Genomic DNA, 45,705 nt, shown 5'->3' with positions numbered 1-45,705 from the left:
CTCAAATCATTGGAAATTCGCACTTCAAGATTGAATCCACCGCGTACAAACAGAGATTCGCATAATATATGTTATGGGACAAAATAGAGATCAGATGGATATGCTCATAGAGCAAACCTTCGCACTATTTCGCGCTAAACAGCTTCTCGCACCGGCCTAACCCACCCAAAACATGTTGCTTGGCATTTCTTTGTCCTCGCTGTAACAGCCGCATATTGACCTGTGTCATGGGTACTCTGGACATTCCTTGACACGTTATGGAATGGCGGAAAACGCAACTCTGGCATTCCAACGCCCAGCCTGAGATTTCGGACAGGATTTTGTGGGGAGATTCACAGCTTTGAAACACCCATTCGGTTAGAAGCAAGGGCCTGTCGTCCAACCTTGTACGTTAGATCAGGTGATTGAAGAACAGGACTGATTATGACGACCCATCCCCTTCCCGCCCTTGAGATCAAATCGTTAACGAAACGATTTGGCACCAAGACCGCTGTATCAGACTTTAATCTGACACTGGCACCGGGCTCTTTCTATGGGCTTTTGGGCGCAAACGGGGCGGGTAAGACCACAACCATGCGAATGATTGCAGGCCTGCTTCAGGCCGATGAAGGCAGTATTTCGGTGTTTGGCCGCAATGTATCAACTGATCCGCGGGGGGTAAAATCCATCACCGCTTGGCTACCTGATGAGCCTTTGCTCTATGATAAGCTGACACCCATGGAATATCTCGAGTTCATCGCAGGTCTGTGGTCGGTTGAAGCCAATGTGGCGGAAAAACGCGCCGAAGAATTATTGCGTTGGATGGATTTGTGGGACGAGCGCGATAAGCGCTGTGAGACATTCTCACGCGGCATGAAGCAAAAGACTGCACTTGCGGGCGCCTTGTTACATGATCCGAAGCTTTTGCTTCTCGACGAACCATTTTCGGGTCTTGATGCGGCTGTCGCGCGCCAAGTCAAAGAGCTCTTGGTGGAGAAGACCAAAGAAGGTGCGACAATTGTTTTGACAACGCACGTCATGGAGATTGCCGAGCGCTTGGCAGAGCGGGTTGGTATCTTTCATCGCGGCCGGTTGTTGGCAGATGGGTCGATGGCCGATTTGCGCGCCCAAACAGGCCGTCCGGAGGCGAGTTTAGAAGACGTGTTCATTCAGCTGGTTGATGAAGCATCCGTAGGAAATCTGGCATGATGCTCGACCGCTTATTTGTGCCGGGCAGCATCCTATGGCTGGCGCGCCATCAAATCCGGTTGTCTTGGCGATTGGGTCGGCTTGGCAAGAAAATGCCGAGTTGGTTGAAGCCCGTTTTCACCCTCGCATTTGTAGCCTTTTTGAGCTTCGGTTTAGGCTTTGGTGTTGCTCAGACTTTTGAGGCTGCCGCCGGGGATTATGAACAAATCTCGTCGTTGGCTGGGGCCATTATCCTAACGTTGATGATTTCGGGCCTGTCCATGAATTTGATGGGCTCGTTCATGACGATTACCGAGAAGGGGGATTTAGACCTCCTCCTCTCCTCCCCTATTCCGCCCCATCGCTTCGTCGCTGCCCGCCTGATCTCGTCGGCTTGGCGGGGTTTTTGTATTTATGCGGGCTTTGCCACCGTGTTCTTCGGGGCCAGCATTGTGATGATCTCACCTATGTTTGCGTCCATTTATGTGGTTGTGGCGGGCTTTGCTATCCTTGATGCCGCACTGACCTATCTGATCGCCCGGCAGGCCCTCTTGTGGTTTGGCCTGCGCAATGGACGCCGGGCAACGATCACCTTGGGCGCGATTGGCGTGATGATCGGTCTATTTGGGTATCAAATGGTTTCCAGCACCGGCAGCCTTGGTCGATTGGCAGCCGATACAGAGCATCCAAACCTCGCGTTGGTGCTACTACACGATTGGGTTGTGGCGCTAACCTCGCATTTTGGTTGGCTGGGCGGGACGATTTTGGGTGACTGGTTTGGGGCCTTACTGATTCTGGTTATCAGCGGGATCGTTGCGGCTTTGGTGCTGAATTTTGCCGGCAAGCGCTATGGCCAAGACGTGGCCTTCCTCAATGGTCAAAACGATTATAGCCCCCATAAAGTGCGCAAAGCACATGCCCAGCAATTCCGCAGACCCGCCCTTTGGATGGTGTTCCACAAAGAATGGTTGAGCCTGACGCGCGACCCGCTCTTTGTCAGCCAGTTGATTGTGCCCCTTTTCACCATGGTCCCCTTCATGGGGTTTGTCTGGAATGCGATCAGTCATCCAGAAGATCAAAGCGATATGACTCCATTTATGGGGGCGATGTTTGCAGCCATTACTGTGTTTAACGTCACCATGCTGACCTCAAGCCTCGCCTGGCTTACAGCTTCGGTTGAAGAAGCCCGCGATCTCTTGCAGGCAAGTCCGTTTGACCCGAAGATCATCCTGCAAGGCAAAATCTTGGCCGCCAGCGGCCCGGCCCTTATTCAGCTGGTCGCTATCGCTGCCCTTGTGGCAGCCGCGTGGCCGATGTCGTCCTTGGTTATTCTGGCTTTTGGGGTTGCGACATGCGCGGGCGCCTGCGTTATTGAGTTTTCAAGGCCACGGCCGACCAAAAGGCCGAAAATGACCCAAAGACCCGATCGGTCGATGGTTACAGTGTTGTTTGGATTAGGTCTTGGCATTCTTTGGGCTTGTGCGGCGGGGCTTGCTGCCGCTAAACTCCTGTGGTGGTTATTGCCCGCGGCTCTGGCAATCACCATCTCTTACATGGCTTGGGCAACCCGTCCTCGCGACTTGAGCAGCATACCGGTGTCGCAGCCCTTAGTTGCCGTTACGGTTGGCAGTCCCGGTGGCCCTTGGCAAAGACTGGATCAGACGTAACCTCTATGGCAGAAAAACCGCCTGTGACGACCATTCTGCAAGAAGACCCCGCCATTGCCTATCGACGCATGAAGCGCGTCGCGACTGGGCTGTTTCTGGCAATGACGCTGTTATTTGTCACAACCAAATATTTTGAAGCCTCAAGCCCAGTTCTTCCTTTTGTGCGCGCTTTTGCCGAAGCCGCAATGGTGGGCGCTTTAGCCGACTGGTTTGCGGTAACCGCACTCTTCCGCAGGCCCTTAGGTTTGCCCATTCCCCATACGGCAATTGTACCCAGATCAAAGGACCGCATTGGAGCTGGGCTGGGCCGATTTATCTCGCGCAATTTCCTGCAACCCGAACAGGTTCAACGCCGTTTGAAGGATATGGACCTTGCCGGCAATACGGCTGCGTGGCTGACCGAAGGCGAGCGCGCGCGCCGCGTTGCCCAAGGTATTGCCGGGGCCGTGCCGCGTATCTTGGGCTTGCTCAATGAAGGTAAGATCGCTACGTGGCTGCAGTCCACGCTGACCGAGCGGCTGCGCAATGCCGATATCGCCCAACTTTTGGCCGAGGGCCTCGACATTTTGATCAAGGGTGGCCGGCATAAGGCCATTGTTGACCTCATCATCTTTCATGCCGACCTCGCGATCCATTCAGAGGAAAACATGTTCCGCTCGCGCGTGTCCGACAAAATGGATTGGCTGCCCAAGCTTTTTGCCGTTGATGCCGCCGCCTCTGACGCCTTGCTAACCGCGATCAAGGACACTCTGAAAGACGCGGCAAAAGACCCTAATCACTCCATCCGAACCCGCATCGATGAAGCGCTTGCGCATCTGGCGCGCGACCTGCGCCATGACCCGAATTTGCGCGATCAACTTCAGCGCTGGGTGCGCGAGGTCTCCGATCATCAAGTCGTGCGCACTTATGTAACCAACGTTTGGAATGACCTCAAAAAGAGCCTGCGTGAGCAATCACCCGAAGAAACCGAACGCCTCAGCAATGCCATCGCGGCAGGTTTGGAAGATTTAGCTCGCGCCATTGAACGCGATGACGAGCTGCGCGAAAGCCTCAACCAGCGCTTGAAGTCATGGGCTGTTGAACTCGCCGATGCCCAAGGCGCGGGCGTGGGCACCATGGTTGCTGAAACCATCCAAGGCTGGGACGCCCGCACTGTTGTCGACCAAATTGAAGCCGCCGTTGGCCGGGACCTACAATATATTCGCATCAGCGGCACCTTGATCGGTGGTCTTGCGGGCCTTGCCATTCACACGCTGTCGATTTGGGTTTTCCCGGCAAAGTAAGGTGATGGCTTTGTCGAGCTCGGCGATCGATCAAGGCCGTTAGGCCACAGCCCAGAACCAGCAATTCCAGCAGGTGATCATCTGCGGGACAGTGCCAAGATAAGATCAGGCTGAAGCGCTTGATCGGCGTGGTATTGGGCACGTGCTTCTTGCGCCATCTTACTCCGGTCCAGGTTACGGCCGATCGCTTTGGCGGCAAGGATCGTTACGGCCCCCGCCAAAAACATTGCCCCCAAAACAGGGAAGGCGTTCCAGCCCGTTGCAAAAAGTGGGCTGCCGATAATGGCTTGAATCCCCTTGATTGAGACAGCGACACCTATCGCAAGGCCAGAAATGCTAGCGGCAATCCAACCAAGGATTTGGAGTGCAGGTGGCAAAATCATGGCGACTTGTCCGGCTCTTAACGGAAGTGCCGGTCTGTTCTCAGCATCGCACGCAGCAAGTGTCAGGCGATAGTCGCCTGGCGGGACAGCAATATTGCCGCCCATCGAGCCAAAACGGCTGAGACCTCCTTTCGGTGTGCCTGAATTGCCTGCGAGTGGATCGCGAGCCAAATACTCCGCGCCGCAACACCAAAGTGTGCCGCTGGCGATTTGGAGCTTGCCTTGGTGGAGGATGGAAGCCGAGGATGGCAAATCGTGGGCTTCATCAACAAGAATGTGCACGACGTATGTCCCATTTCCGCCAGTCCCGCCAAACCAAAGACATTCTTCGGCTTGAAGTTGCTCCATCACCTTTATTGGGTTCTTCATAAGAAGGAGGTCGACATTCACAGGCAGAAGAGAATCGTCAAACGCGCAAATCGTGGCGGTATCTGTGCCTACGAAAACAACCTGCTTCATGTGCGAAACCTATCCAAATGTGCCGTCCCAGTCGAAAGCTGACATACGACAAAGTCAAGCTAGACTCGCGGTAACCTCTAAAGATAGGCAGACTAAGACCGCCTCCTAAATCGCCTCCTAAATCGCCACCTCAATCACCATCCCATCCACCGCAGGCACGATGTGTTCTGGCAGGGTGGCTGCTAAAGTCGCGTAATCAAGGTCGATATGCATATTGGTCAGGATCGCTTGCCTAGGCAGGATTTCAGCGATCCATTCAAGGCTTAGCTCTAAATGGGCGTGGCTAGGATGAGGGAGGTGGCGTAAGGCATCGACGATGAAGAGGTCGACGCCCTTACAGGCATCTAAGCTTTCCCGCGGCAAGATCTTACAATCATTGCAATAAGCGACCGGGCCAAAGCGAAAGCCTAAACTGTCAATGTCGCCATGGTTTTGTGCAAGGATTTGAACGTCCAGTGAACCACCTGGCCCAAGGATGGTGAGGGTTTCCCCCGGTAGAGGCATATCTTGCGGATCGAGCAAGGCCGGGTAATGGCTACCGGGCGGGGTTGCGAAAATATAGCCAAAGCGGCGGACCAGATTTTCCCGCGTGACCCCATCCATATAGGTCGGAATGCGTTTGCGCTGATGATAAACAATGGCGCGCAGATCATCGATGCCATGGCTTTGGTCGGCATGGTCGTGGGTATAGAGCAGTGCATCGACATGGCTTACCTTGGCGGCGAGGAGTTGTGTCCGCAAGTCTGGCGAGGTGTCGATCAAAATTACGGTCGAAGTCTCATGGCTATAGGTACCCTGATAGGCCTCCACCAATAAGCTGCACCGCGTGCGATAATTGCGCGGATCGGTGGGATCACATGCCCCCCACTCCCCGCCCACCCTTGGCACACCCCCTGATGAGCCACAGCCAAGGATCGTGACGCGCAGATGGGTTGCCGTCGCATGTGTCATAGGGTCGCCTTACCAAACAAAGCGAAGAAATTGCGGTCGGCGAGGTCAGCAAATTCTTGTGCTTCCAGCCCATAGAAATCGGCCAAATACTGGCTGACATGGGGCAAAAAAGCTGGCTCATTCCGCCTGCCCCGCATCGGAATGGGCGCGAGATAGGGGCAATCTGTTTCAATTAGCACACGATCTAAGGGCACTTGGCGGGCGGCCTCGCGCACATCGGTCGCATTTTTGAACGTGGCAATGCCGGAGAAAGAGACATAGGCTCCAAGGTTTAATCCCCGGCGTAACAGGTCTAGGCCGCTGGTGTAACAATGCAGCAAGATTTTAAATGTGCCCTTGGCCATTTCTTCTTCCAACAGCATGGCGGTCAGGTCATCGGCTTGGCGTGTATGGACGATCAGGGGCAGACCCGTCTGGCGCGCGGCTGCAATATGTGCGCGAAATACGGCAATTTGATTGGCCTCGGAACTATAACCATAATGAAAATCTAGGCCGGTTTCGCCGATGCCTATAGCTTTGGGGTTTGTGCTGGCTGCCACAAGCTGGGCAACCGTCAAATCCTGATAATCGTCGGCATAATGGGGATGCACGCCCACGCTGTGCCAGACATTGGCACGCGGGGCGGAAATGGCTTCAATCGCAGGCAGAGAGGCCATGGTGTCGCAAATCGTCAACATGGCATGCANGATGGCATGCACGCCCGCTTGTGCGGCGCGCTCTAAGACAGCGTCGAAATCATCGACAAAGGATTCATGGTGCAAATTGACGTGGCTATCGATCATGGCGCTTCTTTAATGGATCGGTGCTAGGTCTGCACGAATGGCACGCAGCGCCTCTAGGGTCGCCAGACTACGGTCAAGATTAAGGGCTTCAACCTTGGTTCGCACCTCACGCACATGGCTCCAGGCTTTTGCTGCCCCATCCGTACCAGCGCCTGCCGCAAGCCGTGCTAGCAAGATGCTTTCACCCGGCTCAATTTCCGATATCTCAAGACCAGGTCCCGCACGGCCAGCCCGCGCTAGCCAATCTTCCATCATATCAAACACAGCATGAAAGCGGTCTGCATCGCTGCAGGCCTCAGCAAGGGCGAGCGCTTCATCCAAGGGCGCGCGCGGCAGACCCGACAAATACCGAGACAAAGAGCCATAAAGCTTGGCCGCATTGAGAGCCGCCAACGCGCGCGCACGGCCGGGCCTACCTGCCCCTAAGGCCCGAGTCGTCACATCTACATCCGGCAGAGCCTTGGCCATGGCATCCTCAGACAAGCATGCAAGGTCCAGCCTCCGGCAACGCGACCTCAAAGTTGGCAACAGCCTCCCGGGCGCATGGGCCAATAGAATCAACGTCCCCCCCGGGGGTGGTTCTTCCAAGGTCTTCAAAAGGGCATTGGCGGCATTCGAACTCATATCATCAGCACAATCCACAATGCCGACCCGTACACCCCCTGCCCCATCCGACGTCATGGTGAAAAAGTGGGTGAGATCGCGAATAGCTGCAACGGTCACATCGCGCTTGATCTCGCCCTTTTCAGGGTCCAGCCGCGTGGCCGTGCGTAGATCGGCGTGGGCACCTTGTGCGATCTTTCGGCTAATCGGATCGTCCGGCAGGCTGGCCAGAGGGCTTGTTGAAGCCGGGCTTGCCCCCAAAAGCCTGCGCGCAAAGCGATAGGCCAAGGTGGCTTTGCCCACACCCTTCGGCCCCGTAATCAGCCAAGCATGATGGGAACGCCCACCTGACAGGCTATCGGCCAGTTCTGCCTCTGCCGTTTCATGGCCAAACAGCTCAAACACCGCACGGGGGTGCGGTGACCCGGGCTCTTGATCTGGGGTGGCGGCATCCTCACTCATGACAGGTTCAAGCGTGACCCCAACAGGCCCCACGCCGCCTCAGCCAGTGCATCGGGCGTTACAGAAGCATCGAGCACGCCACACCGGTGCTGGAAGGTCTCAGCAATTTCCAAATAGGCTGCCCGCAAAGCAGTATGAAAAGCAAAGGCCTTGCCTTCAAATCGGTCTTCCGTGCCGCGACGGGCAGCCGCGCGCTGAAGGCCTATGGCAGGATCAATATCGAGGATAAGGGTAAGATCAGGCTGGGTGTGCCCCACAATCAAGGCGTCGAGCGCCTCAACAGCTGCACGCCCTGCCCCACCCGCTTGGCCTTGATACGCGCGGGTGGAATCGGAAAACCGGTCGCACAGCACAATCGCGCCGCGCTTCAGCGCCGGACGGATCAAACGCTCTAAATGATCTTCCCGCGCCGCAAAGAAGAGACACAGTTCCGATAAAGCCGTCCACCGATCCGCAGACCCCGTAACCAATAGCGCCCGAATGGCTTCCGCCCCGGGCGTGCCGCCCGGTTCACGGGTCAGCACAACTTCATGGCCTGAGGCTTCCAAACGCCCCTTCAGACTCGCTAGCAAGGTGGTTTTGCCGGCCCCCTCGCCGCCCTCCAAAGTGATGAAATGGCCGGTTTTCATGCTTCAAGACCCGTCTGCTATCGCGACGGACAGAAGTGACCCGCCCGCCTGCTCTAGGCAAGGGCCTTGATGCAGTCTGGTTGCGTTCTTGTCTAGCGTGACGCCATCACATGGGCACCGCTGACGCCCTGACCCGATACAGTCTCTGCCAAAGCAGAGGCCTCAGCTTGGCTTTGAACCGGTCCTATCAGGATGCGATACAAGCTTGCGCCAGTGGCGGTCTCGGTTTCCACAATCTTGGCAGGCCCCACATCGGAAACTTGTGCCAAGGCGCGCTCGGCATTCGCCCGACGCGAGAAGGCGCCTGCCTGCACATAAAGGCCTGACGCCACTTCATCACTGGTGACGCGGGTAGGCCTAGGCGCGGGCTTTTGCTCTGCCATGCGTGTGGGCGCGGGGTGAACCGGGGCTGGGGTGGGTCTTGTCCACTTCTTCTCTTCGCCCGGCGGCGTTAATGTGGCGGCCGTCACGACAGGCTCTGGATCAGCTGGGCCGACATAACGTACGCGGACCTGGGTTGAACCTTGCTCGCGAAAACCCAAAAGCTCTGCACCACGTGCTGAAAGATCAATCAGGCGATCTGCCACAAATGGCCCGCGATCATTGACCCGCACCACCATGGAACGGCCATTGGTCAGATTGGTCACTTCTACCAAGCTTGGGATTGGCAAAGTGGGGTGGGCAGCGCTCACCACATTCATGTCAAACAGTTCGCCATTGGCAGTTGGCTTGCCGTGAAAATCGCGACCATACCAAGAGGCGGTGCCAATCTCGTTATAATCGGGCTCATGGGTTGGAATATACCAGATACCATTGACCTGATAAGGCGCACCAATCTTTTGGAAGGCTTGCACATCAGCCGGCCGCACGGCGGGGGCGGCCTCAGGCTCTGAGGCGCGGATGGAAATTGGGTTTGGCCGTAAAGCACGCTCTGCGGGGGCCGCCTCACGTGGGGCGCGCGTCGTGGCGGCTGGCAGGGAAGCCATCTGAACTCGCTCAATCGGGGCACCCTGTGTGGTAGGGGCGGCGCTAGATTTTGCCGCGGCGGGCACAATCCTTGGAGAGGTCGTCTCTGCTTTCCGCACGGGCTTACTTGCGGGCTTGCTCGTGGAAGTTGCCTCAGGAGAGGCTGCCTCGCTATTGATGACAGGCGCCAAAGGGCGGGCATTCGGGGCCGCGGTTACAGGCTGAGCTGCAAATCCGACTGCCAAAAAAAGCGCCCCGGTCCGCAAAGGACCTATGACAATTAGATCAATAATTTTGTTGTTAAAACAATGCGTAACTACTCGTTTATTCAGTGCCGAATCCCGGACCATTTTGTGTCCCACCATATTGGTCTGCAGTAGTTTCTGCAAACATTCTTATCGCGCCGGTTGATCCGACTGCGGGTTGCACTCTACAAGAGAGGTTTGAAATCAACGCTTGGAAATTAGATCGAATTTTATCGATCTTGCATTTTCTTTCAGGCGTTGCCTCAAAGCGCGGACAGGTGGCCGAGTGGTTTAAGGCAGCGGTCTTGAAAACCGCCGTAGGTGGAAGCCTACCGTGGGTTCGAATCCCACCCTGTCCGCCAGTGTCCCTTTGTTCGAGCCGATTCTATTCACGCCTCGACATACCAGACATGCTAGCTTTGGTGGGTAGCTGCCCCCCTTGACCCCCTCCCCACAACACCGGATACAATCGGGCACCAAAAGCGGGCATTCAAAAGGCTCGGTTAAAGATAATTCAGGGGGGTGAGATGCACTATAAGGAACTCAAACAGGCCTGGGCCGAACTGACCTCTTCTGGCCAACCCTTCGAGATTGAAGAGATTGAGGTTCGCGGCAGTGTGATCCGAAGCTATAAGCACGCCCCGCCGAATATCCGCGCCGTTTGGCTCTCTACCATCGCCTTTAGTGACCGGGAATATCTCATCTATCAGGACGAGCGGATCACCTATGGCCAAGCCCATGAGCGGGTGAACGCGATTGCGGCTTGGTTGTGGGCTCACGGCGTGCGGCGCGGTGATCGTGTGGCTGTTGCCATGCGCAATTATCCCGAATGGATGCTGCTCTATTGGGCGTGTGTTTCGATTGGCGTGGCTTGCGTCGGCATGAATGCTTGGTGGGTCACCGATGAGCTGGAATATGGCTTGAAGGATTCTGCACCCAAGGTGTTGTTCTGCGATTCAGAGCGTCTCGCCCGCGTGATGGAACGCCCGCACATGGCGGAAGGTATGGCTCTGGTAGGGGTCCGCTGTGCCACACTGCCTCATGGGGTAATCGCTTATGAAGCGGTTCTGGCTGGTGGCGGGGCTATGCCAGATGTGGCAATTGATCCCGATGATGATGCCTGCATCTTTTATACGTCGGGCACCACGGGCTTTCCCAAGGGCGCGCAACTAACCCATCGTGGATGCGTTGCCAATCTGATGAATATGAGTTTTTCGGGCCAAGTCCAAGGCCTTGCTACCCTGCGCGCCAATGGCATAGACCCTGCCAGCGTACCGCCACCAAACCCGCCTGTGGGCCTTATCACCACACCCCTTTTCCACGTCACGGCCAACAATTGTGCGGCTTATGTTGCCACGGCCAGCGGCGGGAAAATGGTGCTGATGTATAAATGGGATGCCGGCGAAGCGCTGCGGCTGATTGAAACCGAAAAGGTCACGGCCATGAGTGGTGTGCCCACCATGGCGCGCGAGGTTATCACCCACCCTGATTTTGCTAAGACCGATACGTCCAGCTTGTTGACCTTGGGCGGCGGCGGTGCGCAGGTGCAGCCTGATCTTGTTGCCAAGATTGACGCCTCTGTCCCGACCGCCAGACCCAATACAGGTTATGGTATGACCGAGACATGCGGGATCATCACAGCGGTCAGCGCTGACTTCTTTGTCGACAAACCCGCTAGTTGTGGCCCTGCCATGCCGACTTTTGAGGCCCGCTGTGTCGACGATCACGGCAATTTCCTGCCCGTTGGAGAGATGGGTGAGCTGTGGGTCAAAGGAGCCCCAGTCATCAAAGGCTATCTCAACCGCCCCGACGCCACTAAGGAAAGCATCACTGACGGCTGGCTGCACACGGGTGATGTGGCGCGCATCGATGAAGATGGCTTTATCTTCCTCGTCGATCGCAAGAAGGACATGGTTTTGCGCGGCGGCGAAAACGTCTATTGCGTCGAAGTGGAAGCCGTGGCCTATCGCCATGCGGCCGTGGCCGAATGCTGTGTGTTTGGTGTGCCCGATGAGCGCTTGGGCGAAGAGGTGGGGGCGGCGATTCTGGTGCGTCCCGACATGACTTTATCGGCACAAGAATTCCGCGACCATTGTTTAGGCCTGATGGCCAAACACAAAGTGCCGCGCTATGTTTGGTTCCTCACGGAAGCCATCCCGCGCAATGCCTCGGGCAAATTCCTTAAGCGCGCGCTGAAGGAAAGCTTGAAGGTAGAAGAGGCGCATTAGGGGTGCGGTCAATCGTGTCCTCGCGCCCTGCCCGACCTAGGTTGGGCTTATGATTTCCTTTGGCACGCTCAGCATCAGCCTCTTGCTCTTGGCGGGCCAAAGTGTGGTCTTGGCGGGGTTTTTGTGGGTCGCACCACATAATCGAGCAGCTAATCGCTTCTTGGGTCTACTCATCGTCGCGATTGCTCTGATGGTTACGCCCTATATTATTGGGTTTGCAGGCTTTTATGACACCTATCCCTGGCTAAGCTTTGCGCCATTTTCAACAAGCCTCTCGTTTGGCCCGCTGTTGTATCTGCATGCTTATGGGCTGATCTATGGTCGCACGCCAGACAAATGGGGCCTGCATCTGGTGCCCTATGGCATTCAGTTTTCAAGCCAAGCTTTGGTGTTTCCCCTGCCATTAGCGATGAAAGATGCTTGGGATAGATTTGCCCATGCCCCGCTTGTCGACCCAATTTTGACGATTGCGAGCCTTGTCTCCATTTGCCTCTATGGCGTGGCCATTTGGCGGCTCTATCGCGCCTATCGGCACCGACTTGCCCAGACCCGTGCCGATGATGCCCAATTTGATCCCACGTGGATACGCAATGCCTTGCTTGGTGTCGTAGGCTTGGCTCTTGTTTGGTTCGGCTTCTTCACAGCGGATCAAGTCGACCCGAGCCGCAATTATTTTGATGATTATTGGATGTATCTGGGCGTGGCGACTTTAGGCGTTTATCTGGGGATTGCCGGTTGGCGGAACGCAGGCGTACCCTATCCCATTCTGGATGCGGCATCAGAGCCTGCGGTCGATGAAACCATGAGCCCTTCTGCCAGCCCGGAGCGGGATTGGCAGGCAATGGGGCGCCAATTTGCCGAAGTGGTGGAGGCAGAAGGCTTCTGGCGCGACCCGGATTTGACCTTGACCTCGCTTGCCCGCAAGCTTGGCACCAATAAGACCTATGTGTCGCGGGCCTTGAATGAGGGGTTGGGCAAAAATTTCAGCGCCTTTATCAATGCGCAGCGCGTCACCGCCGCTCAAGCCTTGATGATCGAAAAAGTACAACAGGCCGATCTCATGGCCATTGCCTTTGAAGCGGGCTTTAATTCCAAGGCCAGTTTCAATCGTGCATTTTCCGAATTTGCCGGCATGAGTCCATCGGCTTGGCGGCGCAGCCAAAGTCTCAAATCATAGATTCCATCAGGGGATTTAGCTTTTGAGGCGCGCAAGCGGGGCTGGTTCGGCACACAGAACGCCTCATCCACCTTACCTCCCCCAATCTAGGAATTTGCTCATGCGCGCGCTCACCCCCATCGCTTTTCTCAGCTTTCTCGCCCTCTCACCCTTTAACGTCATGGCCGACACGGGGGCTTTAAAGCCCGGCCCTGAAACATCCGTTGCGCCAAAAGCTGTCTGGCCTGTCCGAACTCTAAGCGCCACCGAGGCGCAAGCCGATGTGGCACTGATGCGCCGGTCGCTGGAGGCCATCCATCCTGGCCTTTATCGACGGACCAGCAAAGCGCAGATGGATCGCGCTTTTGCGGCCCTAGACCAACGTGTGAAGCACCCCATAGAAACGACAGAGCTGTATCGGCTGATCTCCTTGGTTCTAGTAGATATAAGATGCAATCACACCAAGGCCGAACAACCCGCCGACTTAGAAGCATGGCGAAACGCTAACCCAAGCCATCTGCCGTTTCGATTTCAAATCGTGGCAGGCAAGATGATCGTGGTTGGAACCGATCCGGCCCAACAGGGTCTATCGGTCGGGGCAGAGGTCACCCATATCAATGGCCGCAAGGTTTCTGAGCTGATAGCGACCCTTGGCGCTTATGTGCCCATAGATGGGCAAACGAGTTGGAGCCGGGCAACCGGCCTTGCCGATGACTCTGACCTCATGGGCTCTGACTTTGATCACTTCTACCCCTATGTCTTTGGTTTGCCGCACCAATTTGTTCTTCGCTTTAAATCCGATGGGCACGCGAGAGCCCAAACCACCGTTCAAAGGCCGCTCTCATTCAAAGCGTGGCGAAGCCTCACGTGGCCGGGGCCTGCTTTCAGGGCCAATTTCAGTGAAACGACCACGTGGCGCATGCTGGACGCCGATACGGCTGTTCTGAAGGTCGCAACCTTTGTGAACTATCGCAAGCCTGTTAATGCGTCGGCCTTTTACGATCAGATTTTTGCCAAAATTAAAGAAAGTGGGGCCAAGCATCTGATTATCGACCTGCGGGAAAATGGCGGCGGGTCCAGTCATGTGACTTACGGGCTGGCCGATTTTTTGGCGCAGAAACCCTATGTTTGGAACAAAGCGATCTCTTATAAAGCCTTGCGCTATGGCGATTTGCCAAACTTTATCGACACATGGGGAGACCGCGAGGCAATCTTTCATGCGCCCCTTGATCAGTTCAACAAGACCGCCCAAGGCTATGAAGAAATCCCGGCCAATGCGCCCGAGGAATTATTACCCCGTAGCCCTGCCGCCAATGCCTTTGGTGGCAGGGTGACGCTTCTTACCAGCCCAGAGAATGGCTCAGGATCAACCATGCTGATCGCGAAATTGCGCGATCTGGGTCGGGTCAGTCTTGTAGGGGGGAAATCGGGTGGCAGCGGGGATGGCCCAACCGCGGGGCGGATCTTCACGGTTAAACTGCCCAATAGCGGCATTAAACTACGCGTTCCCAATGCCTTCAACCACATGCAGGTTCAAAGCTTCGAGCCAAGAGGTGGCGTGACGCCAGACCTTTTTGGTGGAAGCCCAGATTGAGGATGTTCGCCTGGGACGAGACCGCGTGCTAGACGTCGCTCGCGCGGCGCCCGAACCAGAGCCAAAGATAGAGCCCGCCCAAAACCCACCTGCCCTCCTCTCCGACCTCACGGGCAAGTGGACAGGAACTTTGGAATATCGCGATTATCAAACCGATGGTCGGGTGACGTTGCCGACTTTGATGCACGGCACACGCGCTCCTGATGGAGCTAGCATCAACTTGCGCTTCACCTATGACGATGGGCCTGGCAAGACCGTCTATGGTGGCTTTAGGCTTGCCATCGATACCCAAGAGGCCATTGCCAGCAAGGCCGACGACGATGGCCAACCCGACCTCTATCGTGTCATCGGCGATCTGAAGGCAGCAGGGCCTGGGCCAAAAACTCTGGTCTTATGGGGGCGGGGCACTGAAAATGGGCAGGCTGTCGATGTGCGTGAAACCCTTACCGTTTCAGCCAACACCTATGACCTGCTGCGCGAGACCCGCCCGAAGGGCCAAGGCGTGTTTCAGTTCCGCCATGCCTATCATTTCACGCGCGAGGAAAAGCGCTAAGTTCTAGCGCTTCTTTTTGGTCTTAGGAGCCGACTTTGGGACGGGCTTGGGCTTGGGAGGTGGCGGTGGGTCTGTTCGGATCGCCGTCACCACAATTGGCACCACGGGGGCCTTGCCCGGAAATGGGCCACCTGTGGGCGCGCGTTCAACCTTGGCCATCGCCTCTACGACCTCCCAACCTGCCGTTACCCGCCCAAAGACGGCATAGCCCGTCGTATTGGGCGGCGCATGGGGGTCGGCATTGAGGGAAGGATTATCTGCCAAGTCAAAATAGAAGCTCGAATGGCCCGAATTGGTCGCATCCCCACGTGCGAGCGCCACAGCGCCCTTGAAATGCTTATTGGTGGCTGTCTCCAGCTCGATCGGACTCAGCGGGGGATAGCGGCCCTTAAACTGTGCGTCCAAATCGCCAATTTGAACGATGAAGCCCGGCTCAATCCGGAAGAAGGACGCACCAATGTAATGATTGGTTTGAAACATTTTCAGCATATGGGCGCTGGTCTTGGGTGCACCAACCGGGTCCAATGTGATCTCAATCTCACCCATTGTTGTGGTTAGGAAGACTTTGGGAGCGGGTATGGATGCGGGTGCAGGGCCTGGTGCAGGCGGTGCGAGCGCGGCCGTTTGGGCTAGGGCAGAGCCTGCGGCCAAGAGCACGACAAAGCTTGCAAACACGGTACGGCGTAACATGAATGACCTCCCTCTCTTAAGACCACAAACAATCTAGCTAGAAGTCTCGCCAAACAGCTCCCGCCCGATAAGCCAGCGGCGAATTTCGCTGGTTCCCGCCCCAATTTCATAAAGCTTGGCATCGCGCAAAAGACGGCCTGTTGGGTAATCATTGATATAGCCATTTCCGCCCAAGCATTGGATCGCCTCTAAAGCCATCCAAGTCGCTTTCTCCGCCGCATAAAGAATTGCGCCTGCCGCATCTTTGCGAGTGGTAAGGCCGCGATCACAGGCTTTCGCTACGGCATAAACATAGGCACGCGTGGTCGAGAGCGTAACATACATGTCAGCGATCTTGCCCTGCATCAGTTGGAACTCACCAATCGCTTGGCCAAACTGTTTGCGCTCATGAATATAAGGCAGTACCACATCCAGGCAGGCTTGCATGATGCCAATTGGGCCCGAGGCTAAAACAGCGCGCTCATAATCAAGGCCCGACATCAAAACCTGCGCGCCCTTGTTCAGCGGCCCCATCAGATTTTCTTCGGGCACTTCGCAATCTTCAAACACCAATTCGCCCGTGGGCGACCCACGCATGCCCAGTTTGTCTAGGCTTTGGGCAACGGAAAAACCTTTGAAATTCTTCTCGATCAAAAAGGCTGAGATACCGCGCGAGGCGGCATCTGGTTCGGTCTTGGCATAAACAATTAAGGTGTCGGCATGTTTGGCATTGGTAATCCAGAATTTGCCGCCATTGAGCACATAACGGTCGCCCTTTTTGTCCGCCCGCAGCCGCATAGAGACAACATCCGAGCCTGAGCCACTTTCCGACATGGCAAGTGAACCCACATGCTCTCCCGAGATCAATTTGGGCAGATAACGCGCTTTTTGCTCCGCCGAACCCCAACGGCGCAATTGGTTGACGCAGAGATTGGAATGCGCACCATAGGACAGGCCGACAGATGCAGAGGCCCGGCTAATCTCTTCCATCGCCACCACATGCTCAAGATAGCCAAGGCCAGAGCCACCATCTTCTTCATCAACCGTGATGCCCAACAGGCCAAGGTCACCAAGTTTTGGCCAAAGATCGCGCGGAAATTCATCGCTGCGATCAATCTCGGCCGCACGCGGCGCAATCTCGGCTGCTGCAAAGCGTTCGACGGTTTCACGAATGGCATCGGCGGTTTCGCCGAGGTCGAAATCAAGGCTGGGATAGGAATTTCTAAGCATGGCTTACCATGCGCGAGCCGGCCTGCGAGTGCAAGCAAAAGGGTAAGCGATCAGGGGAGTAAGGCGGTCTCGTCGCCACTTTCTTGGCCGCGTGCCAAAGAAACGGCTGAGGTCACCACCGCAACAAAGCCAAAGCAAGCAATCAGAATCGCAGTGAGTGCTTGAAGTGTGATGGTCTTGGCCTCTGGGTCCGGCGTCAGAGCACCCAAGAGATGCGCAAACCATAGACCGCCCGCCAAAAAGACAGCGCCAATACCCAAGATCACCCAGGTTAGACCGCGTGTTGGCTTTGCCGGTTCAAGGCTCTGAGGCGCCGGAATCGTCACCCCACCCGGAACAGAAGCTTCCGATGCCAACTCTAATTCTGGGGCAAAAGGGGCCAGGTTCAGCCCGCCATCATTGGCGGGCACAGGTTGGTTTTGATCCGATTGATTGGCTGCGAGCGCTTCTTCCTTCAGAAAAGGTACCAAAGGGGGATCAGCGACCAGAGGCGCTAATTCTTCATGTGGCGCATCCTGCTTTGGCTCGTCAGGGGATTTACGTGGAACAGCGGCATCTGGCTCAACCAAAGTCAAGCGCGATTCAGCCTTTGTTTCGGGGCCGAAGTCCAAAACAGGTGAAGCCTTCACCGTCTCTGCCGCACGTTCTGCAACGGCTTGTGCAGGAAAGGGTTCGCCCTTGGGCGGGGCTGTAAGGATACTTTCAGATGGCTCAGTCGCAATCGTCGCGCCATCAGCCTCAACACCCAAAGCAATCGCACGTGGGTCAGAGGCATGGGATAGAAGCGCAGCGGTATAATCAATTTCAGGGCTTAATACCGAACTTGGCGCGGCTGGCCGCGGACCTAAGGGCTCAAGGAAAAGGGCCGCTTCAGCAGCTCTCCGGCGAACCAAAGCATCGATAACCAGAACACGCCCATTCACCCGCGCCCGCCGCCACGCATGCATCGCAAGGGCTGCCGCAATCGGCTGGCCTTGGTTCAAATAGCGCAGCACATCGCTGGTGGCGAAATTGGAAACACCAATGTTGAAAGCAAACGACACCAACGCGTCAAACTGGTTTTGATTGAGCGGCGTCAAGGCCGACTGGCGGACCATGTCTTCGACGGGGCGAAGATCCCAGCGCAGCAGGTCTTCGGCCTCTGCACGAGAAACTGAAAGGCCCTCACGCGCAGTTGCTACATGGCCAAAGCCCAGCGTCCACCGCCCATCAGGGGTTTTAGCCGCACGCGCACGGAAGCCTTCAAAGCTGGCTATCAGGTCCAATGCAGCGCGAGACGCAGTGAGTCTGGACATTTTTCGTTCCAAAAAGAGACGGATTCCGCCCGATGAGGCTGGCTGTGCAGGATTGATGCCGTTTTTGTCCACAAAGGCTGCTCGACAAGTCTGAGGCAATCCTGCACCTTCGCCCCAGCCTGACGACATCAAACAAGCAAGGATCAGACCATAATGGCCAAGAAAACGTGCCTCTTTCAGCGCTTCGTTGGGATTTCGGCTCTGGCCTTAACCATTTGCTCTGGACCCACGCTGGCGCAAACTGCCGCGGGTGCACCGCCGAAACCGTGGAGCGCTATGACCAGTTCAGAGCTGATCGCCGCCGCACCCCAAGATGCGTGGGAGCGCTTAGATCAAAACCGCTTGCTATACCTCTATTTTGAACCTACCCAAGCTGGTGCTCAGTCTCCTGCCCGCGTGATTATTCTTTTGGCACCCGACTTTGCACCCAATCACGTGCAGGCCCTTGATGACTTACTGGCCAAGGGGTTTTTCAACGGGCGCGAGATCGTGCGCAGCCAAGACAATTACGTCGTGCAATGGGGCGATGGTGCCGCTGCCACCGCGCTTGGTTTTACCGGCGGGCGCATGGTGGCAGAGTTTGACCGCGCCTATGGATCTGAATTTGCGCCCTATGAACTGAAAGATGGCGATATTTATGCGCCAAAGGTTGGTTTTTGGCGCAATTGGCCTGTGGCATGGGACCCCACAGCTAAGCGTTATTGGCTGCCCCATTGTTATGGCATGGTAGGGGCAGGTCGTGATGAGGGCGCTGATTCTGGTGGTCCAGCCGAGCTTTATGCCGTTAACGGCCACAGCCCCCGCGCGCTTGACCGCAATGTTACGCTTTTGGGACGCGTGATTGAAGGCATGGATCACTTCGCGACCTTGCCACGCGGCACAGAGGCCATGGGCTTTTACGCTTCGGGCCAAACCAAACCCAAGATCATCAAGGCCGAACTCGGTGCGCGATTGCCCGCAGCCGAACAAGTCAATCTTGAGGCATTACGCAGCGATCACGCGATTTACGCCGAAATCCTTGAAAGCCGCCGAAACCGCCGCGATGGTTGGACGAAGTTTAAGGCCGGCAAGCTTGAGCTCTGCAATGCGCCACTGCCTGTGCGCCTCAGCCCTAAAGAATAATCAAGGTCGCAAGGCCCAAGAAGGCGACAAAGCCCACCATATCGGTCACAAAGGTGACCAAGACACCTGAGGAGACAGCAGGGTCTTGCCCCATGCGCTTGAGGGTCAGCGGGATCAAAATGCCTGCAAAGCCCGCCACCGACAAATTGAGAAGGATTGCCAAGGCAATGGTGATGGCGAGCAACACGCTGTTGAACCAGATAAGCGCTACGGTGGAAAGAAGAACCGCAAAGAACGCACCATTGACCAAGCCGGTAATCACCTCGCGCAAAATGATTCGGCCTGAATTGCCCGGCGTCAGCTCGCGCGCTGCTAAAGCGCGCACAGCAACTGCAACTGTTTGCGTCCCGGCATTACCCCCCATTGAAGCCACCATTGGCATCAGGATGGCGAGAGCCACAATTTTTTCAATCGAGGCTTCAAACCGGCCAATCAACATGGAAGCAAACAGGGCCGTCGCCAAATTGATCACCAACCAAGGCAAGCGCGACTTAACCGAAGACCAAACCGAGTCCGCTGTGGAGGCATCGCGCACGCCGGCAAGCGCCAACAAATCCTCTTCGTTTTCGTCCTGAATAACCCGCACGATATCGTCGACCGTGATCATGCCGGTCAGGCGTCCACTACGGTCAACCACGGGCGCAGAAATTAGATGGTATTTCTGGAAAGCATGAGCCACTACTTCTTGATCGGTCTCAGGATCAACAATGATCTCAGGCGTTTCCATCAGATCTTGCAGCAACATGGTGCGCTTAGCGCGCATCAGCTTCGAAACGGGGATTGCGCCAATTGGCTGCATAGCGGGGCTGACGACATAGATGTCAAAGAAGAGATCGGGCAGGTCCTCGCCCGTCTTGCGCATAAAATCGATGGTTTGGCCCACGTCCCAATGTTGGGGTGCGGCTACAAACTCCCGCTGCATCAAGCGGCCAGCGGTCTCTTCTTCAAAGGAGAGCGCGCCTTCCACAGCCACGCGGACATCATTAGAGGCGGCGGCCAGCACTTCTGCCCGATCCTCATCATCCAGTTCTGCGACGATGGCGGCAGCATCATCCGTGTCGAGATCATCGAGCTTTTGGGCAAGCTTGCTGGCTGGGATGAATTCCAGCGCGAATTCGCGCAATTCATCTTCGAGTTCCGCATAGACTTCTGCGTCAAGGTCTTCGCCAATCAAGGTGAAGATCGTGCGCGCCGTTTCCTTGGGTGCGTTCTGCAGGAGTTCTGCGACGTCTGCCGGGTGCATGGGTAACAACAGACGGCGTAGCAGCGGCCCGTCGTGGTCACCGGCAGCGCCGATCACCTTTATGGTCATCAGGCGGTCTAGCCCATGCTCCGTTTTAGTGGGGTCGACCCCTAGGGCTTGTAGATCGTCCATGACTGTCGCCTTCCGTCATGTCGTAAGCCCCTAAGTCTGTTTGCCTGTATCTTCGTGCTGGTAGCAGATACAGGCGCAAAAGCCATCTTTCCGTTGGTGTGCCCAAGAGGACTCGAACCTCCACGGGTCTCCCCACTAGCACCTCAAGCTAGCGCGTCTACCAGTTCCGCCATGAGCACGTTCCGGAAAGAGCGGCGCTTTTAGTAGAACATGGGGCCAATGTGAAGCCCTTCTGCCTGCATCTTGCCAGTTCCAAACAGTGAAGTTCTGCTATGGGCCTGCCATATAGTCATAAACATCCGCTTCGCCGGTGATTTCAACCGAAATCTTATCGTCATCCAACTGGATGTCGCCGCGGGCCACAGGGTGGTTATTGACCAAGACCCACACGGGATCATTGGGCGAGGCCGTGAGCGGAATAACCGCGCCACGACCCATCCGCAGCAGCTGGTGCATGGGCAAGGAAGATCGTCCGACCAAGACCGAAATTTCGACCATGACCTTTTCAATCTGCGAGGGTGGGTGTTCACTATCGTCTGTCACGTGCCTAGATAGAACCTAGGAGTGTTGGAACTTGGTTAACGCGCCTAAAGATACTGCAAATTCTGGAGAAAATCGTGTGATTGAATGGGCTGTATCGGAAAAACCCGTCGATTATGAGGCGGCAGTGGCCTTTATGGAGGCGCGCGCGGCTGAAATTGCGGCGGGAACCGCGAATCAATTGGTTTGGTTGTTAGAGCATCCCCCCCTCTATAGCGCTGGCACCAGTGCTAAACCGTCTGACCTTTTGCCCGGTGCAAGCCTTCCTGTGTTCAAGAGTGGGCGTGGCGGGCAATACACCTATCACGGCCCCGGCCAACGCATTGCCTACCTCATGCTTGATCTGCGCCACCACAAGCGCGATGTGCGTGCCTTCGTACAATCGGTGGAAAAGTGGGTGATTGATGCGCTCGCGCACTTCGCCATCAAGGGGGAGTTGCGCTGTGGGCGCGTTGGCGTTTGGGTCGATCGCACCCACAATGGCTTTGCCAGACACGAGGATAAGATCGCTGCCGTCGGCTTGCGCGTCAAAAAATGGGTTAGCTTTCATGGCATCAGCTTGAATGTAGAGCCTGACCTGTCCCACTTTAGCGGCATTATTCCCTGCGGCATCCAAGAAGAAGGGCTGGGGGTGACCTCCCTAGTCGATCTGGGTCATCCCGTAACCTATGGCGAGGTCGATGAAGCCTTACGCCAAACCTTCATTGCCCGCTTTGGCCCTGTTACCCGCGTATGCGCCCCGCTCTAAGGCCTTCCCAAATATCACCCAGTTAAAGGCCATTGACGCGCAGCTCATGGCTGATATGGCCGTGTCGATGTACCTATCTGCCACAAGACCACTCCTCGTTTGTTTTGCTTTGCTGAGCATTTTTACCGTTCCAGCACATGCGCAGACCTCCACCAAGGACTATCGCGATTGGAGTGTAACGTGCAGCAATCTGAAAACATGCACGGCCGTCTCCATCTCGGGCCTAAACGAAATGGATTTGTCGAAGCCACCACGCGGGGTTTCTGACAACACCGAGACCGGTTGGCTATGGGTAGAAATTGAGGCGGGACCAAACGCCAAGCCTAAGATTCTCTATTCTGGGGAATATTTGGCCGACCAGCCGGCTGCAAAGGACGGGACTTTGCGCATCCTTTGCCCAAATGGACGGGTTTTGGCCAATGGAGTCTTTGTCTTGACCTCCCATGAGTCCGGGGCAAGCCAAGTCCAGAGCGCCGACATAGCCCGGTTCATTCATGTGGCGAGGTCAGGTCAATCGGTTGTCTATTCTCCCGGCACAAGCCGTACGGTTCACTCTTTCGCCAGCCTATCTGGCTTTGTCGCGGCCCTACGCGCGATTGAAGCCCAGCAGGGTCGCACCGGCACTACGGGGGCCTGGATCGATGGGGGTAAGCAGCCGCGTGACCGAATCCCCCCTGCCCCAACCACACCCCGCGTCAGTGCGATGGCATTTTCGAAAATGACAAACCGCACCACAGTCCCAAAACTGGTGATGGATCGGCGAAAAGCCGAATGCGACGATAGCGAACGGCTTGATTTTGGCGGGCAAGGCATTGAGGGTTTCAACCTTGGCAAAGGTCGTATCCTGTGGGCCGTGCCCTGTGGTGCGGGGGCCTATAATATGTGGTCGAAATTCTATCTTCAGACCCATTCAACCCGTCTGGAACCATATCCGTTTTCCAGCCCAGACCCTGCCACAGACGAGCAAGACGACCATAGTCTCGTCAATGTCAGTGTGGAGCCTGAAACAGGCCAAATCAGCGCCTTCTCGAAGGGCCGGGGGGTCGGCGACTGTGGGTCCGCGCAAACCTATGTTTGGGACGGCGCAGAGTTTGTTCTGACCAGTTGGATAGAGATGACTGCCTGTAGCGGCCTGACGCCAGATTTTTGGCCTGTCCGGGTTAAAAAGGACGTTATCCCGCGCCCCGCCAAAGCGAAGCGCTAGGGGCGCTGAGACCGCCTAAAGCCCAAGCTTCGTCTTGATGACTTCATTGATGACTGCTGGGCTGGCTTTGCCGCCGGTTGCTTTCATCAATTGGCCAACCCACCAGCCAAGTGCCTTGGGCTTGTTACGGGCTTCTTCAACTTTGTCAGGATTTGCAGCGATGAGGGCATCGACCGTCTGTTCGATCAGGCCGGTGTCGGTTTCTTGCTTGAGGCCCTCGCGCTCGACAATGACCAAAGGCGCGTCGCCGGTTTCGATCATGCGCGGAAACACGTCTTTGGCAATTTTGCCATTTATGGTGCCGTTGCTGATTAGATCGACCAATTCACCCAAACGTTCTGCCGAAACAGGGGTTTCGGCCAAAGTCTTATCATGCTTGTTGAGCCAGCCGAATAATTCAACCGTCATCCAGCTATTGACCAATTTAGCATCGCGCCCCTTGGCAGCGGTCTCAAAGAAGTCCGCTGCATCTTTGTCAGAAACAAGCACGGCTGCATCATAAGCTGACAGGCCATATTCGGCTTTAAAGCGTTGCTTCTTGGCGTCTGGCAACTCCGGTAGGCTCGCCTTAATCGCATGAACCCACGCTTGATCCAGCACCAAAGGCAATAGGTCTGGGTCTGGGAAGTAGCGATAATCATGCGCATCTTCTTTTGAGCGCATAGAACGGGTCTTGCCGGTCTTGACATCAAACAAGCGCGTTTCCTGCGTAATCGTGCCGCCATCTTCGAGTATCTCAATCTGGCGACGCGCTTCGTAATCGACGGCGAGTGCGACATAGCGCGTGGAATTCACATTCTTGATCTCGCAGCGCGTGCCAAAAGGCGTGCCAGGCTTGCGCACCGACACATTGACGTCTGCGCGCATGGAGCCTTCATCCATATTGCCGTCACACGTGCCCAAATAGCGTACCAATGCCCGCAGCGCCTTAAAATAATTGGCCGCTTCTTCGCTCGAGCGAATGTCGGGCTTGGAAACGATTTCCATCAAGGCACAGCCCGAGCGGTTCAAATCCACATACGTGGCGCGTGGGTCCAGATCGTGGATCGACTTACCAGCATCTTGCTCTAAATGGATACGCTCAATACGAATGGGCACCGTCTCGCCATTGTCGCAATCAACATTCAACGTGCCCTCGCCCACGATGGGGTGCGCGAACTGGCTGATTTGATAGCCTTGCGGCAGGTCGGGATAGAAGTAATTTTTCCGGTCAAACCGGCTCCACAAATTGATCTTGGCTCCAAGGCCAAGGCCCGTGCGCACCGCTTGTTCCACACAATAACGGTTCAAAACCGGCAACATTCCTGGCATGCCTGCATCCACCAGGCTGACATGAGCATTGGGTGCACCGCCATAGGCCGCACTCGCCCCAGAAAACAGCTTCGATTGCGCACTCACCTGCGCGTGAACTTCAAGGCCCACAATGATTTCCCAATCCCCCGTGGCCCCAGCCACAAGTTGGTCGGGACGGGCGGAGCGGATATCAAGATCATTAGCGAGTGTGGTCATAACGCCTTCATAACGGGGCAGAGCGGTTTGGCAAAGAACGCAAAACACTAAGAACTGGCGACCCAAGCAGGGCTCGAACCTGCGACCGTCCGCTTAGAAGGCGGATGCTCTATCCAGCTGAGCTATTGGGCCTAGTGAGACCAAGGTTCACGGCGGTAAAAGGTGAAATTGTCGGCATAAGCACGCGGGATACGCTTTGGCTCCTGCCGATCAATCACTTGAAACGCCAAATTATGCTTTTGCGCATAGGCGATCGCCTCATCGCGCGTATCGAAGGTCAGGCGTACCTGGCCTTGGGTATCGGTTGACGAGGTCCAGCCCATCAACGGATCCGGCGTGCGCACCGCATTCGACTCAAACTCCAGCATCCACACATTGCTCTTGGCCCGGCCCGACTGCATGGCGGTTTTGGCTGGACGGTGAATTTTTGCAAATGTCATGAAGGCCTCGAAACTAGATGTCTCATCATGAGCGCGTTCGGCAGAAATGGCAAAGCGGGCAATGCATGAAATCGGCACGTCTCGCTTGTCACAATCGACCAAAATGGTCGGGGAGACAGGATTCGAACCTGCGACCCTCTGGTCCCAAACCAGATGCGCTACCAAACTGCGCTACTCCCCGAGAGGCGCGCGTATAGCGCGACCAAGCCGATCAGGGCAAGCGCCCAGAACAGAAATTACTGAAGTCTCATTTTTTTGCGCGCGCTGGCGCGAAGATGCGGTGGGTTACGCGCTGACCTGCTGCAAGCCCCAGACGCCGCGCTTCGCCGCCGCCAATCTCCAAAACTGCCAAAACGGGGCCATCAGACGGGATCAACGCACGCGAAAAGGGCTGTGCATTGGATGCGATATTGGCAATACGCCCATCGGCACGAATGAAAATGAGATCCAAGGGAACCAGTGTATTTTCCATCCAGAAAGTGGCCGGTTCCGGCGTCTTAAAATCAAACAGCATCCCCGTGCCACGCGGCACTTCGGTTCGCCACATCATCCCGATTTCACGCGAGCGCGGCGAATCTGCGATTTCAACATTAAAGCTGCGAACGCCGGCCGGTGTGGCGATCGACAGTTTTTCAACTTTCAAGCCGCGCTGCGGCCCCGTGATCGAGGCGGGTTGCGCGATAGAAAGCGAGGGAATGGCAACAAAAGCCAACAGGGCGAAAAGGATGAAGCGCAGGACTTTAGACATGCCCTTCCCTATCACGAAGTGGTAACTGTCGCCAAGATGACGTGTCGGGGACACTGGCATCGGCGAGGCCTAAAGCTGCACGGGTTAAGCGCGCACGACGGCAGTGGCCACGGCTCCTTTGGCGCTACGCTCAACCCGTGCGCGCAGGATTTCGCCACCATCGACCATATCGATGCCGCCTCGCCGCAGCGTTGCAACATGCAGAAAGATATCTTCCGACTCCAAACCGTCACTGGTCAGACCTGCAAACCCATAGCCTTTGGAACGATTGAACCACTTTACCGTCACCGGGACAAATTGATCCACATCTTCTGGCGGCGGACGAAATACTGGCCTTAGACTCAAAATACCGACGACTTGAAGGCCCCGCTCCCCCTCCGCCGTCAAAACCGTAATCTCGTCGCCCTCTTTTGGGATGGCGGTTGAATGCTTTCTCAACACGCTGATATGCAAGAGAGCATCGACCTCTTGGGAATTTTCTCCTTGGCCAGTTTGAATTTGCACAAAGCCAAAACCTTTGACTGGATCAAACCATTTTACAATGCCTTCGGCCAAAGTACCCAAAGGTTCCTTACCCATAGCGACGACAGTTTCTAATAATTGGTGTGTCACAACTCTTGATCCCTTCGCTCAAATTAGTACAGCGCGAGGCTAGCTAAGCGGGACTACTCGATAGAGCTCAACGAGAGCTCCCCGCACCCGAGCCCAAGCGTTACCATACGGTAAGTAAACACAGGGTTTACGACTACGCAAGATGTTTATGAAGGGGCGATCGCGCGGGCCTGCTTACACAAAGGCTTGACCCACAGCCCAAACAAGAGCCCATATCACCGCGCTTCAATTTGCACCGAACTTCAAGGAATCTCGCCGAATGGCTGCTAACGCCGCTCCAAAATCCAGTTTGTTTGATGACCTCGAGCCAGCGGGCGTGTCTGCCGCCACCGCGGGCTATTCTGCGAAGGACATTGAGGTACTCGAAGGCCTAGAGCCTGTGCGCAAGCGGCCTGGCATGTATATTGGCGGCACCGATGCGCGCGCCATGCATCATTTGTTTGCCGAAGTCCTAGACAATTCGATGGATGAAGCCGTGGCCGGCCATGCAACCCGCATTGAAGTGACTTTAGAGGCCGATGGCGCTTTGGCGGTTTCCGATAATGGGCGCGGCATTCCCATCGACCCCCACCCCAAATATGTCGACAAGTCTGCCCTTGAAGTGGTTATGACCGTCTTGCACGCGGGCGGCAAATTCTCTGACAAGGCGTATCAAACTTCAGGCGGCTTGCATGGCGTGGGCGTATCGGTGGTCAATGCTTTGTCCGATCGCCTCGAAGTTGAAGTTGCGCGCGACAAGCGGCTCTACCGCATGGCGTTTTCGCGCGGCATCCCGCAGGGGCCGATTGAACATTTAGGCCCGGTCCATAACCGTCGAGGCACGGTTGTACGGTTTCACCCCGATCCCGAAATCTTCGGCGAGGGTGCAAGCCTCGATCCCGCCCGCCTGTTTCGGATGGCGCGGTCAAAAGCCTATTTGTTCCGCGGCGTTGAAATTCGCTGGAAATGTGCGCCGGAGCGTATCCGTCCCGGCGACACCACGCCACAAGAAGAAGTCTTATGCTTCCCCAATGGTCTCGCCGATTATCTACAAAGCAGCATTGGCGAAGCCCCAACCGTCACGTCCACGATGTTTGCCGGGCGCACGGCCCAATCAGGTGGCCATGGCGCGGTCGAATGGGCGTTGACTTGGGGGGTGCGCGGCTTTGGCGACCGCGACGGCTTCTTATTGTCCTATTGTAACACCATTCCCACGCCTGAAGGCGGCACGCATGAACAAGGCCTCAGGACAGTCATCTCTAAGGGCTTGCGTAATTATGGGGAATTGGTGGGTGATAAGAAGGCCGCACAAATTACGTCAGAAGACGTGTTTGGAACAGCTGCAGCGCTCATCAGCGTCTTTGTGCGCGAACCTGAATTTGTTGGCCAAACCAAAGACCGGCTGGCCACGGCAGAAGCGGCCCGCATCGTCGAAAACGCCATACGAGATCCATTTGACCATTGGCTGGGGGCAAGCCCGCGTGAAGCCCGCGCGCTTTTGGATTGGGCGATTGCCCAAGCCGACGATCGCCTAAAACGACGGAAGGAAAAAGAAGTCCAACGTCAAAGCGCCACGCGCAAATTGCGCTTACCCGGCAAACTTGCCGATTGTGCGCGCCAAGATGCTGTTGGCACCGAAATCTTCATCGTTGAAGGCGATTCGGCAGGTGGCAGTGCCAAGCAGGCGCGTGACCGCAATACCCAAGCCATCCTGCCGCTGCGCGGCAAAATCCTTAATGTCGCCAGCGCTGGCGGGGATAAACTAGCTGGCAATCAGGAATTGTCAGATCTGGCGCTTGCTTTAGGGGTCGCTCCGGGCAGCAAATTCCGGTTGCAAGACTTGCGTTATGAGCGCGTCATTATCATGACCGACGCCGACGTCGATGGGGCCCATATTGCCGCCCTTCTTGCGACCTATTTCTTCCGCGCCATGCCGCAATTGGTTCATGCGGGACGCTTATTTGTGGCCCTGCCGCCGCTTTATCGTCTGACCCACGGCGGCAAGACAGTTTATGCCAAGAATGACGCGCACAAGGACGAGCTGCTAAAGACCGCCTTCAATCCCCGCGCCAAAGTGGAAATCGGCCGCTTCAAAGGCTTGGGCGAAATGATGCCAGCGCAATTGAAAGTCACGACCATGAACCCTGCCACCCGCACTTTGGCGCGATTGGTGATCCCTGAGGGCGACTTGCCCAGCGTAGGGGAATTGGTCGAGACTTTGATGGGTCGCAAGCCAGAACTGCGGTTCAAATGGCTACAGGAAAATGCGCGCTATGCCGAAAGCCTAGACGTGTAAGACCATGCTCGCGCTCAAGCCCAATTGTGAATGCTGTGACCGCGATTTAGCGGCGGACAGTGCCCATGCCTTTATCTGTACATTTGAATGCACCTATTGCGAGGATTGTGCGACAGAAAGGCTCTCTGGAATTTGCCCAGCATGCCAAGGAAATCTGGTGCCGCGCCCCATCCGGCCCGCCGCCGCCTTAGCCCGCTTTCCGGGACAGGCAGAGCGCGCGCCACTTAAAGCCGCCTGCCAAGCAAAATAGAGTTAGCCCTCTTGCTCTAGCGCCTGTTCCGCGCCACACACCTCCAAGGAATGAGGGAGAAACGGCATGAGCCAAGAATTTGATATCATCGTATTTGGTGCATCTGGCTTTACCGGCCGATTGGTGGCTGAATATCTGGCAGCAACCTATCCAACAGGGGTTCGCTGGGCCATGGGTGGCCGCAGCCTCGAAAAATTGGCCCTTGTTCGCGATGAAATTGGGGCCCCTCAAGATACGCCCTTGGTTGTATGTGATAGCGATGATGCAGCCTCGCTGAAGGCGATGGTCACCTCAACAAAGGTCGTCCTCACCACCGTTGGTCCCTATCAGCTGTATGGAAATGGCTTGGTCGCAGCCTGCGCCGAGCATGGCACAGACTATGTTGATCTGTGTGGCGAGCCGGCTTGGATGCGCAAGATGATTGATGCCCATGAGGCGGCAGCAAAGGCTTCTGGGGCACGAATTGTGTTCTCCTGCGGCTTCGATTCCATCCCCTTCGATCTTGGTGTTCAACTGGCCCAAGAAACCATGATCGCCAAAACCGGCAGCCCCGCCCCAAAGGTCAAGGGTCGGGTCCGCAAGATGAAGGGCACTTTCTCAGGAGGAACCGCAGCCAGTCTCAAAGCCACAATGGCAGCGGCTATGAGCGAGCCGGGTGTTTTGGACCTGTTACGCAATCCATTCGCCCTGACACCCGGCTTTGAAGGCCCAACCCAACCTCACGGTATGAAGCCCTATCTGGACGAAGAAATGGGCACTTGGGTGGCCCCCTTTGTGATGGCCCCGATTAATACCCGCAATGTGCACCGCACCAATGCGCTGCTCGGCCATAAATATGGCGCTGGCCTTGTTTATGAGGAAATGATGGTGACGGGCCCTGGTGAAAAGGGTCAAGCTATGGCGAACGCGATCGCGGGCGACAAAAGTCTTGGCGGTGAAGGTGGACCTAAGCCTGGCGAAGGCCCTTCGAAGGAAGAGCGCGAGTCAGGCTTTTATGACGTCTTGTTCATTGCCCAAGCAGAAGGCGCAGAAGTTCAGGTTGTGGTCACAGGTGATCGGGATCCAGGCTATGGATCAACCTCGAAGATGATTGCAGAATCGGCTTTGTGCCTGATCCATGAAGCCAAGGATGCGGCTGGCGGAATTTGGACACCTGGTGCCGTCATGGGCCCTGCCCTACGGGCTCGCCTTGTGAAAAGCGCTGGCCTCACCTTTGAGGTGGTGGCCGGTTAAAGCCTAACTGACCTCAGACGCTGCGGCGCGCCTTAAGAGCCGCCAGCAGCGTCCCGTCGTCCAAATGGTCCAATTCCCCGCCCACAGGCACACCATGGGCAAGCTTGGTGGTAGCAACCCCGCTATCGGCTAAAATATCTGCCAGATAATGGGCCGTGGTTTGACCCTCAACCGTGGCGGCGAGCGCCAAGACAACCTCGGTAATGCCGCCCTCTTGGATGCGCGCCATCAGGCTGGCAATGCGCAAATCTTCAGGCCGTACGCCGTCTAGGGCCGACAAAACGCCACCCAAAACATGATATTGCCCCTGATAGGCACCGGACCGCTCTAAGGCCCAAAGATCGCTAACTTCGACTACGACACATAAAGTCGTTTGATCGCGCGCTGGATCAGTGCACACCGAACACGGATCTTGCGTATCAAGATTACCACAAATCTGGCAGGCCTTTACCTTCTCAGCCGCCTCAGCCAAAGCCTGGCCCAAGGGCTGCATCAAACCATCCCGCTTCTTTAAAAGATGTAGCGCAGCGCGACGCGCCGACCGCGGTCCAAGCCCCGGCAGTTTGGCCAAGAGCGAGACAAGCCGCTCAATTTCTGGACTGGCTGTGGCGCGTTTGGTTCGCGTGCTGCGATCAACCATAATCAAAAGGGCATCTTGAAGCCGGGGGGCAGTGGAAGGCCGCCCATCAAGTCCTTTTCCATGGCCGCGCGGCTGGCTTCGACCTTTTTACGCGCATCTTCGAAAGCGGCCTTGATCAAATCCTCCAGAATTTCGACATCCTCGGGCACGCACAGGCTGGGATCGATGGAGATGGAGAGGAGCTTGCCTTCCCCATTACTGGTGATTTTCACCATACCAGCGCCCGCGCTACCTTCGGCTTCAATCTTTTCCATTTTCTTATGCGCATCAGCCACTTTGGACTGCATCTGCTGCATGGTCTTCATCAATCCGCCAAGGTCTTTCATCACACTCGTCCTATAGAAAGGGATGGGGGATCATCCCATAGTTTGGTCTAATCGCCAACGCGGCGGCGGTTAAAGTCTACCGACAGCACATTGCTGGCTTCGGTGTCTGCGTCCTCTTCCCCGTCCTCAACGACCGCCTCAAGGACGATCTCTGGAACTGGGGCCGCGCGCACATCCAAAATACGTGCGCCGGGAAAGGCTTTCAGGGCGGCAAGCACTTCCGGGGCTTGCTTAGCCGCTTCAATGCGCTCTAACTCCAACCGCTTATGGCGCTCAGAAATACTTTCCTGCCCGCCAGACCCTGCCTCGACGATCCAATCCTCATCTGTCAGCGCAGACAAGGCTTCAACGGCGCGCTTTTGCAGGTCTGCGGGCGCATTGGGTAGAAGCTCAATCACCAAGCGGCCCGGCTCGACGCTGACGGGTCGCACAAAGCGCTCAAGCTCTGTCACCAGCACAATTTCGCGCGCATCTTCAAGCACTTCCAACAAACCCTCAAAACTCAAGCTTGGTTGGGTTGACGACACGCTTTTAGACTGGGCGGCTTGAGGACCCGATAAGGTTGGAGATGCTGCAAGGGCCATTGGGCTGCCATTTGTCCCGTTTGGCGCTGCCAGGGCAGCCGTGGCTCCCGGTGAGATGGGCTGGCTCATCAACAGGCGGGCTAAATCCTCTGGCGGCGGCAATTGCTGAGCAGCACAAGCCCGTAAAAGACACATTTCAGCCGCTTGAACGGGATCAGGGGCGCGCGCGGCTTCTTCAAAGCCGCGCAGGATTAACTGCCACAGCCGTCCAAGGGCGGCAGGCGTTGTACTGGCCGCAAAGGCCTTCATCTGGTTGACATGGTCACTCGCACCGGCGGGATGCCAATCATCGCCCAACACCTCCCCACGGGAGATTTCATGGGTCAAGTCCATCAAGTCGCGCAGGACGAGGCCCGGATCTGCGCCTAAATCATATTGCTCCCTAAAGGCTTGCAACGCTGTTTTGGCATCGCCCTTCAGGATGGCACCGAGCAAATCCATCGTGCGGGTACGGTCAGCCAGACCCAACATGTCGCGGATTTCGGTGCCGGTTACACCCTTGCCCTGATCTTGCACGATGGTTTGATCTAACAGCGACAAGCCGTCACGCGCAGAGCCTTCAGCCGCGCGCGCAATCAATTCCAGCCCATCACGGGCGATATGCGTGCCCTCGCGCTTGGCAATTTTCTCGAGATAATCAGCCAGAACCACAGGCTCAATCCGGCGTAAATCAAAGCGCTGACAGCGCGACAGGATCGTAACGGGGACCGACCGAATTTCTGTGGTGGCAAAGATGAACTTCACATGTGGGGGCGGTTCCTCCAATGTCTTCAACAACGCATTAAAAGCGCTCTTAGACAGCATATGCACTTCGTCGATAATATAGACCTTATAGCGCGCGGCGATGGGCCCATAGCGCACCCCGTCAAGCAATTCGCGCATATCGCCAACGCCAGTGCGCGAGGCAGCGTCCAACTCAAACACATCAGGATGGTTACCCCGCGTAATGGCTTCACATTGACTGCCCGGCGGATCGAGTTGAATGGACGGGCGATCCATTGTCGCGGTTTGGTAATTGAGGGCGCGAGCTATCAGCCGCGCAGTCGTTGTTTTGCCAACGCCGCGCACCCCTGTCAGCATGAAAGCATGGGCAATGCGGTTAGAGGCAAAGGCATTGGTCAAGGTGCGAACCATCGCTTCTTGCCCAATTAAATCTTCAAAACGCTGTGGCCGATACTTGCGCGCCAAAACCAAATAGGGCTGGCTGGACTGCGCAGGCGCGGGCTGAGAGGCCTCTGCAGGCTCACCAAACATCGACAAGGTCAGATCATCGGGTTCTTCGGCGGCTTGGTCGTACCCAGTAAATCCTCCTGACTGAGGAAGATCACCTGCACCGCCAAGATCCGTTTCGTGCATGTCGGGGTTCCAAACTGTGGGTGCGCACAGATACAAGGGTGGAGACCGAACGGCGACCCGTAGCGAAACCCGTTGCGGCTGCTTCCTTCCGGACCTGACCGAATTGGCGAGGACTACGTCCACCGCCGATCTCCACTTCCCATATCGCAAGTCAGGCCGCGAGTTTCAAGCGCTAATGGCGGCAATCCTGTGGATGTCGCAGGTGTCTGTTTGCAACAAATCGTGCTTGACCAAAATGGGCGGGCCAGTTCAGGTGCAAACTATGGCCCAGTCTACTAGTTTCATCCCCTTCACTGCTTTCCCCCTTGATCGCGCCAGCGCGCTTCGCCGCGATGCGGAAAAGATGGAAAGCCTTCTCAACCATCCAGATACCGATCTTATTCTGATCCAGGATGGAAAGCCTGTTTTAAGCCTTGATAGCCAAACTAAAGGCGCGCGAAAATTGTTGCGCTTGGCCTGTGCCAGCCGATCCGCCTTTCTACCCAAATCAAGTCCTGAGCCTGTTTTGATGGGGCTAGACCTGGATGGACGAGCAACCTTTGCAGCAGCGCTGCCGGCGCGGTTTGATCTGGATGACAGCCCACTGCAGGGTTTGGGTGAGGCAGAAGATTTGCGCATGGCCGCCGGAATAATGGACATGTCAGATCTTGCGATTGCCGGCACTGCCAAGGCTATTCTGGACTGGCACAGCCGCCATGGTTTTTGCGCCAATTGTGGCGCGGCCACCCAGATGGCCGAGGCGGGTTGGAAGCGGGCGTGTCCGGCGTGCAAGACCGAGCATTTTCCGCGCACAGACCCAGTTGCGATCATGCTCGCCGTCAAAGGTGATCAGTGTCTATTGGGCCGGGGCATCGGGTTTCGTTCTGGCTATATCTCAGCCCTTGCTGGCTTTATCGAGCCCGGGGAGACGATCGAAGAAGGCTGCGCCCGCGAGCTGTTTGAAGAGGCTGGGGTAAAGATGACGAAAGCACGGATCGTGGCCAACCAACCGTGGCCCTTCCCGTCTCAATTGATGATCGGCCTGATTGCGGAAGTTGAAAGTTTCGAGCTTAACATTGACACCCACGAAATCTCCCAAGCCCTTTGGTATAGTCGAGACGAGGCGCGTCAATTATTGTCAGAAGGCGGCTGTACGCGCGATGGCGTCACCTTGCGCGCGCCTCCGCCAATCGCCATCGCCCACCATCTCATCCGTTTGTGGGTAGAGGAAGGCTGACCTTACTCCAGAGCGGTGGGCCAAGCTGCCCGTTAGGGCTGCGGGCCCGCGGCTTGTGGCGTGGCGGCAGGTGCCGTTGGCGTCACCGGCAAAACGCCTTCTGATGCTTCCGCAGCCGTCGTCGTCGAACCGGAGACCTCGCCCCCTGCCCCCTCAACTCCGCCATTGGTGCCGTTCATTTTCAACAAGCTTGCAGGATCAATCGGCTCGGTCTGACCTTGAGGCACATTAGGACCTGGGGCCTCTGTTCCATCTGGATAAACCCAGCGAGACGCCCCCTCATCAATACTGATCGCGGCTTTGGGCGCAAAGCCCTGACTGCCATCATTGAGACGCAAGACATACCAAGCAACGCCAGAATTGGTTTGTCCAATCACGCGAACCACTTCGCCCGGCTGTAGGGCGCGCACAATCCGCGAATTCGGCAATGGGGTTGCTTGTACATTGGCGATCTGGATCGCGCGACCAACGGCACCCACGGTGGCAGTATCGGCACCAATGCCGTCATTGCTACCCGCATCATCGTCAGCGGTTGTGAAGCGTTGGAGAATAAAGACTGTAGTGTTGCCATCCAAGGGAATGCGTAACCAAAGCTCTCCCTCAGCTTCGACCGATCCGTCGGAGACTAGGCGCGTGCCGCCATCGACTGTGCCAACAATCTTGCCGGACATAGAGGGGGTTTCACGCAGGTTCAACAAGGCGGAAGTGACGATATTGCGGACCCCACCACTGATCTTATTGGACCCGCTATTGGGCTGAATTTCCCGGAACAAAGCTTTGGGAGCAAAGCCTCTGGCCCCATCGACTGCGGTCAGCGAGAGCCATTCGACACCCGCCTTCACGCCAACACTTTGGGCTGAGACAATCGTGCCTTCTTTCAGCACAAGGGCAACAGGCGCACTCAAGGCAGGTTCTCGGCGAACCTCAGTCCGCCCCAAAGCACTGTAAGATCGCGGGCCTTCGATGCTCGGCAGCTCGGGCTGTTGGTTCGCAAACAGGGTCTTAAAACCGAAAAAGGCCCCCGCTATCACCAAGGCCGCGACAACAATGGCTACCAAGATCAAGAAGATACGGCTTGCACCCCGTGCCCCGCGCGGTCGCATGTTTTGAGCTGACTGGGTATCCTCAGAAAACATACACTTGGCTTTCACTTCGACAGATTGGGACAGATTTAGACAAAGGGCGGACACACCCCATTGGCTGGTGCTTTATCAGGACTTGGCAGCGCATAACAGGGGGTGGACGCGCAAGAGCAACAGCTTGCGTTCTACTGATTGGGAACCAAACTCCGCCCCGACAACCAACCTTGATTGCCTTTTGGGGAAGTCACTTGATACCACGGCATGCCTGCGACAATGCGCACATCTTCAACCGACATTAGGGTGTCGGTTGGAAGAACTTCGAGAACAGGATCGCCAGTCGCGCCAGGTCTTGCCCGCAAGCTGGCGGTTGGTGTGTCCACCCGCATCAACGTCCCCACGCTGACAGCCATAGGGCCAGAAGGCACTTCGGGTTCAGCCTTAGGTGCTCCAGGAGCCGCCGCGTCAGCTGTTGCGCTGGCCATGGCAGCGGCCGCATCTGCTGTTGCCGGTGCATTCGTCGGACCTTGAGGGGCCCGAACCGCTGAATTGCCTGATATCCAGCCCGTGCGGCCATTGGTGAGTTGAACCTGCAGCCACGGCAATCCGTTCGACATATGTTGGGCGACAACCATAACCAGCACACCACTGCCCACTTGGCCCAATTGCGGACTTTCAAAAGCTGGGCTTTGGTGAATGGAAGCAGGTGGGCCGACAATCTGGTAAGTCATTGGTTGTATCATAGCATCCGCCCCGATTTGGACTGGGGCAACCGGCAAAATCGAGCTGTTGATTGTATTGCCAGCCAAAGGATCTAGGCTTGAGTAATCGGCTTCGCCCTCACCCAATGGAACCAGCATATCTTCTCGAATAAATCCTGAGCGCGAGCGATCGGTAGGAAGCGTTATCCGCAACCAGTTTAAGCCGCCGACTTGAATCTGCCCTGTAACGTCAAGGATCGTGTCTGGGGCCAACAACATGATCACGGCGCTTGCCGGGTCTGGCGAAACACGGGCTTCGGTTGCCACACTCACCCGGCGCATTTCGGGCGGCGAAATCTGTTCAATATCCAGACCCTCCGTCAAGGCCGAAAGCCCTGATGGATCAACCGCTGCATTGGGATCTTGAGCCGGGCCAAACAGCCGCCAACCGATAAAGCCAACCAAAACGACTAAAGCTGCAATTGCGACCCAACGCGTAACCTGCATGATGCTAAGGCCCGAATAGGTATCAATCTCGACTTCGTTCCCGCGCTCTTGTGTTGAATAAGGTCGGGCCTGAAAGCGTGGCTCTGCCTGCGGTGCCAACGGGGCCTCCTGTGGCTCAGCGGTTTCCGCCACAGGCGCTAAAGGACTGCCACAACGCGAACACACGCTATTGGGTCCTGCGTAGGGCAAGTCTAATTGATGGCGGGCAAACTCACATGCGCTCGGTTCATTCGAACACCGACCTTTCCGCACAATCACTCTCCTCGCCTCGCTCGTTTCACCTAGCCTAACTAACCATTGCAGCTTGGCCAAGCGCCTTGCTGCGCTTCAGGCGGTTTATTTCTCGTGGTTCAGAGCCCCGATAGGGCAAACAAAAAGTCCCGGCCTTGCGACCGGGACTTTCTATGCTTGAATGGATCGCGCGTTAGCCTTGATGTGCCAAAACCGCCAATAGGAGCAAAGCCACAATATTGGTGATTTTGATCATGGGGTTTACCGCGGGACCGGAGGTATCCTTGTATGGATCGCCAACCGTGTCGCCAGTGACAGACGCTTTATGAGCGTCTGACCCCTTCATGTGCTTGACGCCGTCGCGGTCCACAAAGCCATCTTCGAACGACTTTTTGGCATTGTCCCAAGCCCCGCCGCCCGATGTCATGGAAATGGCGACGAACAGACCCGTCACAATCACGCCCAAAAGCATGGCACCAACTGCCGCCAAAGCCTGCGCTTTACCCGCAATCATGTTGATGGCGAAGAACAAAACGATCGGCGACAAGACTGGCAGCAAGCTTGGCACGATCATTTCACGGATCGCAGCTTTGGTCAGAATATCGACGGCCCGACCATAGTCCGGCTTGCCCGTGCCTTCCATAATGCCAGGAATTTCGCGGAACTGGCGACGCACCTCTTGCACCACGGCTTCTGCTGCCCGGCCCACGGCCGTCATCGACCAGCCACCGAAGAGATACGGCAGAAGACCACCAATCAACAGACCAACAACCACATAGGGGTTTGAGAGGTCGAAGCTGACGTTTACGCCAGCAAAATACGGATATTCAGCCGCATTGCTGGAGAAATATTTCAAGTCTTCCGTATAGGCGGCAAACAACACCAGGGCCCCGAGACCCGCTGAACCAATGGCATAGCCCTTGGTCACAGCTTTGGTGGTGTTACCGACAGCATCCAAGGCGTCAGTGGTTTTGCGAACTTCGGGAGGCAAATTGGCCATTTCGGCAATACCACCGGCATTATCCGTTACAGGACCAAACGCATCGAGAGCTACGATGATACCAGCAACCGACAACATCGTGGTGGTTGCAATGGCGATCCCGAACAAACCTGCCAAGTTGAAGGTCGCTAAGATACCGCCCACGATGATCAAAGCTGGCAGGGCCGTTGCTTCCATCGACACAGCCAAGCCTTGGATGACGTTAGTACCATGGCCAGAAACCGAAGCCTGGGCCACCGATTTCACCGGACGATAGTCAGTGCCCGTGTAATATTCGGTCACCCACACAATCGCTGCGGTCACGACCAAACCTATCACGCCGGAGAAGAACAGGTTCATAGCTGTGATCGTTACGCCACCGCTGGTCGTATAGGTTTGGGTTACCGTTGCTTGAACCACTGCATAAAGACCTACAACGGAGAGAACCCCCGCCGCGATCAGGCCTTTATACAAAGCATTCATGATGTTGTTGTCTTGGCCCAAGCGGACAAAATAGGTGCCAATGATCGAGGTTACGATTGCCATGGCCCCAATCGCCAAAGGCAAAGACATCATCACGGCGGCACCGGCTTCTTTGAAGAAGATCGACGCCAAGACCATCGTAGCAACCAAAGTCACGGCATAGGTTTCAAACAAGTCTGCAGCCATACCTGCACAATCACCGACATTGTCGCCGACATTGTCTGCGATGGTTGCAGGGTTGCGTGGATCATCTTCTGGAATGCCAGCTTCAACTTTGCCGACCATGTCGCCGCCAACGTCTGCACCCTTGGTGAAGATACCGCCACCGAGACGGGCAAAGATGGAAATCAAGGAAGCACCAAAGCCCAAAGCAACCAATGGGTCGATAACTTTGCGGCTGGTTGGCTCTAGCCCAAGAACTTGGGTCAGAATGTAATAATAGCCCGCAACGCCGATCAAGGCCAAACCAGCCACCAGCATGCCTGTAACAGCACCGGCACGGAAGGCCATGGAAAGACCGGCCGCCAAGCTATTGCGCGACGCCTCGGTCGTACGAACATTTGCGCGAACCGATACGAGCATCCCGACATAGCCTGCAAGGCCTGACAGCACAGCACCCAGCACAAAGCCAAGTGATGTCTCGATTGTGAAAAGGAACGTGAGAAGAACCGCAATCACCACGCCAACAATGGCGATCGTTGTATATTGACGGTTGAGATAGGCATTTGCCCCCTCTTGAATCGCCGCAGCAATTTCTTGCATACGGGCGCTACCTGGGCTTGCTTTTAGAACTTGTTGAACGGTGATGAAGCCGTAGATCAACGCAAGGACCCCGGCCCCAATGGCCGCGACCACACTCATGACGCTAACGTCCATGTTGTACCTCTTTCGTTTCCAGATTCACCCGTGGTGGCAGTTCGTCTCCCACTCTCCGGATGATCCCCCTTTATTGGTCCTTCTTCTTTAGGGGGCGATTGCGCAGCTTGCAATGTGCCGCGTCGGTTTCGCGAAATCCTTGTCAGTAAACCGCAAAACCGCCTGTACATTAACCATTCGTCGACTTTCCTATGGCAGACAAAATCTATGTCTGATCCCACACGCCGATCCACCCTTGCTTTAAGTGCGGCTGCTGCCGGTGCTGCGGTTGCGATTCCTTTGCTTGCCGCCCAAAGCGCAAATGCCGCCGAAGGCAAGGCCGAAGAGGCAGGCGAGCCGCTGGTGGCAGAATTAATCAATGTCGTTCTGCCAATCGCGCGCAACGGCGCGTTGGTGAATTATCTATTTGTGACCTTGAAGATCCGAATGTCTGATCTCAATGCTGCGACTTTTGTGCGGGAACAACATTTCTTAGTTCGCGATGGAATCACGCGTGCAACGGGTCGTAATCCAATTCCTGAAGGCAAAGGGCCCAATACGTTTGATCAGGCCGCCATTGTTCGGATTGTGACTCAAGTCGTAACGTCCCTGAAACCGGGCTTGCGCGTAACCCGCGTCTCACTTGAACAAGTTGCCTTTATGCGTCGCTAAACTGCCAACCGCGCCGGTTGGGCAAAGCAATGGCTTGCCCGCGATAGGTCAGCGCCACGCCCTGTCCCTCACAGCATCTACCGATTTGAGTCAGTTGGACACGGATGGCCTGAAAATGGGCCGTCAGGGTTGAGGCGTGCTCTGGCGCAGCGCAGAACAGGCTTTGATAGTCATCTCCACCGGTTGCCAGCGCCAACAGGCTTTCAACATGATCGTTTGACCGTTCAAGCCATGTTGCCGCCTCGTTCGAAAGCGGCAAATCATCGAGTTCTATGGCCAAGGACAGATGAGAGGCTAGCGCGATATGACTGGCATCGGCCAACAAGCCGTCAGAAACATCGATGCTGGCTTTGGCAAAGGTTGCTACCAGATCGGCTGTCGCCAAAGGCGGCGGTTTAGGCGCAAGGGCCAGTTGGACAGCTTGCGTCAGCTGGCTTGCGTCCATTTGGCCCAAACGAACTTGCAGACCTAGATAGGCGTCGCCCAAGGTCCCTGTCAGAAAAATCCCGTCTCCAGGTTGAGCACCTATTCGCAAAATTGGCTTTGCAGTTGGCGCCAAAGGGGTACCGATCAGAGTGAGACTTGCAACTAAGGGACCCTCGGTGGCGCTTGTGTCCCCACCCAGAAGCGGACAATTGCCACAAAGGGCGGCTAAATCATCGCCCAAGCCTCTCGCAAAGTCTGCCACCTGCGCCAGAGGTCGCTCCTTTGGCCAAGCTAAAGCCAACAAAGCACCAATAGGCTTGCAGCCCTTAGCGATTAGATCAGACAAATTCCGCCGCACCAACCGTTTGGCCACCCAATCAAGGCTATCGGAGGATAAAAAATGTGTGCCTTCAATGATCTGGTCGCAGGTCACCACCAGCCCATGCGGCGAAACCGGCAATTGCGCCACATCATCCTTAAGATCAAAGGCACCTGCAACGCCACGCGCCAGAGGCGCCCAGAGGTGAGCGATCAGATCAAATTCTGATGGTGCCCGTGCCACCCCGTTTACCCAAGGCTCACGAGGTCAGCTGGCGCAAGTCATTGGCGTTGAGCTCTCGGGCCAAGCGATCCAACAATCCATTGGTAAAGCCACCTTCCGGGCCTTCAAAGAAGGCATTAACAATGCCAACATATTCATCAATAACAACAGCTACTGGTACATCGCCTCGGCGCAGCAATTCAAAGGTGGCCGCGCGCACGGCCGCCCGCACAATCGAATCAATCCGCTCAAGCCGCCACCCCTTAGCCAAGCGCGTTTTGATCGAAGCATCGATTAAGGCTTGTTCTGCCACAACGCCTTCCACCAGCGCGCGAAAGAAATCGGCGTCGGCTGTCTCAAGCGGCCCGGTCTCGCTATCCTCACCCAAACGATGATCGAGATATTCGCGCACGGTCGATTTCACGCCACCGCCAGACATTTCCATTTGATAGAGTGCTTGAACCGCAGCCAAACGCGCGCCACGGCGGGCGTCAGTCAGTGTCGATGGCTTGGTGCGGGTCATACGCCGCCCATGTTCAAGCGCCGCTTGACCGACAACATAGTGAGGCAAGCGACAACAGCATCCCTGCCCTTATTCTTCTGATCACGCTTGGCGCGAGCAAGTGCTTGGGCTTCATTTTCGACGGTCAAGATACCATAGCCAATCGGCAGCCCCTCGACCGAAAGTTCCATCAAAGCACGGGCGCTTTCCCCGCACACATAGTCATAGTGGGAGGTCTCGCCGCGAATAACGCAGCCCAGCGCCACATAGCCATCATAATGGCGACCAGCCGGGCGATGCGTGGCCCGATCCGCATGCGCAATCACCGCTGGAATTTCAAAGGCCCCGGGAACTTTGATGACATCATAGGTCCCATTAGCAGCCTTGATGGCTTCAGCGGCACCCGCGACCAATTCTTCGGCGATATGGGTATAGAAATCGCCAACAACGAACAAAAGATGAGGTGGGTCGAAAGATAGGGTCATAGCCTAGTCCAAGGTTGATGCGAATGAGGTGGCCGTCAGGTCGTACGAGATAAGATGCGTTCCACGTAACGTGCAACTTGATCCGCTTCAAGATTAACACGTGTTCCTAGCTTTAGGCGACCCAATGTTGTCACGTGCCAGGTGTGGGGGATGATGTTTACCCCAAAAGTCACATCATCAACTTCATTGATCGTCAAAGAAACCCCATCAACGGCGATTGAACCCTTGGGTGAGACGTATTTAGCCAAACCTTCCGGCACCTTAATTGAGACACGGTGGCTCTCATTTTCGGGTGTTACGGCAACAACTTCGCCGATTCCGTCGACATGGCCTGATACCATATGGCCACCCAGTTCATCGCCTAGCTTGAGAGCCCGTTCAAGATTGAGCTGTGTGCCAACTTGCCATTCCTTGGCGCAGGTTACGTCTAAGGTCTCTTGGCTGACTTGCACCCGCCAGCGGGCTCCAGATGCAAGAGCCTCAAACGAAATCAGAGTGAGGCAGACGCCTTGGTGGCTCACAGAAGCGCCCAAGGCAAGGCTTGCAGCATCATAGCCGCTGTCGACGGTGAAGACCGCATCTGTACCGGGCTTGTGATCCTTCGCGACAATTGTACCAATATCGGTGATTATCCCTGTGAACATGCCTATGCCTTCTCAGTTGAGCTTAAGTCGAAGTAGTCAAGCACATCGCGTCCAAATTTTTGTGGCTCTTTCGGATGCAGCTCCAAAGCCTGTGACAAGGCTTCAACCTCTAGGCTTTCAAAGACGGGCCGTCCATCACCGCCCAAAAGGATAGGTGCGCGAAACCAAGCTATTTGATCGACCAGCCCGGCACGGACAAAAGCAGTGGCAAGAGTGGGTCCAGTTTCCACCATGACGGTTTTGACGTTGTAGGTTTGGCGCAGCATGCGCAGCACCGCCTCAAGGTCGAGGCCTGTCTTGCCCGCTCGGTTTCGGCTGATTTGATGGTGATAAACCCCTGGCTTGCCATCCAAAGGCTGGTCAGGAAGCGAGGTTGATGTACACCAAATAACGGCTGCCTGATCGCTTGTCCTGACGAGTTTGCTGTCCAGCGGCAAGTGCGCGGCAGAATCAAGCACCACCCGTAAAGGCTGTTGGGGCGCGGGCGGATCCAGTCGCGCGGTAAGCTCGGGGTCATCGGCCAAAACAGTGCCAATGCCTGTCAGAACCGCACCATGGCGCGCGCGCATGCGATGAACTTCGGCTCGCGATTCTGGTCCTGTAATCCATTGGCTTTGCCCCGTCACCGTCGCAATACGAGCATCCAGACTGGTGGCCAATTTCAATGTGATCTTCGGGCGATCTATCGCCGACTTAATCGTCACGCACATTGCCCCGACGCTTTAAACTTTCCTTCAACGCACCAAGCTCATCATCGACAAAGCGGTTGAAATCCTCGGCTTCACGGAAATCCCGGTACACTGAGGCATAGCGGACGAAAGCAACGGGGTCTGTTTCCCCCAAAGCATCCAAAACAAATTGACCGACCGTGCTGGTTGAGATTTCGGTCTCACCCGATGTTTCCAGACGTCGAACAATGCCAGAAATCAGATGTTCAATCCGTTCTTCTGGGACTTCGCGCTTGCGCAACGCAATGGCCACCGAACGGTGCAGCTTGTCGCGGTCAAACAATTCGCGCGTTCCATCGCGCTTAATGACTTTCAGCTCGCGCAATTGCACACGCTCAAACGTCGTAAAGCGCCCGCCACATGCCGGGCATTGCCGCCGCCGTCGGATCGAAACGCCATCCTCAGCCGGACGCGAATCCTTCACCTGCGTGTCAGCAAATCCGCAGAAGGGGCAACGCATGAATTATCCTTTCGAAAGCACTCAGTGAGGCCACCCCTCACCTCGCCGCCAACTCAATAGATTGGGAAACGGGCGCACATCGATTCAACTTCGCGCCGCACGCGGCTTTCCACTTCCGGATTGCCATCAGGCGTACCGGCAAGCGCATCCAAGACTTCCACGATCTTGTTGCCAATCCAAGTGAATTCTTCGGTGCCGAAGCCGCGTGTGGTGCCTGCTGGCGATCCCAAACGAACGCCTGACGTGGTTGCAGGTGGCTTGGGATCAAAGGGCACACCATTTTTGTTACAAGTAAAGCCCGCGCGCTCCAACGCGGCCTCACTCGCTTTGCCGGTCAAATCCTTCGGTCGCAGATCGACCAAAACGACATGTGTATCAGTGCCGCCAGAGACCAGATCAAATCCCCCTGCCTTCACCGCTGCTGCCATGGCCTGTGCATTGGCAACAACTTGGCGCGCATAGGCTTGGAACTCGGGTGTTAAAGCCTCACCAAATGCGACCGCCTTTGCCGCGATAACATGCATAAGTGGCCCCCCTTGCAAGCCAGGGAAAACAGCGGAATTGAACTTCTTACCCAGTGCTTCATCATTGGACAAAATCATGCCGCCCCGCGGCCCACGAAGGGTTTTATGGGTTGTGGTTGTCACAACATGGGCGTGGTCCAACGGGTTTGGATGGGCTTTGCCCGCAACCAGACCAGCAAAATGCGCCATATCCACCATGAAATAAGCCCCGACGGAATCAGCAACGGCCCGGAATCGTGCAAAATCGATCTGGCGCGGATAAGCTGATCCACCCGCAATAATCACTTTTGGCTGATGCTCCTTGGCCAAAGCCTCAACAGCATCATAGTCAATTAAATGGGTATCGGGACGAACCCCATAAGAAATCGCATTAAACCACTTGCCAGATTGGTTCGCGGGCGAACCATGTGTGAGGTGGCCCCCACTTGCCAAGTCAAGACCAAGAAACGTATCGCCTGGCTTCAAGAGCGCCATAAAGACAGCTTGGTTGGCCTGGGCCCCAGAGTGGGGTTGTACGTTAGCATAGCTGCAATCAAACAAAGCCTTCGCCCGTTCGAGCGCCAGATTTTCCGCAACATCTACAAATTCACAACCACCATAATAGCGCCGGCCCGGATAGCCTTCGGCGTATTTATTGGTCAAAACCGAGCCCTGCGCTTCCAAAACGGCGCGAGACACAATGTTTTCCGAGGCGATGAGCTCAATCTGCGACTGCTGCCGGTGCAGTTCCTCGGCAATCGAAGCCGCTAGGGCGGAATCCTTAGACCCCAGCGAAGCCGTAAAAAAATCTTTGCTTACAGTATTTTGGCTTTCTGCGAGGGATGTCATGGTAACTATGTCTCCGTTTGGTCCGTCATACATGAACCTAGGCGTTTCATGCAACAGGGCAAGTCGCTCAAATTACCACAAGGTAAATTCATGCAATCTCCACATTTCTAAGGTTAATAACAATGAAAATTCCTGTTTTCGACATATTCATAAAAAATCTATCTTTCTCTTCGAATTTTTTCTACACAAAATCAAATATCTATAATTTCTGCTCAACACTTACAGGCCAAAACTCAATCTTAGAAAATGGTCACAAAATCTTTTATTGAATAAATGCACCTTAATCCATGATCAATTCAGATGTATCAGTCACTCCATAACAACCTAAGCGAGGACTGCTGAAAGATGCGCAATCAAAAAGAGCACGCCAACTCGGATATCTTAGAAATGACGACTGAAATTGTCTCCTCCTATGTAAACGCCAATGAGATTAAAGCTGAAAATCTTAGCGAACTCATTCGCAGCATCCACAAAAGTTTGGTTACATTATCGAAAGACGATTTTGAGAAGCCGACCGAAAAGCCTAGGCCGTGTGGACAAAGTATCTGATCCAGAGGCGT

At 55.8% G+C, this 45,705-nt stretch carries 44 protein-coding genes, 4 tRNA genes and 1 other RNA gene; 17 read left to right on the top strand and 32 right to left on the bottom strand.

Annotated elements, in window-relative coordinates; translation table 11 throughout:
- Positions 1 to 423 precede the first annotated feature (423 nt).
- The 3 genes from B7364_RS03800 to B7364_RS03790 are packed head-to-tail and all read left to right on the top strand — an operon-like array spanning position 424 to position 4,117.
- The gene (locus tag B7364_RS03800) at positions 424 to 1,188 is read left to right on the top strand and encodes an ABC transporter ATP-binding protein (protein WP_085338612.1); all 765 of its coding nucleotides are present in this window, start codon (positions 424 to 426) and stop codon (positions 1,186 to 1,188) included.
- Positions 1,185 to 2,834, top strand: coding sequence for a hypothetical protein (locus tag B7364_RS03795; RefSeq protein ID WP_085338611.1), 1,650 nt, complete (start codon positions 1,185 to 1,187; stop codon positions 2,832 to 2,834). The genes B7364_RS03800 and B7364_RS03795 overlap by 4 nt, the downstream gene beginning before the upstream one ends.
- A gap of 5 nt (positions 2,835 to 2,839) precedes the next feature.
- Positions 2,840 to 4,117 carry a DUF445 domain-containing protein gene (locus tag B7364_RS03790; RefSeq protein ID WP_085338610.1) on the top strand — a complete coding sequence of 426 codons (1,278 nt, stop codon included), beginning with the start codon at positions 2,840 to 2,842 and terminating at the stop codon, positions 4,115 to 4,117.
- Between the two features lie 77 nt (positions 4,118 to 4,194).
- Here B7364_RS03790 and B7364_RS03785 read toward each other — a convergent pair whose 3' ends face one another.
- The 6 genes from B7364_RS03785 to B7364_RS03760 all read right to left on the bottom strand — a co-directional run bounded on the left by B7364_RS03785 (position 4,195) and on the right by B7364_RS03760 (position 9,597).
- Positions 4,195 to 4,959: an SH3 domain-containing protein gene (locus tag B7364_RS03785; RefSeq protein WP_085338609.1), complete on the bottom strand. Its 765-nt coding sequence runs from the start codon at positions 4,957 to 4,959 to the stop codon at positions 4,195 to 4,197.
- A gap of 117 nt (positions 4,960 to 5,076) precedes the next feature.
- Positions 5,077 to 5,910: an MBL fold metallo-hydrolase gene (locus B7364_RS03780; RefSeq protein ID WP_085338608.1), complete on the bottom strand. Its 834-nt coding sequence runs from the start codon at positions 5,908 to 5,910 to the stop codon at positions 5,077 to 5,079.
- A complete protein-coding gene (locus B7364_RS03775) occupies positions 5,907 to 6,692 on the bottom strand; it encodes a TatD family hydrolase (protein ID WP_085338607.1) in 786 nt (261 codons plus the stop codon). The genes B7364_RS03780 and B7364_RS03775 overlap by 4 nt, the downstream gene beginning before the upstream one ends.
- Positions 6,693 to 6,701: 9 nt before the next feature.
- On the bottom strand, positions 6,702 to 7,757 hold the full coding sequence (locus tag B7364_RS03770) for a DNA polymerase III subunit delta' (protein ID WP_085338606.1): 1,056 nt from the start codon (positions 7,755 to 7,757) through the stop codon (positions 6,702 to 6,704).
- The gene (tmk, locus tag B7364_RS03765; protein WP_085338605.1) at positions 7,754 to 8,386 is read right to left on the bottom strand and encodes a dTMP kinase; all 633 of its coding nucleotides are present in this window, start codon (positions 8,384 to 8,386) and stop codon (positions 7,754 to 7,756) included. The genes B7364_RS03770 and tmk overlap by 4 nt, the downstream gene beginning before the upstream one ends.
- Before the next feature lie 92 nt (positions 8,387 to 8,478).
- A complete protein-coding gene (locus tag B7364_RS03760) occupies positions 8,479 to 9,597 on the bottom strand; it encodes a septal ring lytic transglycosylase RlpA family protein (RefSeq protein WP_269798757.1) in 1,119 nt (372 codons plus the stop codon).
- Positions 9,598 to 9,869: 272 nt separating this feature from the next.
- Between B7364_RS03760 and B7364_RS03755 the strand changes: the two genes are divergently transcribed.
- The 5 genes from B7364_RS03755 (at position 9,870) to B7364_RS03735 (ending at position 15,128) form a co-directional block, all read left to right on the top strand.
- Positions 9,870 to 9,959, top strand: a tRNA-Ser gene (locus B7364_RS03755).
- A gap of 165 nt (positions 9,960 to 10,124) precedes the next feature.
- On the top strand, positions 10,125 to 11,825 hold the full coding sequence (locus B7364_RS03750; RefSeq protein WP_085338603.1) for a class I adenylate-forming enzyme family protein: 1,701 nt from the start codon (positions 10,125 to 10,127) through the stop codon (positions 11,823 to 11,825).
- A gap of 49 nt (positions 11,826 to 11,874) precedes the next feature.
- Complete coding sequence (locus B7364_RS03745; protein WP_085338602.1) at positions 11,875 to 13,002, top strand: helix-turn-helix domain-containing protein; 1,128 nt, start codon at positions 11,875 to 11,877, stop codon at positions 13,000 to 13,002.
- A gap of 100 nt (positions 13,003 to 13,102) precedes the next feature.
- Positions 13,103 to 14,575, top strand: a complete 1,473-nt coding sequence (locus B7364_RS03740) for a S41 family peptidase (RefSeq protein WP_085338601.1) — start codon at positions 13,103 to 13,105, stop codon at positions 14,573 to 14,575.
- A 25-nt stretch (positions 14,576 to 14,600) separates the two neighbouring features.
- On the top strand, positions 14,601 to 15,128 hold the full coding sequence (locus tag B7364_RS03735) for a hypothetical protein (RefSeq protein WP_157893468.1): 528 nt from the start codon (positions 14,601 to 14,603) through the stop codon (positions 15,126 to 15,128).
- Positions 15,129 to 15,131: 3 nt separating this feature from the next.
- On the opposite strand, the gene B7364_RS03730 is transcribed toward B7364_RS03735, so the two are convergent.
- From B7364_RS03730 to B7364_RS03720, 3 genes are read right to left on the bottom strand one after another with little or no spacing between them, the layout of a single operon-like run.
- Complete coding sequence (locus B7364_RS03730; RefSeq protein ID WP_085338599.1) at positions 15,132 to 15,818, bottom strand: peptidylprolyl isomerase; 687 nt, start codon at positions 15,816 to 15,818, stop codon at positions 15,132 to 15,134.
- A 33-nt stretch (positions 15,819 to 15,851) separates the two neighbouring features.
- Complete coding sequence (locus B7364_RS03725; protein WP_085338598.1) at positions 15,852 to 17,027, bottom strand: isovaleryl-CoA dehydrogenase; 1,176 nt, start codon at positions 17,025 to 17,027, stop codon at positions 15,852 to 15,854.
- A gap of 50 nt (positions 17,028 to 17,077) precedes the next feature.
- Positions 17,078 to 18,322 (bottom strand): glycoside hydrolase family protein, encoded by a 1,245-nt coding sequence (locus B7364_RS03720; protein ID WP_106407549.1) that lies wholly within the window; start codon positions 18,320 to 18,322, stop codon positions 17,078 to 17,080.
- A 153-nt stretch (positions 18,323 to 18,475) separates the two neighbouring features.
- On the opposite strand from B7364_RS03720, the gene B7364_RS03715 reads away from it, so the two are divergent.
- Positions 18,476 to 19,444, top strand: coding sequence for a peptidylprolyl isomerase (locus tag B7364_RS03715; protein ID WP_085338596.1), 969 nt, complete (start codon positions 18,476 to 18,478; stop codon positions 19,442 to 19,444).
- Here the strand turns inward: B7364_RS03715 and mgtE are convergent.
- From mgtE to B7364_RS03700, 3 genes are all read right to left on the bottom strand, one after another.
- Complete coding sequence (gene mgtE / locus B7364_RS03710; RefSeq protein ID WP_085338595.1) at positions 19,434 to 20,819, bottom strand: magnesium transporter; 1,386 nt, start codon at positions 20,817 to 20,819, stop codon at positions 19,434 to 19,436. The genes B7364_RS03715 and mgtE overlap by 11 nt on opposite strands.
- A gap of 94 nt (positions 20,820 to 20,913) precedes the next feature.
- Positions 20,914 to 20,998 (bottom strand) — tRNA-Leu (locus tag B7364_RS03705).
- A gap of 91 nt (positions 20,999 to 21,089) precedes the next feature.
- Positions 21,090 to 21,362, bottom strand: coding sequence for a FliM/FliN family flagellar motor switch protein (locus B7364_RS03700; protein ID WP_269798756.1), 273 nt, complete (start codon positions 21,360 to 21,362; stop codon positions 21,090 to 21,092).
- Between the two features lie 76 nt (positions 21,363 to 21,438).
- Between B7364_RS03700 and lipB the strand changes: the two genes are divergently transcribed.
- Together lipB and B7364_RS03690 are read left to right on the top strand one after the other, a co-directional pair.
- Complete coding sequence (gene lipB, locus B7364_RS03695) at positions 21,439 to 22,107, top strand: lipoyl(octanoyl) transferase LipB (protein ID WP_232780797.1); 669 nt, start codon at positions 21,439 to 21,441, stop codon at positions 22,105 to 22,107.
- Positions 22,040 to 23,311, top strand: coding sequence for a DUF1176 domain-containing protein (locus B7364_RS03690; RefSeq protein ID WP_198534022.1), 1,272 nt, complete (start codon positions 22,040 to 22,042; stop codon positions 23,309 to 23,311). Before lipB ends, B7364_RS03690 begins: the two co-directional genes overlap by 68 nt.
- Before the next feature lie 15 nt (positions 23,312 to 23,326).
- Here B7364_RS03690 and gatB read toward each other — a convergent pair whose 3' ends face one another.
- The 6 genes from gatB to B7364_RS03660 all read right to left on the bottom strand — a co-directional run bounded on the left by gatB (position 23,327) and on the right by B7364_RS03660 (position 26,620).
- Positions 23,327 to 24,820, bottom strand: a complete 1,494-nt coding sequence (gatB, locus tag B7364_RS03685; protein ID WP_085338591.1) for an Asp-tRNA(Asn)/Glu-tRNA(Gln) amidotransferase subunit GatB — start codon at positions 24,818 to 24,820, stop codon at positions 23,327 to 23,329.
- A gap of 55 nt (positions 24,821 to 24,875) precedes the next feature.
- Positions 24,876 to 24,952: transfer RNA gene (locus B7364_RS03680), tRNA-Arg, on the bottom strand.
- The gene (locus B7364_RS03675) at positions 24,952 to 25,260 is read right to left on the bottom strand and encodes an ETC complex I subunit (protein ID WP_157893466.1); all 309 of its coding nucleotides are present in this window, start codon (positions 25,258 to 25,260) and stop codon (positions 24,952 to 24,954) included. The genes B7364_RS03680 and B7364_RS03675 overlap by 1 nt, the downstream gene beginning before the upstream one ends.
- A gap of 104 nt (positions 25,261 to 25,364) precedes the next feature.
- Positions 25,365 to 25,441, bottom strand: a tRNA-Pro gene (locus B7364_RS03670).
- Between the two features lie 66 nt (positions 25,442 to 25,507).
- Positions 25,508 to 26,008 carry a DUF192 domain-containing protein gene (locus tag B7364_RS03665; protein ID WP_157893465.1) on the bottom strand — a complete coding sequence of 167 codons (501 nt, stop codon included), beginning with the start codon at positions 26,006 to 26,008 and terminating at the stop codon, positions 25,508 to 25,510.
- Between the two features lie 84 nt (positions 26,009 to 26,092).
- Positions 26,093 to 26,620 carry a cold-shock protein gene (locus tag B7364_RS03660; RefSeq protein ID WP_157893464.1) on the bottom strand — a complete coding sequence of 176 codons (528 nt, stop codon included), beginning with the start codon at positions 26,618 to 26,620 and terminating at the stop codon, positions 26,093 to 26,095.
- Between the two features lie 259 nt (positions 26,621 to 26,879).
- Between B7364_RS03660 and parE the strand changes: the two genes are divergently transcribed.
- From parE to B7364_RS03645, 3 genes are all read left to right on the top strand, one after another.
- Positions 26,880 to 28,895 carry a DNA topoisomerase IV subunit B gene (gene parE, locus B7364_RS03655; RefSeq protein ID WP_085338588.1) on the top strand — a complete coding sequence of 672 codons (2,016 nt, stop codon included), beginning with the start codon at positions 26,880 to 26,882 and terminating at the stop codon, positions 28,893 to 28,895.
- 4 nt (positions 28,896 to 28,899) lie between these two features.
- The gene (locus tag B7364_RS03650; protein ID WP_085338587.1) at positions 28,900 to 29,145 is read left to right on the top strand and encodes a DUF1272 domain-containing protein; all 246 of its coding nucleotides are present in this window, start codon (positions 28,900 to 28,902) and stop codon (positions 29,143 to 29,145) included.
- A gap of 66 nt (positions 29,146 to 29,211) precedes the next feature.
- On the top strand, positions 29,212 to 30,378 hold the full coding sequence (locus B7364_RS03645) for a saccharopine dehydrogenase family protein (protein WP_085338586.1): 1,167 nt from the start codon (positions 29,212 to 29,214) through the stop codon (positions 30,376 to 30,378).
- A gap of 13 nt (positions 30,379 to 30,391) precedes the next feature.
- Here the strand turns inward: B7364_RS03645 and recR are convergent, their stop codons facing one another.
- From recR to ffs, 4 genes are all read right to left on the bottom strand, one after another.
- Entirely contained in the window at positions 30,392 to 31,018 is a 627-nt protein-coding gene (gene recR, locus B7364_RS03640; RefSeq protein ID WP_085338585.1) for a recombination mediator RecR, read from the bottom strand.
- Between the two features lie 2 nt (positions 31,019 to 31,020).
- A complete protein-coding gene (locus tag B7364_RS03635) occupies positions 31,021 to 31,344 on the bottom strand; it encodes a YbaB/EbfC family nucleoid-associated protein (RefSeq protein ID WP_085338584.1) in 324 nt (107 codons plus the stop codon).
- Positions 31,345 to 31,391: 47 nt separating this feature from the next.
- Complete coding sequence (locus B7364_RS03630; RefSeq protein ID WP_085338583.1) at positions 31,392 to 33,284, bottom strand: DNA polymerase III subunit gamma/tau; 1,893 nt, start codon at positions 33,282 to 33,284, stop codon at positions 31,392 to 31,394.
- 36 nt (positions 33,285 to 33,320) lie between these two features.
- An RNA gene (ffs, locus tag B7364_RS03625) (signal recognition particle sRNA small type) lies at positions 33,321 to 33,419 on the bottom strand.
- A 127-nt stretch (positions 33,420 to 33,546) separates the two neighbouring features.
- Here ffs and nudC point away from each other — a divergent pair.
- Positions 33,547 to 34,500 (top strand): NAD(+) diphosphatase, encoded by a 954-nt coding sequence (gene nudC / locus B7364_RS03620; protein WP_157893463.1) that lies wholly within the window; start codon positions 33,547 to 33,549, stop codon positions 34,498 to 34,500.
- A gap of 32 nt (positions 34,501 to 34,532) precedes the next feature.
- Here nudC and B7364_RS03615 read toward each other — a convergent pair whose 3' ends face one another.
- From B7364_RS03615 to B7364_RS03605, 3 genes are all read right to left on the bottom strand, one after another.
- Positions 34,533 to 35,636, bottom strand: a complete 1,104-nt coding sequence (locus B7364_RS03615) for an SH3 domain-containing protein (protein WP_085338582.1) — start codon at positions 35,634 to 35,636, stop codon at positions 34,533 to 34,535.
- A 131-nt stretch (positions 35,637 to 35,767) separates the two neighbouring features.
- Positions 35,768 to 36,886 carry an SH3 domain-containing protein gene (locus B7364_RS03610; RefSeq protein ID WP_157893462.1) on the bottom strand — a complete coding sequence of 373 codons (1,119 nt, stop codon included), beginning with the start codon at positions 36,884 to 36,886 and terminating at the stop codon, positions 35,768 to 35,770.
- A gap of 325 nt (positions 36,887 to 37,211) precedes the next feature.
- Positions 37,212 to 39,341: a sodium-translocating pyrophosphatase gene (locus tag B7364_RS03605; protein ID WP_085338580.1), complete on the bottom strand. Its 2,130-nt coding sequence runs from the start codon at positions 39,339 to 39,341 to the stop codon at positions 37,212 to 37,214.
- 222 nt (positions 39,342 to 39,563) lie between these two features.
- Between B7364_RS03605 and B7364_RS03600 the strand changes: the two genes are divergently transcribed.
- Positions 39,564 to 40,007 (top strand): hypothetical protein, encoded by a 444-nt coding sequence (locus B7364_RS03600; RefSeq protein ID WP_085338579.1) that lies wholly within the window; start codon positions 39,564 to 39,566, stop codon positions 40,005 to 40,007.
- Here B7364_RS03600 and thiL read toward each other — a convergent pair.
- The 7 genes from thiL to glyA are packed head-to-tail and all read right to left on the bottom strand — an operon-like array spanning position 39,994 to position 45,145.
- Positions 39,994 to 40,995, bottom strand: a complete 1,002-nt coding sequence (thiL, locus tag B7364_RS03595) for a thiamine-phosphate kinase (protein ID WP_085338578.1) — start codon at positions 40,993 to 40,995, stop codon at positions 39,994 to 39,996. The two genes, B7364_RS03600 and thiL, sit on opposite strands and share 14 nt — an antisense overlap.
- A 16-nt stretch (positions 40,996 to 41,011) precedes the next feature.
- The gene (nusB, locus tag B7364_RS03590) at positions 41,012 to 41,497 is read right to left on the bottom strand and encodes a transcription antitermination factor NusB (protein ID WP_085338577.1); all 486 of its coding nucleotides are present in this window, start codon (positions 41,495 to 41,497) and stop codon (positions 41,012 to 41,014) included.
- Positions 41,494 to 41,961, bottom strand: a complete 468-nt coding sequence (gene ribH / locus B7364_RS03585) for a 6,7-dimethyl-8-ribityllumazine synthase (RefSeq protein ID WP_085338576.1) — start codon at positions 41,959 to 41,961, stop codon at positions 41,494 to 41,496. Before ribH ends, nusB begins: the two co-directional genes overlap by 4 nt.
- A gap of 35 nt (positions 41,962 to 41,996) precedes the next feature.
- Positions 41,997 to 42,605 carry a riboflavin synthase gene (locus B7364_RS03580; RefSeq protein WP_085338575.1) on the bottom strand — a complete coding sequence of 203 codons (609 nt, stop codon included), beginning with the start codon at positions 42,603 to 42,605 and terminating at the stop codon, positions 41,997 to 41,999.
- Positions 42,606 to 42,607: 2 nt separating this feature from the next.
- On the bottom strand, positions 42,608 to 43,309 hold the full coding sequence (locus tag B7364_RS03575; protein WP_157893461.1) for a RibD family protein: 702 nt from the start codon (positions 43,307 to 43,309) through the stop codon (positions 42,608 to 42,610).
- Positions 43,299 to 43,793: a transcriptional regulator NrdR gene (gene nrdR, locus B7364_RS03570; RefSeq protein ID WP_085338573.1), complete on the bottom strand. Its 495-nt coding sequence runs from the start codon at positions 43,791 to 43,793 to the stop codon at positions 43,299 to 43,301. Before nrdR ends, B7364_RS03575 begins: the two co-directional genes overlap by 11 nt.
- Before the next feature lie 53 nt (positions 43,794 to 43,846).
- The gene (gene glyA / locus B7364_RS03565; RefSeq protein WP_085338613.1) at positions 43,847 to 45,145 is read right to left on the bottom strand and encodes a serine hydroxymethyltransferase; all 1,299 of its coding nucleotides are present in this window, start codon (positions 45,143 to 45,145) and stop codon (positions 43,847 to 43,849) included.
- A gap of 345 nt (positions 45,146 to 45,490) precedes the next feature.
- Between glyA and B7364_RS03560 the strand changes: the two genes are divergently transcribed.
- Positions 45,491 to 45,694: a MucR family transcriptional regulator gene (locus B7364_RS03560; RefSeq protein ID WP_085338572.1), complete on the top strand. Its 204-nt coding sequence runs from the start codon at positions 45,491 to 45,493 to the stop codon at positions 45,692 to 45,694.
- The last annotated feature ends 11 nt before the right edge of the window (positions 45,695 to 45,705 follow it).

The organism is Aquidulcibacter paucihalophilus, assembly GCF_002105465.1.
GTDB classification, from domain to species: domain Bacteria; phylum Pseudomonadota; class Alphaproteobacteria; order Caulobacterales; family Aquidulcibacteraceae; genus Aquidulcibacter; species Aquidulcibacter paucihalophilus.
Note: the sequence above shows the minus strand (reverse complement) of the source record. Positions and strands in the feature narration are given on the sequence as shown.

Excerpts from the sequence above, each read along its gene's own strand:
- B7364_RS03800 (WP_085338612.1), top strand. The coding sequence starts at position 424 with ATGACGACCCATCCCCTTCCCGCCCTTGAGATCAAATCGTTAACGAAA.
- B7364_RS03795 (WP_085338611.1), top strand. The coding sequence starts at position 1,185 with ATGATGCTCGACCGCTTATTTGTGCCGGGCAGCATCCTATGGCTGGCG.
- B7364_RS03790 (WP_085338610.1), top strand. The coding sequence starts at position 2,840 with ATGGCAGAAAAACCGCCTGTGACGACCATTCTGCAAGAAGACCCCGCC.
- B7364_RS03785 (WP_085338609.1), bottom strand. The coding sequence starts at position 4,959 with ATGAAGCAGGTTGTTTTCGTAGGCACAGATACCGCCACGATTTGCGCG.
- B7364_RS03780 (WP_085338608.1), bottom strand. The coding sequence starts at position 5,910 with ATGACACATGCGACGGCAACCCATCTGCGCGTCACGATCCTTGGCTGT.
- B7364_RS03770 (WP_085338606.1), bottom strand. The coding sequence starts at position 7,757 with ATGAGTGAGGATGCCGCCACCCCAGATCAAGAGCCCGGGTCACCGCAC.
- tmk (WP_085338605.1), bottom strand. The coding sequence starts at position 8,386 with ATGAAAACCGGCCATTTCATCACTTTGGAGGGCGGCGAGGGGGCCGGC.
- B7364_RS03750 (WP_085338603.1), top strand. The coding sequence starts at position 10,125 with ATGCACTATAAGGAACTCAAACAGGCCTGGGCCGAACTGACCTCTTCT.
- B7364_RS03745 (WP_085338602.1), top strand. The coding sequence starts at position 11,875 with ATGATTTCCTTTGGCACGCTCAGCATCAGCCTCTTGCTCTTGGCGGGC.
- B7364_RS03740 (WP_085338601.1), top strand. The coding sequence starts at position 13,103 with ATGCGCGCGCTCACCCCCATCGCTTTTCTCAGCTTTCTCGCCCTCTCA.
- B7364_RS03730 (WP_085338599.1), bottom strand. The coding sequence starts at position 15,818 with ATGTTACGCCGTACCGTGTTTGCAAGCTTTGTCGTGCTCTTGGCCGCA.
- B7364_RS03725 (WP_085338598.1), bottom strand. The coding sequence starts at position 17,027 with ATGCTTAGAAATTCCTATCCCAGCCTTGATTTCGACCTCGGCGAAACC.
- B7364_RS03720 (WP_106407549.1), bottom strand. The coding sequence starts at position 18,322 with ATGTCCAGACTCACTGCGTCTCGCGCTGCATTGGACCTGATAGCCAGC.
- B7364_RS03715 (WP_085338596.1), top strand. The coding sequence starts at position 18,476 with ATGGCCAAGAAAACGTGCCTCTTTCAGCGCTTCGTTGGGATTTCGGCT.
- mgtE (WP_085338595.1), bottom strand. The coding sequence starts at position 20,819 with ATGGACGATCTACAAGCCCTAGGGGTCGACCCCACTAAAACGGAGCAT.
- B7364_RS03690 (WP_198534022.1), top strand. The coding sequence starts at position 22,040 with ATGAAGCCTTACGCCAAACCTTCATTGCCCGCTTTGGCCCTGTTACCC.
- gatB (WP_085338591.1), bottom strand. The coding sequence starts at position 24,820 with ATGACCACACTCGCTAATGATCTTGATATCCGCTCCGCCCGTCCCGAC.
- B7364_RS03675 (WP_157893466.1), bottom strand. The coding sequence starts at position 25,260 with ATGACATTTGCAAAAATTCACCGTCCAGCCAAAACCGCCATGCAGTCG.
- B7364_RS03665 (WP_157893465.1), bottom strand. The coding sequence starts at position 26,008 with ATGTCTAAAGTCCTGCGCTTCATCCTTTTCGCCCTGTTGGCTTTTGTT.
- parE (WP_085338588.1), top strand. The coding sequence starts at position 26,880 with ATGGCTGCTAACGCCGCTCCAAAATCCAGTTTGTTTGATGACCTCGAG.
- B7364_RS03650 (WP_085338587.1), top strand. The coding sequence starts at position 28,900 with ATGCTCGCGCTCAAGCCCAATTGTGAATGCTGTGACCGCGATTTAGCG.
- B7364_RS03645 (WP_085338586.1), top strand. The coding sequence starts at position 29,212 with ATGAGCCAAGAATTTGATATCATCGTATTTGGTGCATCTGGCTTTACC.
- recR (WP_085338585.1), bottom strand. The coding sequence starts at position 31,018 with ATGGTTGATCGCAGCACGCGAACCAAACGCGCCACAGCCAGTCCAGAA.
- B7364_RS03635 (WP_085338584.1), bottom strand. The coding sequence starts at position 31,344 with ATGAAAGACCTTGGCGGATTGATGAAGACCATGCAGCAGATGCAGTCC.
- B7364_RS03630 (WP_085338583.1), bottom strand. The coding sequence starts at position 33,284 with ATGCACGAAACGGATCTTGGCGGTGCAGGTGATCTTCCTCAGTCAGGA.
- nudC (WP_157893463.1), top strand. The coding sequence starts at position 33,547 with ATGGCCCAGTCTACTAGTTTCATCCCCTTCACTGCTTTCCCCCTTGAT.
- B7364_RS03615 (WP_085338582.1), bottom strand. The coding sequence starts at position 35,636 with ATGTTTTCTGAGGATACCCAGTCAGCTCAAAACATGCGACCGCGCGGG.
- B7364_RS03605 (WP_085338580.1), bottom strand. The coding sequence starts at position 39,341 with ATGAGTGTGGTCGCGGCCATTGGGGCCGGGGTCCTTGCGTTGATCTAC.
- B7364_RS03600 (WP_085338579.1), top strand. The coding sequence starts at position 39,564 with ATGTCTGATCCCACACGCCGATCCACCCTTGCTTTAAGTGCGGCTGCT.
- nusB (WP_085338577.1), bottom strand. The coding sequence starts at position 41,497 with ATGACCCGCACCAAGCCATCGACACTGACTGACGCCCGCCGTGGCGCG.
- ribH (WP_085338576.1), bottom strand. The coding sequence starts at position 41,961 with ATGACCCTATCTTTCGACCCACCTCATCTTTTGTTCGTTGTTGGCGAT.
- B7364_RS03580 (WP_085338575.1), bottom strand. The coding sequence starts at position 42,605 with ATGTTCACAGGGATAATCACCGATATTGGTACAATTGTCGCGAAGGAT.
- nrdR (WP_085338573.1), bottom strand. The coding sequence starts at position 43,793 with ATGCGTTGCCCCTTCTGCGGATTTGCTGACACGCAGGTGAAGGATTCG.
- glyA (WP_085338613.1), bottom strand. The coding sequence starts at position 45,145 with ATGACATCCCTCGCAGAAAGCCAAAATACTGTAAGCAAAGATTTTTTT.
- B7364_RS03560 (WP_085338572.1), top strand. The coding sequence starts at position 45,491 with ATGCGCAATCAAAAAGAGCACGCCAACTCGGATATCTTAGAAATGACG.